The organism is Alteromonas mediterranea DE (genome assembly GCF_000020585.3).
Classification (GTDB): domain Bacteria; phylum Pseudomonadota; class Gammaproteobacteria; order Enterobacterales; family Alteromonadaceae; genus Alteromonas; species Alteromonas mediterranea.
The window spans coordinates 2131028-2188698 of record NC_011138.3; the positions used below are offsets into that span (position 1 = coordinate 2131028).

At 44.8% G+C, this 57671-nt stretch carries 40 protein-coding genes (2 of these 40 running past the window's edge); 30 read left to right on the forward strand and 10 right to left on the reverse strand.

Going from position 1 to position 57671, the window contains the following annotated elements:
* Together MADE_RS09545 and tcdA are read right to left on the reverse strand one after the other, a co-directional pair.
* A protein-coding gene (locus tag MADE_RS09545) for a hypothetical protein (protein WP_012518352.1) crosses the window boundary here: on the reverse strand, window positions 1–195 show its 5' end (the start). Its footprint begins 219 nt before the window's first position; the window shows 195 of its 414 coding nt (coding positions 1–195); its start codon is at window positions 193–195; its stop codon lies beyond the left edge, outside the window.
* A 217-nt stretch (window positions 196–412) separates the two neighbouring features.
* Entirely contained in the window at window positions 413–1189 is a 777-nt protein-coding gene (tcdA, locus tag MADE_RS09550; protein ID WP_012518353.1) for a tRNA cyclic N6-threonylcarbamoyladenosine(37) synthase TcdA, read from the reverse strand.
* A 218-nt stretch (window positions 1190–1407) separates the two neighbouring features.
* Between tcdA and MADE_RS09555 the strand changes: the two genes are divergently transcribed.
* The 3 genes from MADE_RS09555 (at window position 1408) to MADE_RS09565 (ending at window position 5060) form a co-directional block, all read left to right on the forward strand.
* Window positions 1408–2370, forward strand: coding sequence for a glutathione S-transferase family protein (locus MADE_RS09555; RefSeq protein ID WP_012518354.1), 963 nt, complete (start codon window positions 1408–1410; stop codon window positions 2368–2370).
* A gap of 36 nt (window positions 2371–2406) precedes the next feature.
* Window positions 2407–3270, forward strand: a complete 864-nt coding sequence (locus MADE_RS09560) for a pirin family protein (protein ID WP_012518355.1) — start codon at window positions 2407–2409, stop codon at window positions 3268–3270.
* Window positions 3271–3599: 329 nt separating this feature from the next.
* The gene (locus MADE_RS09565) at window positions 3600–5060 is read left to right on the forward strand and encodes a phosphohexomutase domain-containing protein (protein ID WP_012518356.1); all 1461 of its coding nucleotides are present in this window, start codon (window positions 3600–3602) and stop codon (window positions 5058–5060) included.
* Window positions 5061–5260: 200 nt separating this feature from the next.
* Here MADE_RS09565 and MADE_RS09570 read toward each other — a convergent pair whose 3' ends face one another.
* Both MADE_RS09570 and MADE_RS09575 read right to left on the reverse strand, forming a co-directional pair.
* On the reverse strand, window positions 5261–5683 hold the full coding sequence (locus tag MADE_RS09570; protein ID WP_012518357.1) for a DUF3429 domain-containing protein: 423 nt from the start codon (window positions 5681–5683) through the stop codon (window positions 5261–5263).
* Between the two features lie 87 nt (window positions 5684–5770).
* Window positions 5771–7048, reverse strand: a complete 1278-nt coding sequence (locus MADE_RS09575; RefSeq protein WP_012518358.1) for a citrate synthase — start codon at window positions 7046–7048, stop codon at window positions 5771–5773.
* A 704-nt stretch (window positions 7049–7752) separates the two neighbouring features.
* Between MADE_RS09575 and sdhC the strand changes: the two genes are divergently transcribed.
* The 19 genes from sdhC to MADE_RS09670 all read left to right on the forward strand — a co-directional run bounded on the left by sdhC (window position 7753) and on the right by MADE_RS09670 (window position 40864).
* Window positions 7753–8127, forward strand: a complete 375-nt coding sequence (sdhC, locus tag MADE_RS09580; RefSeq protein ID WP_012518359.1) for a succinate dehydrogenase, cytochrome b556 subunit — start codon at window positions 7753–7755, stop codon at window positions 8125–8127.
* Window positions 8121–8468 (forward strand): succinate dehydrogenase, hydrophobic membrane anchor protein, encoded by a 348-nt coding sequence (gene sdhD / locus MADE_RS09585; protein WP_012518360.1) that lies wholly within the window; start codon window positions 8121–8123, stop codon window positions 8466–8468. The genes sdhC and sdhD overlap by 7 nt, the downstream gene beginning before the upstream one ends.
* Window position 8469: 1 nt before the next feature.
* Window positions 8470–10242, forward strand: a complete 1773-nt coding sequence (sdhA, locus tag MADE_RS09590; protein ID WP_012518361.1) for a succinate dehydrogenase flavoprotein subunit — start codon at window positions 8470–8472, stop codon at window positions 10240–10242.
* Window positions 10243–10256: 14 nt separating this feature from the next.
* A complete protein-coding gene (locus MADE_RS09595) occupies window positions 10257–10967 on the forward strand; it encodes a succinate dehydrogenase iron-sulfur subunit (RefSeq protein ID WP_012518362.1) in 711 nt (236 codons plus the stop codon).
* Between the two features lie 174 nt (window positions 10968–11141).
* Window positions 11142–13961, forward strand: coding sequence for a 2-oxoglutarate dehydrogenase E1 component (locus tag MADE_RS09600; RefSeq protein WP_012518363.1), 2820 nt, complete (start codon window positions 11142–11144; stop codon window positions 13959–13961).
* A 9-nt stretch (window positions 13962–13970) separates the two neighbouring features.
* On the forward strand, window positions 13971–15482 hold the full coding sequence (odhB, locus tag MADE_RS09605) for a 2-oxoglutarate dehydrogenase complex dihydrolipoyllysine-residue succinyltransferase (protein ID WP_012518364.1): 1512 nt from the start codon (window positions 13971–13973) through the stop codon (window positions 15480–15482).
* A 152-nt stretch (window positions 15483–15634) separates the two neighbouring features.
* Window positions 15635–16801: an ADP-forming succinate--CoA ligase subunit beta gene (gene sucC / locus MADE_RS09610; protein WP_012518365.1), complete on the forward strand. Its 1167-nt coding sequence runs from the start codon at window positions 15635–15637 to the stop codon at window positions 16799–16801.
* Window positions 16801–17673, forward strand: coding sequence for a succinate--CoA ligase subunit alpha (gene sucD, locus MADE_RS09615; RefSeq protein WP_012518366.1), 873 nt, complete (start codon window positions 16801–16803; stop codon window positions 17671–17673). Before sucC ends, sucD begins: the two co-directional genes overlap by 1 nt.
* A gap of 328 nt (window positions 17674–18001) precedes the next feature.
* Window positions 18002–20818, forward strand: coding sequence for a TonB-dependent receptor (locus MADE_RS09620; protein ID WP_012518367.1), 2817 nt, complete (start codon window positions 18002–18004; stop codon window positions 20816–20818).
* Window positions 20819–20946: 128 nt separating this feature from the next.
* The gene (locus MADE_RS09625; RefSeq protein WP_012518368.1) at window positions 20947–22467 is read left to right on the forward strand and encodes a tryptophan halogenase family protein; all 1521 of its coding nucleotides are present in this window, start codon (window positions 20947–20949) and stop codon (window positions 22465–22467) included.
* Window positions 22468–22757: 290 nt separating this feature from the next.
* On the forward strand, window positions 22758–25808 hold the full coding sequence (locus MADE_RS09630; RefSeq protein WP_012518369.1) for a TonB-dependent receptor: 3051 nt from the start codon (window positions 22758–22760) through the stop codon (window positions 25806–25808).
* Window positions 25809–25891: 83 nt separating this feature from the next.
* Window positions 25892–30223 (forward strand): alpha-1,6-glucosidase domain-containing protein, encoded by a 4332-nt coding sequence (locus tag MADE_RS09635; protein WP_041912887.1) that lies wholly within the window; start codon window positions 25892–25894, stop codon window positions 30221–30223.
* Between the two features lie 175 nt (window positions 30224–30398).
* Window positions 30399–31262 carry a patatin-like phospholipase family protein gene (locus MADE_RS09640; RefSeq protein ID WP_012518371.1) on the forward strand — a complete coding sequence of 288 codons (864 nt, stop codon included), beginning with the start codon at window positions 30399–30401 and terminating at the stop codon, window positions 31260–31262.
* Between the two features lie 681 nt (window positions 31263–31943).
* Complete coding sequence (locus tag MADE_RS09645; RefSeq protein WP_041912888.1) at window positions 31944–32453, forward strand: RNA methyltransferase; 510 nt, start codon at window positions 31944–31946, stop codon at window positions 32451–32453.
* Between the two features lie 78 nt (window positions 32454–32531).
* A complete protein-coding gene (locus tag MADE_RS09650; RefSeq protein ID WP_232363114.1) occupies window positions 32532–33443 on the forward strand; it encodes a PEP-CTERM/exosortase system-associated acyltransferase in 912 nt (303 codons plus the stop codon).
* Window positions 33444–33568: 125 nt separating this feature from the next.
* Window positions 33569–35518 (forward strand): alpha-amylase family protein, encoded by a 1950-nt coding sequence (locus MADE_RS09655; RefSeq protein ID WP_023559702.1) that lies wholly within the window; start codon window positions 33569–33571, stop codon window positions 35516–35518.
* 195 nt (window positions 35519–35713) lie between these two features.
* Entirely contained in the window at window positions 35714–37648 is a 1935-nt protein-coding gene (locus MADE_RS09660) for a glycoside hydrolase family 13 protein (RefSeq protein WP_012518376.1), read from the forward strand.
* A gap of 38 nt (window positions 37649–37686) precedes the next feature.
* Window positions 37687–39168, forward strand: a complete 1482-nt coding sequence (locus MADE_RS09665) for an MFS transporter (protein ID WP_012518377.1) — start codon at window positions 37687–37689, stop codon at window positions 39166–39168.
* 1 nt (window position 39169) lies between these two features.
* A complete protein-coding gene (locus MADE_RS09670) occupies window positions 39170–40864 on the forward strand; it encodes an alpha-amylase family glycosyl hydrolase (RefSeq protein WP_012518378.1) in 1695 nt (564 codons plus the stop codon).
* A 177-nt stretch (window positions 40865–41041) separates the two neighbouring features.
* On the opposite strand, the gene MADE_RS09675 is transcribed toward MADE_RS09670, so the two are convergent.
* Window positions 41042–42064: a LacI family DNA-binding transcriptional regulator gene (locus MADE_RS09675; protein ID WP_012518379.1), complete on the reverse strand. Its 1023-nt coding sequence runs from the start codon at window positions 42062–42064 to the stop codon at window positions 41042–41044.
* Window positions 42065–42361: 297 nt separating this feature from the next.
* On the opposite strand from MADE_RS09675, the gene glnS reads away from it, so the two are divergent.
* Window positions 42362–44029, forward strand: coding sequence for a glutamine--tRNA ligase (gene glnS / locus MADE_RS09680; RefSeq protein WP_012518380.1), 1668 nt, complete (start codon window positions 42362–42364; stop codon window positions 44027–44029).
* Window positions 44030–44154: 125 nt separating this feature from the next.
* On the opposite strand, the gene MADE_RS09685 is transcribed toward glnS, so the two are convergent.
* A complete protein-coding gene (locus tag MADE_RS09685) occupies window positions 44155–44901 on the reverse strand; it encodes a YciK family oxidoreductase (RefSeq protein WP_012518381.1) in 747 nt (248 codons plus the stop codon).
* Between the two features lie 350 nt (window positions 44902–45251).
* Between MADE_RS09685 and MADE_RS09690 the strand changes: the two genes are divergently transcribed.
* The 4 genes from MADE_RS09690 (at window position 45252) to MADE_RS09705 (ending at window position 52503) form a co-directional block, all read left to right on the forward strand.
* Complete coding sequence (locus MADE_RS09690; protein ID WP_023559704.1) at window positions 45252–47849, forward strand: VolA/Pla-1 family phospholipase; 2598 nt, start codon at window positions 45252–45254, stop codon at window positions 47847–47849.
* Window positions 47850–48101: 252 nt separating this feature from the next.
* Window positions 48102–50627 carry an acylase gene (locus MADE_RS09695; protein ID WP_012518383.1) on the forward strand — a complete coding sequence of 842 codons (2526 nt, stop codon included), beginning with the start codon at window positions 48102–48104 and terminating at the stop codon, window positions 50625–50627.
* A gap of 118 nt (window positions 50628–50745) precedes the next feature.
* Window positions 50746–51768 (forward strand): protease SohB, encoded by a 1023-nt coding sequence (sohB, locus tag MADE_RS09700; RefSeq protein WP_012518384.1) that lies wholly within the window; start codon window positions 50746–50748, stop codon window positions 51766–51768.
* Window positions 51769–51879: 111 nt separating this feature from the next.
* Entirely contained in the window at window positions 51880–52503 is a 624-nt protein-coding gene (locus MADE_RS09705) for a TetR/AcrR family transcriptional regulator (RefSeq protein WP_012518385.1), read from the forward strand.
* Window positions 52504–52602: 99 nt separating this feature from the next.
* Here the strand turns inward: MADE_RS09705 and MADE_RS09710 are convergent, their stop codons facing one another.
* On the reverse strand, window positions 52603–52917 hold the full coding sequence (locus tag MADE_RS09710) for a hypothetical protein (protein WP_012518386.1): 315 nt from the start codon (window positions 52915–52917) through the stop codon (window positions 52603–52605).
* 246 nt (window positions 52918–53163) lie between these two features.
* Between MADE_RS09710 and MADE_RS09715 the strand changes: the two genes are divergently transcribed.
* Window positions 53164–53925, forward strand: a complete 762-nt coding sequence (locus MADE_RS09715) for a Nif3-like dinuclear metal center hexameric protein (RefSeq protein WP_012518387.1) — start codon at window positions 53164–53166, stop codon at window positions 53923–53925.
* A 15-nt stretch (window positions 53926–53940) separates the two neighbouring features.
* The gene (locus tag MADE_RS09720; RefSeq protein WP_012518388.1) at window positions 53941–54684 is read left to right on the forward strand and encodes a methyltransferase; all 744 of its coding nucleotides are present in this window, start codon (window positions 53941–53943) and stop codon (window positions 54682–54684) included.
* Here the strand turns inward: MADE_RS09720 and MADE_RS09725 are convergent.
* The gene (locus tag MADE_RS09725) at window positions 54681–55706 is read right to left on the reverse strand and encodes a 2-hydroxyacid dehydrogenase (protein ID WP_012518389.1); all 1026 of its coding nucleotides are present in this window, start codon (window positions 55704–55706) and stop codon (window positions 54681–54683) included. The genes MADE_RS09720 and MADE_RS09725 overlap by 4 nt on opposite strands.
* A 55-nt stretch (window positions 55707–55761) precedes the next feature.
* The gene (locus MADE_RS09730; protein ID WP_012518390.1) at window positions 55762–56253 is read right to left on the reverse strand and encodes a glutathione peroxidase; all 492 of its coding nucleotides are present in this window, start codon (window positions 56251–56253) and stop codon (window positions 55762–55764) included.
* An 87-nt stretch (window positions 56254–56340) separates the two neighbouring features.
* On the opposite strand from MADE_RS09730, the gene MADE_RS09735 reads away from it, so the two are divergent.
* The gene (locus MADE_RS09735) at window positions 56341–57216 is read left to right on the forward strand and encodes an NAD(P)-dependent oxidoreductase (RefSeq protein WP_012518391.1); all 876 of its coding nucleotides are present in this window, start codon (window positions 56341–56343) and stop codon (window positions 57214–57216) included.
* Between the two features lie 95 nt (window positions 57217–57311).
* On the opposite strand, the gene MADE_RS09740 is transcribed toward MADE_RS09735, so the two are convergent.
* Window positions 57312–57671, reverse strand: partial view of a response regulator gene (locus MADE_RS09740; RefSeq protein ID WP_023559705.1) — the final stretch only. It continues 1176 nt past the right edge of the window; the window shows 360 of its 1536 coding nt (coding positions 1177–1536); its start codon lies off the right edge, out of view; it ends in the stop codon at window positions 57312–57314.

Sequence of the window (57671 nt, forward strand, 5' to 3'; positions counted from 1 at the left end):
ATTGCAGATGGTAAAGACCGCTTCGTCTTCTAGAGCTAAGTCGTGGTATTTATCAACAAAGCTAAGCAGAACGTCATCAACTAAAGCAACACTCTCTGGTGAGTTGTCGAGTACTATATTGAACTCATCGGCTGCGGTTACTGCTGCGTCTTTAGCGCAGTCTGACATTAATTTATTGAGTTCATCTGGTGACATCTTGTTCTCCTTCTCACCGAGAATGGCATTGGTACTGTAACCAATAATTGAATAAGTAAACCTGGTTGCTAGTCAATATTACATTAACTTGCGCATAAAATTAGCTGATAGAAAGCGTTTTGTTACCATTAAAAGAAAAGGCGCTACATCGAGCAAACGCGCACTAAGCAAGCCCTTACTGTTTGGTAGCTATTGTGCGTAAGTTATCGGCCAAAGTCTATTTTTGTCCAGTTAATCTGTTAATTACGCTCGCCGCTGCGAACATACCAAATGTCGCAGTAACCGTAACAACAGCCCCAAAACCGCCTGCACAATCGAGTCGAGTTCCTCCCTCCATTGCCGACTTGTTATAACACACTGAGCCATCTGGTTGCGGGTAACGCAACTGCTCAGTAGAATAAATACATTCCACACCAAAGCGGCGCTTAGGGTTCTTGCTAAAATTGTAGTTTCTGCGAAGTTCACTGCGCAATTTGGCAGCTAGCGGGTCTTGCGTCGTCTTAGCTAGGTCGCCTTTGGTCACCTGTGTGGGGTCTATTTGACCGCCAGCGCCACCTACCGTAACAATGGGGATTTTGTTGCGTTTACAGTGAGCAATCATAGCGGCTTTAGCACGTATGCTGTCGGTGGCATCAACCACTGTATCCATTTCTTTGGTCAAAAGCGTGGCTGTATTGTCAGGCGTGACAAAATCTTCAACACAGTTTACTTTGCAATTAGGGTTTATTAGCGCAATACGCGACGCAATGGCCTCGACCTTTGGTTCGCCTATCGTATTTGAAAGCGCGTGAATCTGACGGTTTGTGTTCGTAACGCAGACATCGTCTAAATCAATAAGTGTGATTGTGCCAACGCCCGAACGGGCTAGCGCTTCGGCAGTCCAACTTCCTACGCCACCAATACCTACTACGGCGACGTGGCTATTGGCTAAATTATTGGTTTGTTGCGCGCCGTACAAACGCACAATACCACCTAAACGAGGATCATCAGACATGCTTTACTTCACTTAACAATTAAACAATACGGACGTGGGTTAGCGATAAAACGCGTAAACACACTAGCAGGGCGCGCATCATCTCAAAAGTGAATACCAAAGATCAATACACTCCAGTTTTTTCGAATAATAAATCCGATTTTAAGCAACATACGTTCTACACAATACATGTTTTAATAAACTCATTTTTTAATGAGATAGAAAAAAGGGGCAGGCAAATGGGCTTACTCGTTGACGGAAAATGGCAAGATAAGTGGTACGATACCAGTAAAAGCGGTGGGAAATTTGAACGCCAGGCATCCAAATTTCGTGACACAGTTAACAGCGATGACAACGGGACATTCACAGTGGAATCAGGCCGTTATCACCTATACGTATCTTTAGCCTGTCCATGGGCGCATAGAGCACTCATTTTTAGAAAGCTAAAGGGGCTGGAAGCGCATATAGATGTCTCTGTTGTTCACCCTGAAATGCTTGATAACGGATGGGAGTTTAAAGACTACCCTAGGGCAACCGAAGACAAGCTTTACGGGTTTGATTATGCCCACCAGATCTACACGAAAGCCGAACCCGAAATAACGAGTCGTGTTACCGTTCCCGTTTTATGGGACAAACAAACCGAAACCATCGTTAATAATGAATCGGCCGAGATCATTCGCATTTTCAACAGTGGATTTGACGCACTTACTAACAACCACGATGACTATTACCCTGAAGCCCTTCGCGAAGAAATCGATACCATTAACAACATGGTATATCACGACATCAATAATGGTGTGTATAAGGCGGGGTTTGCTACAACACAAGAGGCTTACGAAGAGGCGGTGAATGCTTTGTTCCATGCTTTAGATATGGTTGAAGAAAGACTGAGTAAACAACGCTATTTGGTTGGCAGTCAAATCACCGAAGCCGATTGGCGTTTATTTACCACGCTAATTCGCTTTGACGCGGTTTATCACGGTCACTTCAAATGTAATAAGAAGCAAATTGCAGATTATCCGAATATATTCGGCTATATGAAAGAACTCTATCAGGTGCCGGGTGTTGCTGATACGGTGAATTTTGATCATATCAAGAGACATTATTATTACAGCCATACCATGATAAACCCAACGCAAGTCATCCCGGTAGGGCCCGAGCAAGACCTTATGTCGGCCCATGGCCGCGAAAGTATCGAGTAATGGCTTTTTAGTAAGAATTTAAGGTAGGTACAAGCTATGTCGTTCACAGTTAACGCGCAAAAAACGATAGAAAAAGTCGTCACGGGTATGCCAACCAGCGACGGTGCAGGCGTGTCACTCACACGTATCATCGGCCAACCCGATCTGCCTCGATTAGATCCATTTCTCATGCTAGATTTTTTTGGTTCAGATAACCCTGGTGAGTATATAGCGGGTTTTCCACCTCATCCTCATCGAGGGTTTCAGACCGTTACCTATATGCTTGCAGGTAAAATGCGTCACAAGGACTCTGTGGGTAATGAGGGCGTGATTGATGCAGGGGGAATTCAATGGATGAACGCAGGCAGAGGCATTATTCATGAGGAAATGCCGGAGCAAGAAGAGGGTTTATTGCAAGGCTTTCAGTTGTGGGTAAACCTACCCGCAATTGAGAAGATGTCAGCGCCCAACTATCAAGATATTCAGCTGGATAGTGTTCCAATGGCGCACATTCAAAATGCAGACGTAAAAGTATTAGCAGGAGCGATTGAAGGAGTACAAGGGCCTGTTAAGACAACCGCCGTATCGCCCACCTTTTTAGACGTGGCATTGAAAAGCGGGCCTTCTGAAATTGCCATGAATTCAGATGAATCTGCATTTATCTATGTTTACGAAGGTGATGTCGTTATTAATAAAGGTGAGCAGGGCAACGAAACTATTCTGGAACAAGGAGAGCTTGGTGTTTTATCACAGAAGGGAACGCAGCTTTGTGTTTCGACTGATACGGAATGTAAGTTTATAGTAGTATCGGGTAAGCCTATTAACGAGCCTGTGGTTCAATATGGCCCTTTTGTGATGAACTCTCAGCAAGAAATTGTTCAGGCGTTTAATGATTATCAAAGCGGTGTATTAGCAAAGTAAGGGCATAAGCTTTTTTACTTTAGAACCGCTTGGCTTACAACAGGCACTTTCCTATTATTCAAAATAATCGTCATTAACGTGCCTCTTAAAACCGCGTGTACTATGAGTTAACGCGCTAAGTACACGCATTTGAGCCCGTATGTGGGCAATTGCTGCCTTTTCACAAATTGAAATAGTAATTCACTCCCCCTAATGATTTAATATCACTATGTTTAAATACATGTTTTCTTCTCTTTTACGATGTCATCAAAAAGGCGCTTAGCGCTTTAAGGTCGTAAAAAGCATTAAAGTAATCATAAATAGTTAAAACACAGGGAATTTCGATCCAAATGGCAACCCCAATTACCTGCTTTAAAGCATACGATATTCGTGGCGAACTTAACTCACAGCTAACCGAAGAGGTAGCGTACAGAATTGGCTATGCTTTTGCTCAAGAATTAAATGCGAAAACCGTTGTTGTTGGCAGTGATGTGCGTCTTACGTCCACGCCATTAAAACTAGCGTTAAGCGCAGGCCTCATAGACGCTGGTGCAACCGTTACTGACATTGGCATGGCAGGAACCGAAGAAATTTATTTCGCTACAAAGCACCTTGGTGTGGACGGCGGTATTGAGGTAACAGCAAGCCACAACCCCATCAATTACAACGGCATGAAGCTGGTAAAAGCGGGTTCTGTTCCTATTAGCGGTGACACAGGCTTAAACGCAATAAAAGAGAAAGCGGAAGCGTTAGGCGACGATTACGTGTCAGAACGGTTAGCGCACTACACTAACGGTGTAACGATCGATGCCGACGCGTTCTTTAACAGTACTGCTCATGTAAACGAAGTTAAGCTTTCTAACACTGGTAAATACGCGGTTAAGTCGTGTATGTCTGACTATGTTTCTCACATGCTGTCTTATGTGAATTTAAGTAATTTTACGCCGCTAAAAGTTGTGGTGAACGCTGGTAATGGCGCCGCAGGCCCGGCACTAGACGCTATCGAGAAAGAAATGAAGTCGCAGGGCGTACCCATTGAATTTATAAAAGTACACCACGACGCAGATGGTACATTTCCAAACGGTATTCCTAACCCATTACTACCAGAAAATCGTGCCGATACTGCTGATGCGGTTAAAGCGTCGGGTGCTGATTTTGGTATCGCGTGGGATGGAGACTTCGACCGCTGTTTCTTGTTTGATGCAGACGGTGAATTTATTGAGGGATACTACATTGTTGGCTTGCTGGCTGAGGCGTTTATCGAGAAAAATACCGACAGCAAAATTATTTACGACCCACGCGTGTATTGGAATACAGAAGATATTGTAGCGAACGCGGGCGGTACCCCCATCAAATCAAAAACCGGTCATGCGTTTATTAAAGAACGTATGCGCAAAGAAGATGCGGTGTATGGCGGAGAAATGAGCGCGCACCACTATTTCAGAGATTTTGCGTACTGTGATTCAGGTATGATCCCTTGGCTACTCATTGCTGAACTTGTTTGCGTGAAAAAACAAACGCTAGCAAGCATGGTTAAAGCGCGTATTGAAGCGTTTCCATCATCAGGTGAAATCAATAGCAAGCTTAAAGATGCTGACGCAGCACTTGAGCGTGTAACGAGTAAATATAAACCTCAGGCTAGCGTTATAGATACAACGGATGGCTTAGGTTTAGAATTTGGAAACTGGCGCTTTAATTTGCGCAAATCGAACACTGAACCAGTTATTCGTTTAAATGTTGAAAGTAAAGGCGACATTGCCTTGATGGAAGAGAAGACAGAGGCGCTGCTTACACTTATTCGCGATGAGTAATCATCGCGATTAACGGCAGTTTGTTCATTTAAGTCATGTGAAAACGATAGGGCGACAATACTTTTAATAGTTTGTCGCCTTTTTTGATTTGAGAAAATAAAATCATAAAAAATTCAAAAGCTTAGTCTGGTTACGTGTAACCGATATAAGTTTTTTAAGATGACTAACGCGCAAATAATTTACGTAACGTGTTGGCTTTTTTAAGCGATTAAATAAATCATCCACGCGTGGCAAACTACCACAACGCTAGTTAGCCCCATACGAAGGCTAATGTAGCTTACCACTTGCTCTTTAGGTAGGCTAAGGGTGAACTTGTCATACATGAGCACAGCCACATAGCTTAATGACAATACACCAAACACTTTGACATCATTTGAAAATACCAAGCACAGCCAGCCGATAATGGTAGGCAACATGGCAATGAACATCTGTTTGTCATAACGCTGATTGCTAATTGCATCCCACCAATGAATACCACCGAAAAAAGACAACAATACGGCAGAGTACTGTACAAAATAAACCGCACTTTGAGTAAGGGGCAATAAATTGAATTGGTATGCTAATGGCATAGCGACAAAGGGGATAAGACCTGCAATACCTAGCAAAACGGCAGAATAGGGCATTGATGTTCCTTTAATACAAATTTCTAAAACAAAAATAGCGCCATAGAGGCGCTATTTTTACTATCAAGGGTAATACTTAGTTCCGTATTACTTGATTGGCGTGTACTTACGCTGGCTGTGACCAGTGTATAACTGACGAGGACGACCAATTTTTTGCTTAGGGTCGCTCATCATTTCATGCCAGTGAGAAATCCAGCCTACTGTACGAGACAGGGCGAAGATACAGGTGAACATGTTTGTAGGAATACCAATGGCTTTTAGTACGATACCTGAGTAGAAGTCTACGTTCGGGAACAGTTTCTTCTCTGCGAAGTAAGGGTCGCTCAACGCAATTTTTTCAAGTTCCATTGCTACTTCTAGCAGTGGGTCTTTCACGTTAAGTTCGCTCAATACTTCGTGGCAGCTTTCACGCATTACTGTAGCACGTGGGTCGTGGTTTTTATAAACACGGTGACCGAAGCCCATCAGACGGAACGGGTCATTCTTGTCTTTAGCACGAGCAATAAACTCAGGAATGCGGTCAACTGTACCGATTTCTTCTAGCATGTTAAGACATGCTTCGTTTGCACCACCGTGAGCAGGTCCCCAAAGTGACGCAACACCTGCCGCAATACACGCGTAAGGGTTAGCGCCAGACGAACCAGCAAGGCGTACCGTTGAGGTAGACGCGTTTTGCTCGTGGTCAGCGTGAAGGGTAAAGATACGGTCCATCGCACGCTCTACAGCAGGGCTGATTTGAAATTCTTCTGCAGGTACAGAGAACATCATGTTCAGGAAGTTAGCTGCATAGCTTAGGTCGTTACGTGGATATACGAAAGGCTGACCGATGTTGTATTTATAACACATAGCAACAAGGGTAGGCATTTTCGCAATTAGACGGTGAGCGCTGCGAATACGCTGCTCTTCGTTAGAAACGTCTAAATCACTGTGATAGAACGAAGACATAGCGCCAACGGTACCACATAGCATTGCCATAGGGTGCGCGTCGTTGCGGAAACCGTGGAAGAACATGTTAATTTGTTCATGTACCATGGTGTGACGAGTAATTGTCTCTTTGAATTCTTCGTACTGTTCTTTTGTTGGTGCATCACCGTGAAGAAGCATGTGACAAACTTCAAGATAGTCTGCGTCACGCGCTAGTTCTTCAATAGGGAAACCGCGGTGTAATAATACACCTTGAGCGCCATCAATGTAGGTAATTGAAGACTCGCAAGATCCTGTCGCCATAAAACCTGGGTCGTACGTGAAATAACCGTGTTGGCCTACCGTACGGACGTCGATTACATCTTGTCCTTCAGTGCCAGACAAGATAGGAAGCTCGATTTCCTTACCGCCGGCTTTAAGAATGGCTTTCTGATCTGCCATAAAATGCTCTCCTCAGAATGGTTCTGTTTGCAGCGAAAACGGACGAAAATATCCGCTTCGTTGGGAAAAGTGGGCGTATTTGTACTTTATTATGCACCAACAAGTCAATTTAATTGCATATTTGAACAATAAATATTCCAAATTGCTTAAAAAAATACTAGCAATCGGATAACGATTAATTAACTTGCTGGGAATTCACTTTGCCCGATACGGTGCAATTATCAATGGCTTTTCGACAAAGGTAAACCACCGATCGATAAATATATTAACAGGTTAGTTTAAAAAGTAACCTTTTGATGAGGAATAATTACCCATACAGATTAAAAGTGCTTAATTTCTTATTGATATGCATAGTTATTCCTAGTGCCTGCTGTTAAACTTCAAGACGCTGTAATTGCAAGCGTTTCGACATGTTGCGCTCAATTTTGAACTCTTTTTAATCAAAATAATGACTATAAAAGTACAGATAAAGACTAAAGTCTTACTACGGCACAAAAAATTGTAATTATATACTACGCTGGATATACTCAGCGGTGCTTTGGAATCGGAATAATTATTCTGTTACAAGCATTAAAGAATAATTCACAAATTGTTAACAACTCAATGGATGAGGCAATTAACAGGTTAAAAATCGAATTCACTTACTCAGGACATAATAAAGGTAAGAAATTCATTATCCCCTACGGATTAAACAGGCATACATTGTGAAAAAGCAAAGACCAGTAAATTTAGAACTCAATACTATTAAATTTCCGCCCTCTGCTATTTCGTCAATTCTCCACCGTGTAACCGGTGTTGCAATGTTCTTCGCGCTTCTTTTCGTTATTTGGGCTTGGGCAGTTTCTGTTCACTCGGCTGAAGGTTTCGCGAACGTACAAGCAATCATGAACGGTTTCCTTGGAAAATTTGTCGCAATTGGCACAGCCTCAGCGCTGACGTATCACATTCTAGGCGGCCTAAGACACGTTGTTATGGATTTAGGTCACTGGGAAGAACTAGAGTCGGGCAATACAAGTGCTAAAGCAGTTATCGCACTTTGGGTTGTACTGACCGTAGTATTGGGAGTTGCATTATGGTAACCAACCAAGCAAGCATAAAGCGTGACGGCGTACAAGACTACGTATCTCTTCGCGCAACAGCAGCGATAATTTTCGCGTACTCGGTTTTCATGGCGTGGTTTTTTATTACCACCGATAACTTAACGTTTATCGAATGGCGAGGTTTGTTCTCTGGCCTAGCTATGAAAGTTTTCACATTGGCAGCACTAGTAGCAGTGATGATCCACGTGCGTATCGGCCTTTGGCAGGTACTTACAGACTATGTTAAAGCGACAGGTCTACGTGCGGTACTACAATATATATTAAATATCATCGCGTTCGGCTACGTAGCTGTGGGCCTATTCGTATTGTGGGGAGTGTAAAATGAGTTTACCCGTTCACGAGTTTGATGCAGTAGTAATTGGTGCCGGCGGTGCAGGTATGCGCGCAGCACTACAGATTTCGCAGTCTGGTAAATCTTGCGCTCTGCTTTCAAAAGTATTTCCAACCCGTTCTCACACTGTGTCTGCACAAGGTGGTATTACCGTAGCATTGGGTAATTCACACGAAGACAACTGGGAATGGCACATGTATGACACCGTAAAGGGGTCAGATTATATCGGTGACCAAGACGCTATCGAATACATGTGTAAGACAGGACCTGAAGCAATCATTGAGATGGAGAACATGGGTCTTCCTTTCTCTCGCTTCGAAAACGGTAAAATTTACCAGCGTCCTTTTGGTGGTCAGTCTAAGAACTTTGGTGGCGAGCAGGGTGCTCGTACGGCAGCAGCGGCTGACCGTACCGGTCACGCACTTCTTCACCTTCTTTACCAACAAAACGTAAAGAATAAAACAAAAGTATTTTCTGAGTGGTACGCGCTAGATTTAGTGAAAAACCAAGACGGTGACGTAGTAGGTTGTACAGCAATCGACATCGAATCTGGCGAAGTAGTTTACTTCAAGTCGCGCGCTGTTGTACTTGCAACGGGTGGTGCAGGGCGTATCTATGCGTCTACCACAAACGCACACATCAATACCGGTGACGGTGTGGGTATGGCGCTTCGTGCAGGTGTTGCAGTTCAGGATATGGAAATGTGGCAGTTCCACCCAACGGGTATTGCTGGCGCAGGTACATTGGTTACTGAAGGTTGTCGCGGTGAAGGTGGTTACCTACTAAACAAAGACGGCGAGCGCTTCATGGAACGTTATGCGCCAAACGCGAAAGACCTTGCTGGTCGTGACGTTGTTGCGCGTTCAATGATGACAGAGATTCGCGAAGGCCGCGGTTGTGAAGGACCATGGGGTACACACATTAAGCTTAAGCTTGATCACCTTGGTAAAGACGTTCTTGAATCGCGTCTACCTGGTATCCTTGAGCTATCCCGTACGTTTGCACACGTTGACCCAGTAAAAGAGCCAATTCCAGTAATTCCTACTTGTCACTATATGATGGGTGGTATTCCAACGAACGTTGATGGCCAATGTCTAACGGTTGATGAAAACGGTAACGACAAAGTTGTTAATGGTCTATTTGCTTGTGGTGAGATTGCTTGTGTATCGGTACACGGCGCTAACCGCCTTGGCGGTAACTCGCTACTTGACCTTGTTGTATTCGGTCGTGCGACTGGTTTACACCTTGGTAAGACATTATCTGATATGGCCCCAACGCGCGACGCGTCAGAATCTGATCTTGAAGCGTCAATGGCTCGTTTCAATCGTTGGGAAAATTCAGAAAAAGGCAAGGGCGAAGACCCAGTCCAAATTAAGAAAGATTTGCAAGAATGTATGCAGCTTAACTTCTCGGTATTCCGTGAAGGTGACGCAATGGCGGAAGGACTTAAAGAGCTTAGCGAAATTCGTGAGCGCCTCAAGAATGCTCGCCTTGACGACAAGAGTTCAGACTTCAATACCCAACGTATAGAGTGTTTAGAACTTGATAACCTTATGGAAACCGCGTACAGCACGGCAGTAGCAGCGAATTTCAGAACGGAAAGCCGTGGCGCACACAGCCGCTTCGACTTCCCGGACCGAGATGATGATAACTGGCTATGTCACAGCATTTATGATCCGAACACGGATAAAATGATTAAACGTGAAGTGAATATGGCGCCTAAGCTTAGGGAAGCATTCCCGCCTAAAGTGCGTTCATATTAAGAGAGGCAACGATCATGCAATTAACTTTTTCGATTTATCGTTATAACCCAGAAGTAGATGCGAAGCCTCGCATGCAAGACTACACTCTAGAAGTAGAGGAAGGTCAAGACATGATGGTGCTAGATGCGCTACTTGCACTTAAAGAGCAGGATCCGACGCTTTCTTTCCGTCGCTCATGCCGCGAAGGTGTATGTGGTTCTGACGGTGTAAACATGAACGGCAAAAACGGCCTAGCATGTATTACTCCACTTTCTGCGCTGGGCAAAGGCAAAATAGTCGTTCGTCCACTTCCAGGTCTACCTGTTGTACGTGACCTTGTTGTTGATATGACGCAGTTCTATACACAGTACGAAAAGATTAAGCCTTTCTTAATTAACGACAGCAAGCAGCCGCCGGCTCGTGAGCACCTTCAGTCACCTGAAGAGCGCGCTAAGTTAGATGGTTTATATGAGTGTATCTTATGTGCATGCTGTTCGACGTCTTGCCCATCATTTTGGTGGAACCCTGACAAGTTTATCGGTCCGGCCGGTCTACTTCACGCTTATCGATTCTTAATTGATAGCCGTGACACTGCGACAGAAGAGCGTCTTAACGATCTTGACGATGCATTCAGCGTATTCCGCTGTCACGGTATCATGAACTGTGTAAGTGTATGTCCTAAAGGATTGAACCCAACAAAAGCTATTGGCCAAATCAAGTCAATGCTTTTACAACGGGCTGTTTAGTACTATAGTCTGATAACTTCCTAAGTTATAGATGCGATACGCTAAATAGCCATCCAATAAGGATGGCTATTTTTTTATATATTCTCCGTTATAACACTTGGTTATGCTGAGAATAACCTTATAATACATCTTGATTGTTAACTAGATTTTATAAAACGTAGCAAGGCAAATTAAATGCAAGAAAGCGTGATGAAAGCGTGGTGGGATTCCTCGCACATGGCAGGTGCCAACGCTGCCTATGTTGAAGAGTTGTATGAAACCTATTTAGAAGACCCGCAAAGTGTCTCTGAAAATTGGCGACAAATCTTCGATAACCTCCCCAAAGTCGATGGCGTAGAGTTAGAAACCAATCATACAACTATTAAGAATCAATTTAGGCAACTTGCTGCGTTAGGGCCAACCGCCCGCATGTCTAGTCCGTCTTCTCCTTCTGCTAATGTCTCAGACGACAGGCAAGTTAAAGTCCTTCAGTTAATTAACGCGTTCCGCTTCCGCGGTCACCAACACGCAAACTTAGACCCACTTGGTCTATGGCAGCAAGAGCGTGTGCGCGACTTAGAACTTTCTCACCACAGCCTATCTGAGCAAGATTTCGATTCGGTTTTCAACGTGGGTTCTTATGCTATCGGCAAAGAGTCAATGCCACTTGGAGAACTGTTTAAATCGCTTAACAGAACTTACTGCGGGTCTATCGGTGCAGAGTACATGCACATTACCGACACTGAACAAAAGCGTTGGTTACAGCAAAAGATAGAATCTGTTCAGGCCAAGCCTGAAATTTCTCGTGATGAGAAGTTAGGTATTCTTAAAGGTCTTACTGCGGCCGACGGCATGGAAAAATACTTGGGTTCTAAATTCCCAGGTGCAAAGCGTTTCTCTCTAGAAGGCGGCGATGCGCTAATTCCTATGCTTAAAGGCTTGATCACAAAAGCGGGCACTGCGGGTACCAAAGAAGTGGTTATCGGCATGGCTCACCGTGGTCGATTGAACGTATTGGTGAACGTACTGGGTAAAAACCCGTCAGTACTGTTTGACGAATTCTCTGGTAAACACGACGACTCGCTAGGTGCGGGTGACGTGAAATACCACGCCGGTTTCTCTTCAGACTTTGCAACGCCAGGTGGCAATGTTCACCTAGCGCTAGCGTTTAACCCGTCTCACCTTGAAATTGTTAACCCGGTAGTTATGGGGTCGGTACGCGCTCGTTTAGCACGTCGTGATAACGACACTAACACAGTGTTGCCAATAACTATCCACGGTGACTCTGCTATTGCGGGTCAGGGTGTAGTTCAAGAAACCTTTAATATGTCACAAACTCGCGGCTTTGCTGTGGGTGGTACCGTTCGCATTGTGGTAAACAACCAAGTTGGCTTTACCACGTCGAAAACAGAAGATACCCGTTCAACGCAATACTGTACCGACATCGCGAAAATGGTGCAGGCGCCAATTTTCCATGTTAACTCAGATGACCCAGAAGCGGTTGCCTTTGTTACACAGCTTGCGCTTGAGTATCGCAACAAGTTTAAGAAAGACGTGGTAATTGACCTTGTTTGTTACCGTCGTCATGGTCACAACGAAGCGGATGAGCCGAATGCAACGCAGCCGTTGATGTACCAAAAAATTAAAAAGCACCCTGTACCGCGTGTGCTATATGCTGACCAACTTATAGCTGAAGGCGTAATTGAGCAACGGGATGCAGACCGCTACCTTGAAGAGTATCGTGAAGCGTTGGATCACGGCGCTTGTGTTGTAGAAGAGTGGCGTCCAATGACCGAGCACAGTGTTGACTGGTCTCCATATCTTGGACACGACTGGGATACGCCTTACGATGGCGCACTTTCAGTTGAGAAGCTTAAAGAGCTAGGTGAGTCAATCACTACTATTCCTGAAGATCATAAGCTTCAGTCTCGTGTAAATAAGCTGTACCAAGACCGTAAGGCTATGGTTGCAGGCGAGAAGAAGTTAGATTGGGGGATGGCTGAAAACTTAGCCTATGCCACTATCGTTGACGCCGGCGAAGATATTCGCATTACGGGTCAGGATTCTGGCCGTGGTACTTTCTTCCACCGTCACGCGGTATTACACAATCAAAAAGACGCATCGACGTATATGCCTCTGCAGCATATTCGTGAAGGTCAGGGTGAAATTGAAATTTACGACTCTGTGCTTTCGGAAGAAGCAGTAATGGCATTTGAATACGGCTATGCGACGGCAGAGCCAACGTGCCTGACCATTTGGGAAGCCCAGTTTGGTGACTTCGCTAACGGCGCACAGGTTGTATTCGACCAATTCTTAAGTTCAGGTGAAGCAAAGTGGGGCCGTTTGTGTGGTCTAACCGTTTTACTTCCACATGGTTATGAAGGTCAAGGCCCAGAGCATAGTTCTGCACGCCTTGAACGTTTCCTTCAGATGTGTGCTGATCACAACTGGCAAGTGTGTGTGCCTTCTACACCTGCACAGGTATACAACATGCTTCGTCGCCAAGTGGTTCGCCCAATGCGTAAACCGCTTATCGTCATGTCGCCTAAGTCATTATTACGTCACCCAATGGCGGTATCTTCGTTAGAAGAGCTAGCGGAAGGTAAATTCCACAACGTGATAGATGAAATTGACGACATTGATCCGAAGAACGTGAAGCGTGTTGTTATGTGTTCGGGCAAGGTTTACTACGATTTGTTAGACCAGCGACGTAAAAATGAGCAAACAGACGTTGCAATCATCCGTTTAGAGCAACTTTATCCATTCCCACAAGAAGAATGCGCTAAAGTTGTGGCACAATACAGCCATGTAAAAGATTGGGTTTGGTGTCAAGAAGAGCCTCAAAACCAAGGCGCTTGGTACTGTAGCCAACACCATTTCTGGCAAGCAATTCCAGATGGTGCGAAATTAACATATGCAGGCCGTGATGCATCCTCGTCACCTGCAGTAGGTTATGTATCCGTTCACAACCAGCAACAGAAAGCCCTGGTTGAAAACGCACTCACAATTAAATAAGGAACAGTAATGACAATTGAGATAAAAGTTCCGGTTCTACCTGAGTCAGTTGCCGATGCCACCATTGCAACCTGGCACGTTAAGGCCGGTGACGCAGTTAAACGAGACCAGAACCTGGTTGATATTGAAACTGATAAAGTGGTTTTAGAAGTTGTGGCGCCAGCGGACGGTACAATTGGTGAGATCCTAAACGAAGAGGGTGCAACAGTTTTAGGCGAGCAAGTAATCGCAAAGCTAGAGAAGGGCGGCGCAGCTGCAGCTTCTGAGCCGAAAGCTAAGAGTGAGTCTAAAGAAGAGTCTAAAGAAGAAGCTACTCCAGCGGCTTCTGGCAAAGCATCTGACGTGAAAGTACCTGTTCTTCCAGAATCTGTTGCTGATGCAACTATTGCTACTTGGCATGTTGCGGTAGGCGAAGCGGTGTCTCGTGACCAAAACTTGGTTGACATTGAAACTGACAAGGTCGTACTTGAAGTGGTAGCGCCTGCAGATGGTTCTCTTGCAGAAATCATCGCTGAAGAAGGTGCAACAGTAACAGCTGAAGAAGTTATTGCCAAGTTTGTTGAAGGCGCTGCAGGCGGTGCATCAGCACCAGCGTCTTCAGAAGAGAGTGATGACAACGACGAAAGCAGCGATGCGCTTAGCCCATCTGTACGTCGTCTCCTAGCTGAGAAAGGCGTAGATGCGTCTAAAGTTAAGGGTACGGGCAAAAATGGCCGTATCACTAAAGAGGACGTTGAAAAGTATCTTAAAGGTGGTGACAGTGCTCAAAAATCAGCGCCTGCATCAACTGAGTCAGCGCCAGCGGAATTGCCAACGGGTAACCGTACAGAGAAGCGTGTACCTATGACGCGTCTTCGTAAAACAATTGCTAATCGTCTTCTTGAAGCGAAGAACTCAACGGCAATGTTGACTACGTTTAACGAAGTCAACATGAAGCCTATTATGGACCTTCGTAAGCAGTATCAAGAAAGCTTCGAGAAGCGTCACGGTATTCGTCTTGGCTTTATGTCTTTCTACGTGAAAGCCGTAACTGAAGCGCTTAAGCGTTTTCCTGAAGTTAATGCGTCTATCGACGGTGATGACATCGTTTATCACAACTATTTCGATGTATCGATTGCTGTTTCTACACCGCGTGGCCTTGTGACACCAGTACTTAAAGATACTGACACACTGGGTATGGCGGGTGTTGAAAAAGGAATTAAGGAACTAGCACTTAAAGGCCGTGACGGTAAGCTGTCACTCGCTGAACTACAAGGTGGTAATTTCACAATCACCAACGGTGGTGTGTTTGGTTCACTAATGTCTACACCAATCATTAACCCGCCACAAAGCGCAATTCTTGGTATGCACAAAATCCAAGATCGCCCAATGGCAGTTAATGGCAAAGTAGAAATTCTACCAATGATGTACCTAGCGCTTTCTTATGACCACCGTATTATCGATGGTAAAGAATCGGTAGGGTTCTTGGTAACCGTTAAAGAGATGCTAGAAGATCCAACACGTCTATTACTAGACGTTTAAGGTTTTCATCTCGCGGAATTGTGGTTGGGTGCTTCGCATGCGTAAGTTTGCTTAGCACCTAACGCAACGCTGATATTTGCCCTATAATATCAGTCAAACTAATCAAGTCGCATTTGCGGCTTTTGTCTTACTAAAAATCGGATAGAAACACCATGAATTTGCATGAATACCAAGGTAAGCAGCTATTCAAAGAATACGGCTTGCCTGTTTCTGAAGGATACGCAGCAGACACTGCTCAAGGTGCTGTAGAAGCCGCTGACCGAATCGGCGGAGAAGAGTGGGTAGTTAAGTGTCAGGTACACGCGGGCGGTCGCGGTAAAGCTGGCGGTGTAAAGCTAGTTAAAAACAAAGACGACATTCGCGCTTTCGCTGAAAACTGGCTTGGCAAAAATTTGGTGACTTTCCAGACTGACGAAAACGGTCAGCCTGTGAGCAAAATCCTAGTTGAATCTTGCACAGATATCGCTAACGAGCTTTACCTTGGTGCAGTAGTTGACCGTACAACCCGTCGCGTTGTATTTATGGCATCTACTGAAGGTGGCGTTGAGATTGAAACTGTTGCAGAAGAAACCCCAGAGAAGATCCTTAAAGCTGAAATCGACCCAATCGTAGGTCCTCAGCCTTACCAAGCACGCGAAATGGCGTTTGCTCTTGGTCTTTCTGGCGTTCAAATTAAGCAATTCACTCAAATCTTCCTTGGCCTAGCTAAGATGTTTGAAGAGCTTGACGTTGCACTTATCGAAATTAACCCGTTAGTTATCAAAACTGACGGTAACCTACACTGCCTAGACGCAAAAGTAGGTATCGATGGTAACGCGCTATATCGTCAGCCTAAGCTGAAAGATATGCAAGATCCTTCGCAAGAAGACGCCCGTGAAGCTCACGCAGCTCAGTGGGAACTAAACTATGTTGCACTAGACGGTAACGTAGGTTGTATGGTTAACGGTGCTGGCCTTGCAATGGGTACTATGGACATCGTAAACCTACACGGCGGCAAGCCAGCTAACTTCCTAGACGTTGGTGGCGGCGCGACTAAAGAGCGTGTAGCTGAAGCATTCAAAATCATCCTTTCTGATGACAATGTTAAAGCGGTATTGGTTAACATCTTCGGTGGTATCGTACGCTGTGACATGATCGCAGAAGGTATTATCGGTGCGGTTAAAGAAGTTGGCGTAGAAGTACCAGTAGTTGTACGTCTTGAAGGTACCAATGCAGAGCTTGGCCGTGAAGTTCTAGCGAACTCAGGTCTTGATATCATTGCTGCTGAATCGCTAACTGATGCAGCACAGAAAGTTGTTGCTGCAGCGGAGGGCAAATAATGTCTGTATTAATTAATAAAGATACTAAAGTAATTTGCCAGGGTTTCACTGGCGGTCAGGGTACATTCCACTCTGAGCAAGCAATTGCTTACGGTACGCAAATGGTTGGTGGTGTAACACCAGGCAAAGGCGGTACTGAGCACTTAGGTCTTCCAGTATTCAATACTGTACGTGAAGCGGTAGAAGCAACTGGTGCAACTGCAACAGTAATCTACGTACCAGCGCCATTCTGTAAAGATTCAATTGTTGAAGCTGCAGATGCGGGTATCGAGCTAATCGTATGTATCACTGAAGGTATTCCAACGCTAGACATGCTTTACGTTAAAGAATACGTTGAAGCTAAAGGCGTACGCATGATTGGTCCAAACTGCCCAGGTGTTATCACTCCTGGAGAGTGTAAAATTGGTATCATGCCTGGTCACATCCACAAGCCTGGTAAAGTAGGTATTGTTTCTCGCTCTGGTACACTTACGTACGAAGCGGTTAAGCAAACTACAGACGAAGGTTTCGGCCAGTCTACTTGTGTTGGTATCGGTGGCGACCCAATTCCTGGTTCAAACTTCATCGACATCCTTCAGATGTTCCAAGACGACCCACAAACTGAAGCTATCGTTATGATCGGTGAGATCGGCGGTACTGCTGAAGAAGAGGCAGCAGCGTTCATTAAAGCTAATGTAACCAAGCCAGTTGTTTCTTACATTGCAGGTGTTACTGCTCCTCCGGGTAAGCGTATGGGTCACGCTGGTGCAATCATCGCAGGCGGTAAAGGTACTGCTGATGAGAAATTCAAGGCACTAGAAGACGCAGGCGTTAAAACAGTACGTTCACTTGCCGAAATCGGTAAAGCGCTTCGCGAAACTACAGGTTGGTAAGCTAACGCTTAACAATTTTGTGATAAAAGCCCGCTTTAAGCGGGCTTTTTTGTGCGCGCTTATTTACAACTCTGCTGAAATGCATGTAACAAAATTACAACTATCTGCCGTAAAAGCCCCGGTCAATCCACATTGTGTTGTTAAATTACATAAAGGCCTGCGTATCCTTTGTTAACAGCGTGTTGCACAAATTTTATTGAATACGTATGCAGGCAATTGTGCAAACCCTAGGTCCTCTATAGCATTATGCCGACGAGATGTATTGTCATTTAATTGTCATAAGAACAACAAAAAGACAACAACTATAACCGTATGGGACACCCGTTTTATGAAACAATTTAAACCCAACCTAATTAAAGCTGCGCTTATTTCAGGCGGTATGGCGTTTGGCAGTGCACCAGCATTTGCACAAGATGCAAACACTGATGCTGTTGATGAAGCAAATCTTGAAGTAATTCAAGTGAGCGGTATTCGCGGCAGCTTACAGCGTGCTCAAGCAATCAAAATGGATAACACCTCAATTGTTGAAGCGTTATCAGCAGAAGATATTGGTAAGCTACCAGATACCAGTATTGCAGAATCAATCGCACGTCTTCCTGGTGTAACTGGTGAACGTCGTAACGGTCGTACAAGTGGTATCTCTGTTCGTGGTTTTAACGAGAACTACGTTGGTACGTCACTAAACGGTCGTGAACTTCTAGGTATGGGTGATAACCGTGGGGTTGAGTTTGACCTTTATCCAACGGAAATCATTTCAAACATTCTGGTATACAAAACACCAGAAGCGGGCATGACTACCCAAAATATCGGTGGTTCAATTGACCTTCAAACGGTTAAGCCTCTAACGGCAGAAAGCACGTTTACCGTAAACGGCACGTTCGAAAAGAATGCTGAAGACTCTCCAAACCCAGATTTTGACAACGACGGTCACCGCATTTCTGTAAACTTTGTCGATCAATTTGCCAACGATACGATTGGTTTAGCGTTAACTGTTGCGAGCATGGAGTCTCCGCGTCAGGAGCAACACTTCCGCGGTTGGGGTTATGCGGGTGTGAACTTTGATAATGAGCGCCGTGACCTAGACCCTGTAGAAGTTCCTGAAGGTACAGTAGTTCTTGGTGGTCACGATTCATTCCAGCGTTCAGCAATGCTAGAACGAGACTCAATTGCCGCTGTTGTTGAATGGGCGCCTACCGACAAGCTCAATATCCAACTTGACGCGCTTTATATCGATTTCGTTGAAGACGATGTACGCCGTGGTCTTGAAGAAGGCGGTGCAGAGTGGGGTACAAGCGCTTACACTATCACTGGTGTTGAAAACGGTCTGGTAACCAGCGGTTACTCTGATGGTTTCTATAGCGTTGTACGTAACGATGCGCGTCGTCAAGAAGCAGACCTAACCACAGTAGGCATTAATGCTGAATACCAAATCAACGACTCTTGGACACTAGAGCTTGATTACTCTACCGGTAAAGTTGAAAAAGAAATTGTCGATGTAGAAAGCTACTCAGGTGTAGGTCGTGCTGGTACTGAAGGCCGTCCAATTACTGCACGTAGCTGGGAAATGACATCTTCTGGTGTAATGTTCTCTGACCACCCAACTATTGCACCGGTTGACCTTACCGACCCAACACTTATTAGCCTTGCAGGTCCGCAAGCATGGGGCGCACGTCCGTTACTTGAGTCTGATGCACAGGATGGTTTCGTAAACCAGCCGCTTTTCGAAGAAGAGCTTGATACCCTTCGTTTCGACGTTAAAGGCTATGTAGATTGGGGTGTGGTAACTGGCCTATCTGCTGGTGTTGTATATTCTGACCGCTCTAAATCTAAAGACAATAACGGTGCTTACCTAACAGCGCCTTCATATCCTGGAAATGCTGCTATTCCTGAAGTGCTAGGCGTAACGAACCTTAACTTTATTGGAATTGACGGCGTGTTAGCGTACGACTCGCTAGGTCTTTTCGAAAGTGGTTATTACATTGAAAGCGATGCAAGCCGCGTTCAAAACGATCGCTTAGGTGATACTTACACCGTTGATGAAGAGCTACTTACCCTTTACACCAAACTAGATTTGGAAATGGAAGTTGGCGATATTTGGGTTCGCGGTAACGTAGGCCTTCAAGTAGTAAGTGCAGATCAAGAATCGACAGGTTTCTCTGCAACGTCTGATCGCGATGGTTACACCATTGCTAGCCCTGTAACAGGTGGCGCAGACTACACAGATGTTCTTCCCACACTTAACCTTTCAGCAGAAGTGGCTGAGGGCCAGTTTGTGCGCTTGGGCTTGAGCAAAGTTATTTCTCGTCCGCGTATGGATGACATGCGTCCAAATACTCAGGTTACGTTCTCGTTCAACGATAACCAAATCACTAGCCCTGACATTGAAAATGGTCCATGGGGTGGTAGTGCTGGTAACCCTGAATTGCGTCCGCTTGAAGCTAACCAGTTTGACCTAGCTTATGAGAACTACTTTGCAGATACAGGTTATGTAGCTGTGTCGTTCTTCTATAAAGACATTAAAAACTGGCACCGCAGCACGTCAATTGTGGCTGATTTCACAGAGTTTTATATTCCTGAGCTACATCAGGGCTCTGAAGGTCAAACTCCTGTATTGTTCACAGGTCAAGTAAGCAGTGTACTAGATGGGTTCGAAGGCTTTGTTCGCGGTTACGAATTACAAGGTTCACTTCCATTTGATATGATCCATGATTCACTTGAAGGCTTCGGTTTGTTCGCAAGTGCAACCTTTATGGATGGTGAAGTTGACGCGGCTCCGGGTCAAACTGAAACACGTATTCCTGGACTATCTGAAGAGTCTTACAGTATGACTTTCTTCTATGAGAATGCTGGTTTCGAATTCCGTCTTGCGGCAACAAAACGCGATCAGTACCTAACTGAAGAAAGAGGTACAAGTCTTGCGTTAGTTGATGCAACGAAGCAAGGCGGTACGCTTGTTGATGCGCAAATTGGCTATGACTTTAGCGAGTCTGGTATCGAATATCTAGAAGGCCTACGTGTTACTTTACAAGCACAGAACCTGACCGATGAAGATGATATTCAAGCGTCAGCGGCTGACGGCCGTCAAATCACGCAGTTCCAAACTTATGGAACGAACTACTTGCTAGGATTTAACTACAAGTTCTAATTTCTTCGTGTGTGTAAAGCCACCTGCTGCTTTTTGTTTTAGCTTGTGCTAAAAGAGAGCAAATGGTGGCTTTTCTTTTTGTATGAAAGGAACCCTTCAAAATTTTTGGTACGAATTGCGAGAAGTTTATGCAAGATCCTCATAATAAACCGATAAAGCGTGTAGTGATTGCCGGCGGTGGAACGGCAGGTTGGCTAGCTGCATCATTAATGAAAAAGGTGTTGGGTAAAGCAGTTGATATTACTCTGGTTGAATCTGAAGCGATTGGTACGGTCGGTGTTGGCGAAGCTACCATCCCCCCAATACGCCTAGTAAACCAAGTGTTAGGTATCGACGAAGCACAGTTTCTTCATGATACTAAAGCAACGATAAAACTTGCTATACGGTTCGAAAATTGGAAAACGAAGGGTGAAAGCTACTATCACACCTTTGGTGCGCCGGGCAAAAGCATGGCGTTTTGTCATTTTCATCACTATTGGGTAAAGGCGCGCCAGCAAGGCCTAAAAGCCGACCTGTGGGATTTTGACCTAAATTACCATGCCGCTGAAGCGGGACGATTTGCGCAGATTAATGCCAAAGACCCAGTCGTTGAGCTACCTTTCGCCTATCATTTTGACGCCAGTTTATACGCTCAGTATTTACGAAAGCTGAGTGAAAATATGGGGGTTGTACGCAAAGAAGGTAAAATTTCACGTGTTCAACGTTTTACCGACAGCGGTTTTATTCAAGCACTTCACTTAGAAAGTGGGGACGTGGTTGAAGGGGACTTATTTGTTGATTGCACGGGCTTTAAGGGGCTATTGATAGAGGAAGCGCTGGGCGCTGGTTACGACGATTGGTCTCACTTACTTCCTTGTGATAGTGCCATTGCTGTACCGTCTGAGCGACATGAAAAAACCGCGCCTTACACGCGCTCTATTGCCCACGATGCGGGTTGGCAATGGAGGATCCCACTGCAACACAGAAATGGTAATGGCCACGTATATAGTTCACGCTATATCAGTGATGATCAGGCCTGTGACACCTTGTTGTCAAACTTAGATACCAAACCATTGGGCGACCCTAAACTGATAAAGTTTACGACGGGCAGACGACGTAAGCAATGGTACAAAAACGTAGTAGCAGTAGGTTTATCAAGTGGATTCTTAGAGCCACTTGAATCTACCAGTATTCACCTCATTCAATCTGCAATTGTTCGCTTAATTCAGTTGTTTCCCCACAACGGTTTTGCTCCAAGCTTGGAATCGGAATATAACAAGCAGTCTGAATTAGAATTTGAACAAATCCGAGATTTTCTTGTTTTGCATTACACCGTAAATGAGCGAACCGATAGCGCCTTTTTCAATGATATGCGAAATATTACTTTACCCGATTCCCTTGCACATAAAATTGCGTTGTTTAAAGAAAGCGGAAATCTGCTACGAGAACAAAATGATCTATTCCTTGAAAGCTCATGGCTACAGGTCTTGTACGGTCAGGGGATTACTCCTAAGGATTATCACGGTCTGGTAAACAGTGTGCCTGAAGTTCAGTTAAATCAAATGTTAACAAGGTTGTTGGAAATCAAAAAAGAGCCCATTGCTAAGTTGCCGACACATGACGAATATATAAATGGGATGGTTGCAAAGTATAAGCGCGCAATGAGTTGAATAATTTCATATGGTTAGAAGTGCTGCGAACGAACGCATTAGCTAACTAAACAGGTAAAGGATAAAGCAGCCAAAAGGCTGCTTTATTCGTTTTTAAGGATGAATTGGTACAATTACGCTGGTTTTTTACTGGTAAATTAAAAATATGTTGCGCTGGTGTAAATGAATACGTATGCACAGCATTGCTCCCTTTTTATACAAAACAGTAGTATTTGGTGTTGAACCATAAGAGGCATTTTTGGGTGTGGTAGTCCTAAAAGTGTCGATAATAAACAAGGAATGGGACACCAATGAAAACATTCAAACCCAGCACTATCATGGCGGCCTTGATAAGTAGTGGGGTCGCGTTTAGCGCAGCTCCTCTTTATGCCCAAGAGTCTCCAGACACCTCAATAGACGAAGTTGAACGACCACAAGAAGATACCTTAGAGCGTATTGAAGTACGTGGTTTTAGTACCAGCTTAATCCAATCACTAAACCAGAAACGCTTCTCTGATACGGTTTCTGAACAAATATCTGCAGACGATTTGGGCGGACTTCCCGATGTGTCGATGGCGGATGCACTGACCCGCTTGCCGGGTATCTCTGCAGTAAGAACCGGAGGGCAAGCCGCGCAGATAAACATTCGTGGTCTATCCGGTGACTTTGTGTTTTCTACATTAAACGGTAGAGAGCAGGTATCGACCAGCGGGAGTCGCGCCATTGAATTTGACCAATATCCGTCTGAGCTAATCAGTGAAGCAGCGGTTTACAAGTCGCCAAAGGCATCGCTTATTGAAGGCGGCATCGCCGGTACGGTAGAGCTCAAAACTGCTTCGCCCCTTGCCATTGAAGAGCAGCATAAATTCAGCGCCAACATGCGTGGCATGTACAATGACAGGGCATCGGAGATAAGCGATGCCACAGAATACGGCCACAGACTGAGCTTTTCATATCAAGGCAAGTTTTTAGACGATACGCTAGGTGTGTCATTGGGCTATGCCCGTTTATTCCAGCCTAGCGTTTCTACGCAATTCATCGGCTTAGCCTATAACGGCCAAGTTGATGTTGATGGTCTTGAAGGGGATGCAGACGGCCCAGCAGAGTGCCCAAATTGTGAACTCATTTCAGAAGGCTTTGAAATGCAGCATAAAGGTGGGGAAGAGACCCGTGATGGTTATGTTGCCGCGTTTGAGTGGGCACCTATCGATACCTTTACATTAAAAGCTGATGCCTTCATTTCTAAGTTTGACTCAGAAGCGTTTGCCCGCGGTTTTCGTGTAAAACTAGGGGGAATTAATGCGGGTATTACCAACCCGGTTGTGGTGAACAATAATGTCGTTGGCGGGACCTTCTCACGCACAGATAACAGCTTTACCCGCGTTGAACTTGTTAACGACGACAATCAAGATTTTGACAGTGTTACCAACTTGGGCGTTAACGCGGCTTGGGAAATCTCTCCGGACTTATCCGTACAGTTTGACGTATCCCGTTCAAGCGCAGAAAGTGACTTTAGAAACGGCTTATTATGGTCGCTTGTCGGTGATGACGCCACAGCAGCAAACCCAGCTTTTGACGAAAACGTACAAATATCCTATTTGCTAAACGGATTAAATCTGCCTGATATTGGCTTTAACCAAACTGATGCCTTTACTGATTTAGACCGAGTCATGGTGAGTAAGTACGGTATCTATCCGTTTGAAAATAAAGATGAGCTAGATGCCTATCGTGTTGATTTTCAGTATTACGTCGACGTGCCTATCATTTCTGGCTTTGAATTTGGCTATCGCTATTCAGACCGTGAATATAACAATGATCGCTCGGTGTTTGAATACGGCAATGACAGTGCATTTTCAGTCAGCGAACCGCCACTTCGTTTAACGTCGGATATGGTCGAGCAAGTTGACTGGAGCGGTGATTTTGGTTATTTCCCAAGTTATCTTTCTGTCGACCTAAACAGTGCACTAAACGCATGGTTTCCTGGCGGTCGACCAGAGCCTGTTCAAACATGGGGGCCTGGTGCGGCAGGCGTTATTAATGGCCCCGGTACTGGACCTGCTACAGCATGGACGCTACAAGAGAGTGGTGATGTATTTGAGACGGTGAACTCTGCTTATTTAATGGCAAACATTAATACAGAAATTGGCAGTATTCCTGTTACAGGTAATGTTGGTGTTCGTTACGTTAAAAGTAAACAAAGTTCAACGACGCTACAGCGTGCGACTCAGTTAATTGAAGACCTAGAGACCGGAACATCGGTTGAAGTTAGTGACCCTACGGCTGGTGCACAAAACATTACCGACGACGTAGGGTTAATTAATAACTTTTATCGCCCAGCGTTGATAAGTCACGAATATTCTGACGTTTTGCCTTCAATTAACCTGAACTTTAAACTTACTGATGATACTCAGCTTCGTGTGGCAGCCGCGAAGGTGATGGGCAGGGCGCCTATCAACCGTTTCGCTGCGAATGCATCTACTACTATTGAAACGGTTACCGCTTTCCAAGACAGAGACTCTGGTGAGATTACCTTGTCTAATCCTACCGCAAGAGTTAGTGGGAATGCGCGAAACAGCCCGTACTTAGAACCTTTCTACGCTACCCAGTACGACGTGTCGTGGGAATACTATTTCTCAGATACGGAAGGTGCATTAGTTATCGCTGGCTTCTATAAAGATATTGAATCGTTTGTTGAAGACATTGAAATAGAGCCTTATGACTTCGAAGCTAACGGCATTGTTATTCCTGATAACGTAAGTGTACCCGTTTACCTGACACCAGAGTTTAGCGGTCAGGAGGCTGAGCTTGCACGGGATGAAAACGGCGACCCTATCTTTGTGACTGTTCCTACCGAAAATGGCAGTTACAGCACCGCAGTTAATAATGCAGAAGGTGGCTATATCAGGGGGCTGGAGGTCGCTTATACCCAAATATATAGCATGCTTCCAGGCATGTTGTCTGGGCTGGGCGTAAGCGCAAGCTACTCCTACACCGAAAGTGAAATTCAGCGCACCCTTGGCGATGGTGTATACGCTGCTAACTTACCAGGCCTGTCTGAAAACGTAGCTACGCTAACCGTTTTTTGGGAGTACGAAGGCTTTGAAACCCGCTTATCAAGTCGTTATCGCGATGCCTTTGTCTCGCAACAAGTTGCTGTTAATGATCAGGTGGTTAACTTTGACGATGAATTAGTGATTGACTACCAAGCGTCATACGAAATTAGCGAAAATTGGAGTGTATTGTTTCAGGTTAATAACCTCACTGACGAACCAACGAAGAGCTATTTCGCGTCAGAAGAGCAAACCGGCACTATTCAGTACTTTGGCACGCAATATTACCTAGGGATGACATATCAACTATGAAAAACAGCACCTTAGGTAATTTATTTAGCAACACGACGGAATATTCGGTTGCCAAAAGTAGCGAAAATATTCAGGAGAATTCTATGTTTACTAAAAAAAGAGTAGTGCGCGCTGCGTTACTCGTAGTAGGCGCATATACACTTGCAGGTTGCGGTGGCTCGGGCGTAGAGTCGGGCACCAACGATTTGCTTACCTGTGAGGTTCCAAATGTACCTAATTCAACAGGTACGGCTTGTGAACCGCCACCACCTATTCAATGCGATGCGCCGCTCGTACCTAATGAAGCGAACGATGCATGTGAAGCCGGTGCTGACCCCAGTTTACCTGCACCTGTATTTACCCCTTCATCTAATCAAGCTGTACTTTATTATAATCGGGCTGCTGTTGACGCTGATAACTCAAGTAACGATGCAGCTTATGAAGGCTGGAGACTACATACTTGGAACAATGACGAGTGTGATGCTTATGCTGACGCAGACACGGATTGGGCCAACGGTCGCATTCATAGCGGTATCGATCCAAACTATGGTGCGTATTGGATTCTAGACCTTAAAGACGGGTATGGAAGCTGCCACAATTTCATCATCCACAAAGGCACTGACGATGCCGGAAAAGAAATGGGGGGCGGAGACTTCCAAGCTTCGCTGGTTCAAGAGGACGACACCTTTGTTCGCATGAATTTCACCTTATCTGGTGAGCCGACAATTTTTGAGTTTCCGATTATGTCGCTGGGACCTCAGCCAGTCGATATAGAAGGCTTTAGCGCACATTGGTTAGACGCTAACACCATTTTATGGGACGTGCCTGAAACCGTTGCAGAAGTTAAGTTACACTACTCAGCAAAGGCTGACTTAGAGAGCACGCTGGAAGAGGGGATCAACGGGACTGAAGTAGCTCTAATGAGTACAACACTTACCGAAGAGCAATCTGCTCGTGTACCGCATTTATCTTCTATGCAGGCATGGGAAGGTGACTGGTCGGTTGAAGATGCGAAAACCGTGTTGACGACACAAGCCGTAGTAGGGGGTTACGATGCTGACGGTGCGCTTGTTGTTGCGACCGGGATCCAACTGGCTAACGGAATAGACGCACTATATACGCTCGGTGAAGACGATGCCGACGAAGCTCAACTTGGTGGTATCTACTCTGATACAGGTATTACTGCCGCATTATGGGCGCCTACTGCTTCAAATGTTGATCTTCTGATTTATAACGACAACAAGACATTAAGTCAGCGTCTTGATATGGTGCGTGATGACACATCGGGCGTGTGGCGATACGAAGGAGACATGTCTCTTGACCGCCAACTTTACCGTTATGAGGTTACCGTATACCACCCAAATACAGGTAACATAGAAACGTTACTCGTTACCGACCCGTATTCAGTATCACTTAGCACTAACGGTCGTTTTTCTCGCTTTGTTAACTTAGCCGATGAGGATTTGAAACCAGAGGGTTGGGATACTCACGCTATTCCTACGGTTGATAATTACGAAGACGCGGTCATTTATGAAGGGCATGTTCGCGATTTTAGCGTGCGCGATATGTCTACCTCAGAAGAAAACCGCGGTAAATACTTAGCTTTTACCGAAGACGGCACTGCACCTGTGGAGCATCTTAAAAAGTTAGTGGAAGCCGGCCTCACGTATTTTCACATCCTTCCTGCCAACGATATTGCGACTATAGATGAAGACCCAACGAAAACCGTAGATTTATATGACACCGTAGGGAAGTTGTGCCGCCTAAATAGCAATGCCGCTGTATGCGAGGAAGAAAGTAGCGATACGTTGCTTATAGATATCTACAACGCCTATGACCCCTTGTCTGAAGCAGGCAAAGCACAACAGTTAACCAACGATTTACGCAACGTCGACACATTCAACTGGGGCTATGATCCTCATCACTTTAACGCGCCGGAAGGCAGCTATGCGTCGAGTGCAGAGGGTGTAGAACGCATTGTAGAAATGCGCGCCATGATCCAAGCACTTCACGAGATGGGGCTACGTGTTGCACTTGATGTAGTCTATAACCATACCAATGCGTCTGGTGTTTTCAGTAAGTCAGTATTAGACAAAGCGGTACCGGGCTACTATCACCGTTATGAAGTGGATACTGGTGCGATTGTTCGTGAAACGTGCTGTGATGACACAGAGCCTCGCAATGTCATGATGGAAAAGTTCATGGAAGATTCGCTGCTGATGTGGACTGAGCATTATAAGTATGATTCATTCCGTTTCGACATCATGAGCCAAGCTACAAAAGACACTATGGTACGCTTGCGTGATGCGGTTCAAGCTATCGACGAAGATAACTACTTTTATGGCGAAGGCTGGACTAAAATAGACCGCGGTTACGAGCAAGCGAGCCAGCTCAATATGGCTGGTACCGAGATTGGTACCTATAACGACCGTATTCGCGAAGCTATTCGCCAAGGTGCTATCTTTAGGCCGGAAGATGAAGGGCTATTAAGCGCGCAAGACCGTGTAAAAATGGGCATGATCGGAACGTTAAAAGACTATGTTTTGGAAACGTCCTCGGGCAGTGCTGGTGCGACAAGTAACTTGGGCGGCTATGCAGAAGACCCGGCAGATATCATTAACTATGTGTCAAAGCATGATAATGAAACACTGTGGGACCAATTAAACTATACACTTCCACAAGACATCACTTTAGAAGAGCGCGTACGCGCACAAAATGTGGCTATGGGTATCAACCTTGTTTCGCAGGGCATTCCATTTCTACAAATGGGCGGCGACTTGCTTCGCTCTAAATCAATGGACCGAAACACCTATGACTCGGGTGACTGGTTTAACTACGTCGATTTTACCTACGAGACCAACAACTGGAACGTAGGCTTACCCTTAGCTCAGGACAACGAAGCCCGCTGGGAAGAAATGGGAGAGTTTATATACGACCCCGCCCGTGCTGCCTCGATGTCAGACATTACCTTTGCCTCAGATGTATTTGCTGAGTTGCTTAATATTCGCATGACCAGCCCATTATTTAGGCTCACTACCGCTGATGATATTATTGACCGCATTGGTTTCCACAATATCGGTGAACGCCAGCAGCGCGGCTTAATTGCTATGAGTATAGACGATGGCGTATCTGAAAATAGCGAAGTGTCTCGTCCAGATCTCGATATGATGAACGATGCGGTTATGGTCTTGGTAAATACAGGATATGAAGAGAAGTCGATAACGGTTAACACCGCCACTGGTTTTTCACTTCACCCAACACAAATGAGCTCGGTAGATGCGACGGTTCGTGGTGCAAATTTTGTAGAAGGTGAAGACGGCAACGGTACCTTTACTGTGCCAGCACTGACTATTGCCGTGTTTGTGAAGCCTCAGTCTGGTGCCCAAGGCTATGGATTATCAGCGTTTGCGACCTCTGGTGCTCCAGATGTTGTCCCTTACGGTGATACGGTAGCCTACCTTCGCGGTGATATGAACGGATGGTCGACTGATGATGCGTTTACTTATCAAGGTGATGGTAAGTACACGGTTACTGCTACGCTTGAGGGCGGCGTGACTTATGGGTTTAAATTTGCTTCGGAAGATTGGAGTACAGTGAACTTTGGCGCAGCGGATGGTGAAGAAGGTACAGTAATAGCGGGCGAAGAAAAGGTTCTTGCACGTACTAATACCAACCTTTCATTTACACCAGCGACGAGCGCGACCTACCTGTTTACTATTGATGCGACTGATAGCGAAGCACCAATCCTTATGGTAGAGAACGAAGAGCCCTATGTTGGCACACCAGTGTATCTTCGTGGTGCAATGAACGACTGGGGTACGGCTGAGGAGTTTGCGTACCAAGGCGGACGTATTTACGCTTTCTCTCGTGATGTTGAGCCAGGGACTTACGAGTTTAAGGTTGCTTCAGAAGATTGGAGTACCGTGAACTTCGGTGCGATATCAGCCGATGATTCAGATCGCAACCTTGCGCCTGGTCAGACTCTGGGGCTAGCCGCTACTAACGACAATCTTATTTTGAATATTGAAAACGCCGACCGTTATGTGTTCGTATTCAACGTCACAGATTTAGATGCGCCAACCATTGGTGTATTTAAAGAAGCATTCTGGGGAGCCACAGAGGTCTATATTCGCGGCGGCATGAACGGTTGGGGAGCGGTAGATATGTTTACCTATCAAGGTGAAGGTGTTTACACCGCGGATATTGAATTAAGCGCAGGAAGCATCGAATTCAAGGTTGCCTCTGAAGACTGGTCAACGGTAAATCTTGGTAACCCCAATGATTCAGCGACTAATATCGTAATTCCCGGTGAGCCGAAAATATTGGGTAGCAGTAACAACAACCTAATGATTGAGGTTGCGGAGTCTGGGCTTTATGAATTTAAAGTGTCAGGCCCTGATGGAAATGCGCCAACGTTAACGATAACGATGAAATAAACGACCTCGTTATGAAAAAATGGTAAAACCGCGACATCGTTCGCGGTTTTTTATTTTGGTACCTCTTTTAACATGGCACATCTCTTGTACTTTGAAATTCTGTAAAATCATGTAGGATGAAGTTTGTCATAGGTGGTCTTACCAGATAAAAGCGTATTTCAAAAGGAGATGGAAAATGAAAAGTGCACTGGTAGTAGAAGGGGGCGCGATGCGTGGCATATTTGCAGCTGGCGTACTCGATAAATTTATGGAGCATGATTATTACGCGTTCGATTTCACCCTGGGGGTTTCGGCGGGCGCAACTAACCTCTCTACGTATGTATCTAAAATGCCGGGTTTGAGTAAAACCATCATTACTCAATATGCCACCAAACGAGAATTCTTCAGCCCATTACGCTTCATCAAAGGCGGGCATATGACGGATGTCCACTGGCTTTGGCATCATTCAAAACAGTCTATGAATATCCCTGAACCTGGCGAGAAAAGCTGCATGCCCTTGTTTGTTGGAATTACTAATGCAGACTCTGGAGAGTGCGAATATATTCAAGCGACAAAAGATAATGTAGACGATTTGATGGTGGCATCATGTGCGTTACCAACGGCGTACCGCGATGAAATAACCATTAACGGTACGCGTTATTTAGATGGTGGTGTCGCTGACGCTATTCCCGCTATACAAGCGTATAAAATGGGGGCGAGAGATATTACTGTAATCTTGTCTCAACCCGTGGGTTTCACGAAGCCTGAAGTTAAATCGCCATGGTTGATGCAAAAGATGTACAAAAACCAACCCGCATTGCTTGAAAAAATGCTGCAACGGGCCTCCATTTATAACGACACCCTTGCGTTTCTTAACAGCCCTCCTAGCGACTGTACCATTCGCGTAATTGCACCCGATGAGGCGTTTTGTGTAAAACGGTTAACCATGGACAAAAAGAAACTTTTAAAAGGTTACGGGCAGGGTAGGCGTATGGCAAGGCGCTATCTTAAGCTTTCAAGTGGGAACGGTTTTAGACATCAAAAAAAGGTAGCGTTGTAAAAGCAACCTATCTTTATCAATTATTTGTGTCTGCAAACAGCAACAAATCGAACAAAAGCCCACGTTTCTAGTGGGCTTTTTTGTTAACGTTAAAAAATTTGCTATTTTTCAGATTCTTACGATGTTTCTTTTTTGCAACAGCTGCGGGGAGTAAGTTGCTTTAACGTGTCTGAAGTGAATTATTCTTAAACGTATCACCGCCTACTTTCCTTAAATTTTTCCCTCGAATACTAACCGGCTGCCTACTTTTAACGCTATTGCGTTGAAAAGACTAAACCCTAAGCCTCTGATCTCATGACTATTTACATAATTGTCACCGTGTAGGTATGTAAAGTTTACACGCATTGTGTAATTCTTTCATTAACTTGGTCTGCAAATTGCTCAATACGATGTGTATGCACACGTGAGAAATGTCGCGAAGTAATCTGACATTAAAAAATTAGCTTCTCGTCTCGTTGTAGCCTTAAAACATAAGAACAAGTAGAAAAATGGGAGAACGTGGGGCCTTCTTATAAAATCGGTAAAAATAGCGCGATTAGCGCTTATCTAGGCTTTAAAGTGTTGAAAATGCGCTGTTTTAGAGAGCGCTTATTATACTTAAGGTTACTTTTTACGCGTTGATCTAGAAGCATTAAGTCATACGTGGCACTATCAAAATTAAATAAGAAAAAAACAAAAAACGTGCAAATAAAAAATCAAAAAATATCAATTGGGTTAGTGAACCCTAAAAATCCAGTAAATGTTGCATCAATTCTACGAGCGGCGGGTTGCTATGGCGTAGCGAGTGTATTTTACACAGGCCAGCGCTATCGCTTCGCTAAGGATTTCAATGCAGACACTAAAGCGTTTCATAAAACCATTCCAACGATAGGTGTAGATAACCTGCGCGATGTTATTCCGCAACATGCGTCTGTCGTTGCAGTGGAGTTAGTAGAAGGCGCAACGCCGCTTCCCTCATTTGAGCATCCGGAAAATGCGTTTTATTTACTTGGTCCGGAGGATGGAAGTATTGGTGAAGACATCTTGTCTTGGTGCGATCACGTCGTGTACGTGCCCACCTATTCGTGTATGAATTTAGCGGCCACTGCAAATGTATTACTGTATGACCGCTTAGCGAAGTCTGATTATGTAAGCGGGGATGCGCTTATCAGACAAAGCCGAGATACCAATAACAAAGCAAAAATAAATTAAACGTTAACTAAAGGCTGTCGTTGCGACCAGGAAGTTACCCACAAGCCTAATAACAAATTAATTCAGGGGAACTTTACATTGAAGATAAGAACAGTGAATGCAATGCGTGCATTTAACGGTGCTGTATTAAGCACATTAAATAAACTGCCTACGCAACTTTCAAAAGTGCTTCCAAAACGACTTTCGCTTGAGCAAAGTATTTCCGATTTCTTCTTTAGCCGTTATGAACTAGTGATTGCTAACGAAGAAAGCGAAAAGCAAGAAAGTTATAAAACACGGCATAAGGTTTATTGTGAAGAGATGAACTTTGAGCAAACCAATGCTACTGCTCTTGAAAAAGATAAGTTCGACGACCGCGCTATAAACTGCTACATCAAACATCTTCCAACAGGGGAGTGCGCAGGTACAATACGTTTAGTTTTACCGACCAATGCTGGTCTTTCACTTCCCTTAGAAGAGAAATGCAAAGATGCATTTGAAGACGGTACGTTACTTCCCTCTAATTTAGCACCGCAAAGCGTATGTGAAATATCGCGTTTAGCGATACCAAGAGAATTTAGAGTACGCCAGATGCGCTCGAAAATTTTGCCCTCAGAGAAGTTAGAAAAAGCTAAAAAGAAAAGTACTACATCGTTTAACCTAGAACATTTTCCCTATCTTTCTATCGCGCTTTATTTAATGGCAACCAGCGTATGTCAGCACCTAAATGTAGAGCATGCCTATGTACTTATGGAGCCAAAGCTTGCGCGACGTATGAAAGCATTTGGTATTCATTTTGAGCCTGTGGGTGAGGCTATTGAGTTTAATGGCAAACGAATGCCATATCGATTGTCGCTTAGCGTGCTTCTTGAAGAGATTGCAAAGCCTTTAAAAGGTTTTCATATGAAGATTCACAATAGACTACAAAACGCCCTTCAAGCTATGGATACTCCACAGGTACCAACTGTACAGTATACACCGCAACCCCTACGCGTTGCGCACGCAGCCTAGTTAGTATTTAATATCTAACAGCAGAAGCCGCCTACACTGGCGGCTTTTTTAGTTTTGAATACGTATGCATGTTTTTTAACAAACGGTTAACGCGTATCCTGTTGGCATTATTAATAGTTACCATGATGATTACAATGCCAAGAATTCAACGTCGTTTTTGTCTCAAACCATTATCTCTTGTTATGCTTTCCATTGGACTGGCTGCGTGCTCAGGTCCATCACCCTCTCAAAAGTCAGTAGCTGGAGAAGCGACCTCGACAACTGCTAACTCAACGCAAAATGCAGAGATGATTGCACCTAATACTTCTGACAAAACACAGGGAAAACCGGTTGTATACCAGGTTTTTACTCGCTTATTTGGCAATACTAATAACGCTAACCACCCCTGGGGTTCGATAGAACAAAACGGAGTTGGAAAGTTTAGTGATTTTACGCCCCAAGCGCTGGCAGCGATAAAAGCCCTAGGTACTAGCCATGTTTGGTATACAGGTATTCCGCACCACGCCGTTATTAACGACTATACCGCGTTTGGTATTTCAAATGATGACCCAGATGTGGTTAAAGGCCGCGCAGGTTCACCTTATGCGGTTAAAGATTACTACAATGTTAACCCCGACCTTGCCGATGATCCGGCCAAGCGTTTAGAGGAGTTTGAAGCTCTCATTGCCCGAACGCATGATGCGGGAATGAAAGTTATCATCGATATTGTGCCTAATCACGTGGCCCGCGACTATGAATCACTGTCAGCCCCAGAGGGAGTCAGCGACTTTGGTGCCCATGATGATACCTCTGTGGAATATGCCCGCGACAACAATTTTTATTATGTTGTTGGCGAAGCGTTTGAAGTTCCTGATGGCGGCGACTATAAGCCCCTTGGTGGTGACAGTCATCCCTTATCCGATGGCAAGTTTGATGAGTTTCCAGCTAAGTGGACGGGTAATGGGGCACGTGCCGCTCAGCCCGATATTAATGACTGGTATGAAACCGTTAAGGTTAATTATGGCGTAAGGCCCGACGGTACATATGATTTCCCAACCCTACCTGAAGGTTTTAGCGAAAAGTCTTTTGCGGAACATGCGGCGTTCTGGGAAGGAAAAGACGTACCGGATTCCTGGTACAAGTTTAGAAATATAGCGCATTATTGGCTCGATAAAGGGGTAGACGGGTTTCGCTATGATATGGCCGAAATGGTACCCGTTGAATTTTGGTCATTTTTAAACAGCAGCATAAAACAAAAGGCGCCAGACGCCTTCCTGTTGGCTGAAGTTTACCAACCAGATAAATACCGTGCTTATATCCAGCAAGGTAAAATGGATTATTTGTACGACAAAGTAGGTTTCTACGATACGTTGAAAAAGATTATGCAGGGCAGTGGTGCAGTAAGTGATTTGGTCGCTATCCATGAAGAAATTCGCGATATTGCGCCACATATGCTGCATTTTTTAGAAAATCACGATGAACAGCGCATAGCCAGCCCAGATTTTGCCGGCGACGCTGACAAAGGAAAACCTGCCTTAGCCGTAAGTGCACTAATTAGTATCGCTCCTACCTTGCTTTACTTTGGACAAGATGTTGGTGAAGACGGTAGCGAAGAGACTGGGTTTGGCGATCCAACACGAACCACTATTTTTGACTATGCAGGCGTACCGGCTCATCAACGTTTTATGAACAACGGCAAATTTGATGCAGGGCAGTCAACAGAGAAAGAAAAAGCGTTGCATCGCTTTTATAAAGACGTCATGAACATCGCTACAAGCAATAGCGCAATTACTGGGCGTTATCAAAGCCTGCATGCCCTGAACCTAGGCGTTGAAGGATCTGCGTATTCTGAGCAGCAGTTTGCGTTCATAAGAGAGAAAAACGACCAAGGTTTTATTGTTATTGCTAACTTTAGCGATAACGCTACAGGCCCTATTTCACTGACAGTACCGGCTTCTGCGATAGAAACCGCGGGCAACAAGCTTGAGCTTAAACCTTTACTTTCTCATGACGGTTTAACGCTTGAGCAGGGCGAGGTGAACTATCGCGCTACAACAACGTTAGACGCGTTGGAAACCAAGGTGTTTGCTTTTTAAGCAAGCTCCGTAAGTTTCATTAAGTTAGCGCAGGCGTACAACGTGGAAGGCTATTGTTTTTTACATGGTATTTTTACCAGGTATTCTTAAAAGGTCTTCGGTGAATACGTATGCAGAGCGTTGGTATGAATAAGTGTACACGGTAGTATCTCGATATAATCTTGCACTTAACGTATTTTTAACATTGGTGTTCATGTGTTTAATTTTAACAGCGTAAGCCATTCTATTTGTTTAAACCGCTATCGCGCGTTACCGTTAATTCTCACTTCGGCTACTTCACTAGCCGCGGTTCCCGTTTATGCATTGCAGCAGGGTCAAATTGAAGTATACCCACCTAATTGGTGGGCAGGTATGCAAAATCCCGAAGTCGAGTTGATGATTTACGGTGAAGACGTAGCTGATGACGCCGTCTCTCTTGCTACGGGAAATGTAAAAGTTAGCCGAGTTAAGGCACTTGATAGTGAAAACTATCTTTTCGTAACGCTTGATACTTCAGGCGCCCAGGCGCAAGACCTCATGCTTACATTGACTGACAATGATAGAAGCCAACGTACGGTGCATTACCCGCTTGAAAAACGCAAAGAAGGCTCTGCATCAAGAAAAGGCTTTGGACCAGAAGACGCTATCTACCTTATTGCACCTGACCGCTTTGCAAATGGTAATACCGCAAATGATAATGTTGACGGTTATCAAGATAAGGTAGACCGCCAATTTAAAGGTGGCCGTCATGGCGGCGATATCCAAGGTATCGTGGACAACTTAGATTACATTAAAAGCATGGGCTTCACGCAGATTTGGACCATGCCTATGCTTGAAAATGCGATGGACAAGTACAGCTACCATGGCTATTCAACCACAGATTACTACAACATTGACCCGCGCTTTGGTTCTAATGACGCTTTTATAGATTTCAGTGAAAAAGCAAAATCCGAAGGGGTTGGCGTTATCATGGATATGGTGCTTAATCACATCGGTAGTAATCATAAGTGGATGGAAGATACGCCATCAAAGGATTGGATCAATAATGAAGGAAAGTTCGTCGGCACCACCCATAAACGAGAGTCTCTGCACGACCCTCATGCCATAGAAAGCGATATCAAAGGGTTTAGCGATGGGTGGTTTGTGCCTACGATGCCAGATTTAAATCAACGCAATCCACACTTGGCGAACTATTTAGTCCAAAATGCTATTTGGTGGGTAGAGACTGCAGATTTAAGTGGTATTCGTGTAGATACCTACTCTTACCCTGATAAAGCGTTTTTAAGTGAATGGACAAATCGCTTAATGGACGAATACCCTAACTTTAATATCGTGGGTGAAGAATGGTCTGTAAACCCCGCAATCACGGCCTATTGGCAAGCGGGTAGTCAGCGCCACGATGACTATGATAGCGCGCTACCATCCGTGATGGATTTTCCATTGCAGGCTGCCGTTGTTAAAGCATTAAATAGCGATGAAAGTTGGAACTCTGGTTTTATTACGGTTTATGAAACCCTGGCTACCGACTTTTTATATGGCGACCCGAACAATCTGGTTATCTTCCCCGATAACCACGATATGAGCAGAATCTATACGCAACTTGGACACGATAAAGCCAAGTGGAATATGGCGATGACTTTATTGCTTACAACCCGAGGGATCCCACAGGTATTTTACGGAACGGAAATTCTAATGGGTAACGAAGGCAGTGACGATCACGGTATTATACGCTCTGATTTCCCTGGCGGGTGGCCTTCAGATAGTGATAAAAACGCCTTTACGGGTAAGGGGCTTAATAACGATGAACGTTGGGCTCAGCAGCGCATTAAAGCCTTATTGCAGCTGCGCCAAACATACCCGCAACTATTTCAAGGCAAGTTAAAGCACTATGCGCCCATTGACGGTGTTTACACCTATTTTCGAGAGGCTGAAAAAGGGGCTAAGCGCAGTGCCCAATCAGATAACGGAAACAATGTTGAAAAAATCATGGTAATTCTTAACAAGAAAGCGGTAGATTTGCCTTTATCGACCTACACAGAAATGCTTAAGACCAACGATTCGATAACAAGAATAAGTGACGGTAAAACGTTCAAGTCAACAGATACCATAAGCCTGTCTGCTATGTCAGCTAATGTTTTCATTGTGCGTTAACGGTATCCATTAAAATAAAACAATAAATAGAGTAAAGTATGCAAGCAACTCAACCACGCCTTTCTTTTTGGCAAATATGGAACGTCAGTTTTGGCTTTCTCGGTGTTCAATTTGGTTTTGCACTGCAAAACGCAAATGTTAGTCGCATCTTGTCAGACTTAGGGGCCGATTTACACTCACTCTCTCTTTTCTGGCTTGTAGCGCCCATTATGGGGCTTATTGTACAGCCCATCGTTGGTTCAGCTTCAGATAGAACCTGGAACCGTCTAGGCAGACGCCGCCCATTTATTCTAGCAGGCGCTATTGCAGCAGTATTGGGAATGATTCTGTTACCAAACGCCCCGCTATTTGTGGCGTTTCTTGCGCCCATGCTAATGGGGGCATTGATGGTGGCACTAATGGACGCATCGTTTAACGTGTGCTTCCAGCCATTTCGCTCGTTAGTTTCTGACATGGTACCGCCGTCGCAACGCAATGTTGGGTACTCTATCCAATCGCTACTTATCAATATTGGCGCTGTTATCGGCTCTATTCTTCCTTTTGTCCTAACGAACGTCATTGGTCTTGAAAATACGGCACAAATGGGGCAGGTTGCTCCTTCCGTCATTTGGGCGTTTTATATTGGCGCAACAGTGTTGTTAGGTACTGTCATTTGGACCGTGATCCGCACTAAAGAATATGCACCCGAAGACTACAATCGTTACAAAGGCCTTAGCGAGACAGCTTCTGTAACAACTGAAGGGAAAAAGGCGCCGCTAGGGCAGCGTCTGGCTGAGTTTTTTACACTGGTAAAAGACATGCCAACGACCATGAGGCAATTAGCTGTAGTGCAGTTTTTCTCTTGGTTTGCACTGTTTATTATGTGGGTTTACACCACGCCAGCCATTACGCAACATATATGGAACGTAGATAAGCAATGGTTTGACCCTACTTTTATCGCAGCAGCGCCAGTTGTGCCGGAAGCGATAGTTATGGCTAAAGGTGCCGCAGGTGATTGGGTGGGGATCTTGTTTGCTGCCTATTCTGTGTTTGCCGCCATATTTTCTATTTTTCTTGCAAAGCTTGCAGATAAATTCGGTCGTAAAACCGTTTATGCCGGTTCCCTCGCATTAGGCGGTATCAGCTATGTAAGTTTCCTGCTTTTCCAAGACTTAAACATGGTAAACGTTAACCTACTTATCACCGAAGTAACGGTGCCGCTTGGCGCTGTTAAGTTACTTATTCCGATGATAGGTGTAGGTATCGCGTGGGCGGCCATTTTAGCGATGCCATACGCTATGCTTGCGGGTGCACTACCTGCAAATAAAACGGGCGTTTACATGGGAATATTTAATTTTACCGTTGCAGCGCCACAGATTGTCTCGGGTTTAACAGCTGGATGGATTTTAAGTAGCGTCTTCGATAACGATGCTAAATACATCATTGTTGTAGCGGGTGTGTCTATGTTGATTGGAGCTGCCTCAGTATTTTTTGTAAAAGAAGCCGATAAGCAAGACCTTGAAGCAGCAAAGGGAGCGTAATATGAAATTTAATCGGACAGCTATCGCGTTGACTGTAGCAGGTGTACTTTGCTCAGCGTGCGCAAGCACTGTAAATAATGAAGTAAAGTCAAAGGTTGCCGCTGACCGTATTGTCGGCACGGACACGCCGTTTGCCAGTGAAGCGGTGTACTTTGTTGTTACCGACCGATTTGTTGATGGCGACCCTTCAAATAACCATGAGACACAAGGTGGGGAATACCCCACTTGGCAACTTCCGCTTGAAGGCCCTGAGGGTAAAAAAGCGTACGTGGGCTACATGGGCGGAGATCTAAAAGGCATTTTAAACAATGCTGATTACATCAAGGATATGGGTTTCACTGCAGTGTGGATGACGCCTGTTCACGATAACCCTGATTACGCCTTCAATGGCGATGAACCTATTACCTATGGTGGCGCCTTTAAAGACGGTGGCAAAACAGGGTATCACGGTTATTGGGCAACAAATTTCTACAAAGCCGACGAGCACCTTGTTAGTGATGATTTAAGCGTGAGGGATTACACCGCTAAAATGAAGGCTAGCGGGTTAAAATCGGTGTTTGATATCGTGGCAAATCACGGTACACCAAGCTTTACGATGGAGGAAGACTTACCTGGGTACGGTGAAATTTATGATAAAGATGACAACTTGGTTGCTGATCATCAAAATTTACCCCCTCAAGAATTAGACCCAGAAAACAACCCGCTTCACCGTTTTTTTCATGACTATCCTGATTTGGTAAAGCTGTCGAACCTTGATGATGAGAACCCTGAAGTTCGTGATTATCTCATAAATAGTTATCTATATTGGATTTCACAGGGCGCCGATGGCTTTAGAATTGATACGATTAGACACGTTCCCCACGCTTTTTGGCGAGAAGCTTCCGATAGAATTAGAGAGCGTTACCCAGACTTCTTCATGTTTGGTGAAGCGTTTGATTACGAGGCCAATAATATTGCTCAGCATACACTGCCAAAAAATGGTGGGGTAAGCGTTCTTGATTTTCCGATGCAAAAAGCCATGGTCAGCGTATTTGAAAAGCCACTGGAAAGCGATTTTGCTGATTTAGAAAATGCGTTACATCTTACGCATGGACCTTACCATAACCCGTACGATTTAACGACGTTTTACGACAACCATGATATGGCGCGTATCAACGCGACGGACAATGGTTTTATTAACGCACACAACTGGTTATTCACGGTAAGGGGAATACCTGTGGTATACATGGGTTCTGAAATCGGGTTTATGCGCGGCACTGCAGAACATGCAGGGAACCGTAATTACGTAGGGCAAGAAAGGTTAGATGCAGCGGTTAATCATCCTATTCAACAAGCCTTAACCGACATCGCAAACGTTCGTAAAAATACGCCTGCTTTACAACGTGGTATTCAGGTAAATGTAGCGCTTAGCGGGCACACGGCAGCGTTTTACCGAGTGATTAATACGGCAGAAAGCCAGCAAACTGCTCTGGTTCTGCTTAATAAAGGCGATAGTGCACAGACGTTTAATGTTAATCAATTCATCCAGTCGGGTAACTGGGTTGAGCAGTTAACGGGGCGCGAATTAACCATTGCTGAAGGCGGGAAATTAAGCGCTACTGTTGAACCAAACGGGGTGCAGGTGTGGCTGCGCGAAGGGAAGGTTGAGAACGAGGCACTGCTTGCTCAAATTAAGTATCAGCTATCGCGTCAGTAAAGGTCTGTTATTTTTTATTACCTTGATGTTATCACGTGACGCCCATGCTTTAACGAACATTCAGGTGATACTCACCTGATTACTGATACAAAAAAGCCCCGATAGACATTTTTCGGGGCTTTTTATATTCGCTACGTCACTATTCAATAACGATAACTAACGGTCAACTCAACTGCGCTAATCGCTACCACAAGATTGGCGAATAATAATATCAGCAGGCATTAAGTAATCTTCTACCTCTTCATTATTAATAGCTTTAAGCAGTGTATTAACAAGTAATTCGCCGGCAAGCTTCGTATTTTGCTGAACCGTGGTTAGCGAAGGCGTGGTGTATGCTGACACCGCAATATTATCATACCCCACCACGGCTACATCGTCGGGTACATTGACTTTAGCTTGCCTAAGCGCCCTAAGCACGCCCATAGCGATAAGGTCAGATGCACAAACAATAGCTTGAGGCAGCGCTTTGTTTTGAAGTAGCGATTTTATGGCTTCTGAGCCTGCATCTTCTGTTGAATTCGCGTTTTCTTGCACACTACTTTTATCCAGGCCATGAGCCATAAGGGTTTCAAAATATCCGTTATAGCGCGCTTTGAACTCGGGGGCATGTTCACCATTGTCACCAATAAAAGCAAACGAGCGTTTACCTAATGCAATCAGGTGTTCAGTAATGCTTTGACCACCTTGGTAGTTGTCACACCCAATGCTAACGCCCGGGTGGGCTTCATCAGGTGCACCCCAGCGAACAAAGTGCGTACCTTGAGATTCAAGCTGTGCAACTTTGTTTTGGTAGTCGGTGTAGTCACCATAACCCAACAAAATAATGCCGTCAGCTTTATTAGAATCTTCGTATTCTGCGTGCCAGTCATCTTCTAAGTTTTGAAAAGACACGAGGAGGTCATAGTTAGCCTGAGCGCAGGCTCGAGTAATACTGCCTAGCATTGCCAGAAAAAACGGGTTGATCATTGAGTCATCAGACGTTGGGTCTTCAAACAAGAGTAAGGCAATTGTGCTGCTCTTTTGCTTTCTCAAGTTACTTGCGTTCTTATCAACTTTGTAATTGAGTTCCCTAGCAATACGCTGAACGCGGTCACGAGTTTCTTGATTAACCAACGGGCTATTATTAAGTGCCCGAGAAACGGTTGACTGTGAAACCCCTGCCAGATGGGCAATGTCAAAAGAGGTTGCTTTTTCTTTCATAAATACCATGATTTGCTGCTACGACTTTGTTGTCGCTGCACGTAGATTACCATATTTTTCTTTTTACGCGCGCTTTTTGAATGCCGAAAGCGGGAATCGTAACGCAATGGCAAGCAAAGGCGTATTGTACCTGTGTGGCTTATCAACGCGGTGCATACATTTGCTCTTAGGTTTGCTGGATCGCTGCTAATTCAACCACTTGTTATGCTTCTTTGAATAAAACATGGTTGAACCAATTGTGACAGTGTTATACTCAAATAGATTTTGAAATTATACGTGCATAAGGGGAACCTGCGAATGGCCGAGACTGAACACCGTCCGACCAATTTTATCCGTCAGATTATTGATAAAGACCTGTCTAATGGTCTGCATGACGCTATTAAAACTCGATTCCCGCCGGAACCAAACGGGTTTCTTCACATAGGCCATGCTAAGTCTATCTGCCTAAACTTCGGTATTGCAGAAGACTACACCGGGTCTTGTAACCTTCGCTTTGACGACACTAATCCAGCGAAAGAAGACATTACTTTCGTTAACTCAATCAAAGAAGACGTAACCTGGCTTGGGTTTACGTGGGATGGCGAGGCGCGCTATTCATCAAACTATTTCGATCAACTTCACGCTTATGCGGTTGAACTTATTGAAAAAGGCTTAGCCTATGTAGACTTTTCTGCGCAAGACGTTATGCGTGAAATGCGTGGTACGTTGAAAGAGCCAGGCCAAAATAGTCCTTATCGCGATACAGACGTGGAAACAAACCTTAAAGAGTTCGCCAAAATGACAGCAGGCGACTACAAAGAGGGCGAGTGTAGTTTACGCGCTAAAATAGACATGACATCGCCATTTATGTGTATGCGCGACCCTGTAATCTATCGGGTTAAACACGCTCATCACCACCAAACAGGTGATAAGTGGTGTGTCTATCCGATGTACGATTTTACCCACTGTATCTCTGACGCCATTGAGGGTATAACACACTCTTTGTGTACACTAGAGTTTCAAGATAACCGTCGTCTTTACGACTGGGTAATTGAAAATATTTCTATCGACTGTACGCCCCGTCAATACGAATTTTCTCGTTTGAACTTGGAGTACACGGTATTAAGTAAACGTCGTCTTATTCAACTGGTAGAAGAAAACCACGTAAGTGGTTGGGATGACCCGCGCATGCCTACAATTGCGGGCTTGCGTCGTCGTGGTTACACACCGGGTTCTATTGTTGAGTTTTGTAAACGAATTGGCGTAACTAAAATGGACAATATGGTTGAGATGTCCATGCTAGAAGCCTGCATTCGCGATGACTTAAACGCTAATGCGCCACGTGCTATGGCGGTACTTGACCCAATAAAGCTCGTTATCGAAAACTACGAAGAAGGGAAGACCGAAACACTCGTTGCGCCAAATCACCCTAACGATGAAAGTATGGGTACGCGTAACATTGGCTTTAGTCGTGAGGTTTACATTGAAGCGGAAGATTTCCGTGAGTCGGCTAACAAGAAATTCAAACGCTTAGTGTTAGAAAAAGAAGTACGACTACGCAACGCCTACGTGGTTAAAGCTAATCGGGTCGAGAAAGACGAAGAAGGGAACGTTACCACAGTATATTGTACTTACGACCCTGATACATTAGGTAAAGATCCAGCCGATGGCCGCAAGGTCAAAGGCGTTATTCACTGGGTAGATGCGGCAACCGCACAAGCGGCAGAATTTAGACTTTATGACCGCTTATTTAATGTGCCAAACCCAGCGGCAGAAGAGAACTTTACCGACGCAATTAACCCTGAATCTCTCGAAGTTAAGCAGGGCTGGGCAGAAGCTGGCTTAATTGGACATGTGCCAGAAGTTGGTGCATGGCAATTCGAACGCACGGGCTACTTTTGTGTAGACAAAGACAGTACTGATGCAAAACCGGTGTTTAATCGCACTGTCGGCCTAAGAGACACATGGGCTAAAATAGGCGAATAATCTAGTTATATACGCCACATGTATCGGCTTCATTGTTAAAAAAAACCGCTTAAGCTAGCTTAAGCGGTTTTTATTTTTATATTGGTAGCGCTCGTTTTTAATTTAATAGATATCGTGTATACGCGCTATTTTTTTGGCTGACAATCGAGTGACTGCCCGTTAACTTCGATGCTGTCATTCCCCATTAAGTAAAGATACATAGGCATAATATCTTCAGGCGTTTTTAATGTATCTGGATTTTCTGCCGGAAACGCTTGAGCGCGCATTTGCGTGCGAGTACCACCAGGGTTGATACAATTAAACCTTAGTGTTTTGTTCTGGTACTCATCGGCGAGGGTTTGCATAACGCCTTCTGTCGCAAACTTAGAAACCGCATAGGTTCCCCAAAACGCACGGCCTTTTCGGCCTACACTCGATGTGGTAAAAATCACTGATGCATTCTCGGCTTTCTCTAACGCCGGAATGAGCGCTTGAGTCATGTACACCATACCATTTACGTTAACTTGCATCACGTCTTGCCACTCTTCGGCGTCGATATCTTTAAATGCGCTTAAATGCCCAAGAATGCTTGCATTGTGTAGCACCCCATCTAGACGGCCGAACTGGTCAATAATCGTCTGGGTCATCTGCTGATAGTGAGAGGGGGTAGCACCTTTAATGTCTAAGGGGACAATCGCAGGCTCTTGGCCACCAGCTTCAACAATGTCGTCATAGACGGCTTCAAGTTTTGATACAGTACGGCCTAATAAAATACAAATAGCGCCATGAGCAGCATAAGTTTTCGCGGCTTGTGCACCAATCCCATCGCCGGCACCGGTGACAAGAATCACTTTGTCGCGTAACAAATCTACTGGTGCGTTGTAATCGTTCATCGTATTCCTTTAAAAGGTTAATTTTTCATTCGCGAAAGTCGAAGCTTGTTGCCCTTTAATAAGTTTTAAAGGTCAGTAACGCTTCGCTTTTTAAGTCCCCAGATCATACTCAGCCTGACTCACAAGTAAAACATTGAATGAAAAAACTCTTCAAACGTAAAAAAAGTTAACATTAATAGTTAACAAAACTTTGCAAAGTTGCAACAAAGTCAATAAGATTGAGGAAGATACAACTGGTCTAACATGTTTAAAACTATTAACTACACCTGTAAAGACAGGATAGTGCAGGCTACTTTTATAAGAGTTGAGTTTTAGACGCAGAATAACAACAATGCTTGTAGGGAGTAGAGATGAGAAAACTCGTATTAAGTTCCAGTGTGGCCCTTGCGCTGGGTCTAGCAGGCTGTGGTGGCTCCGATGAAACCCTTTCCGACATTCAGGCCGAAACAGAAGTCCAAACCCCATTTTCGCGGATCCTTTTTGACCCAGCAGCAGGGAACCTCAACATTCCAAACGACCTTCTTATGCTTCCGGGCGATGACGGTTTCTTCGATTACACACTAAATATCCCAGTGGCTGACCCCACAGACTTTGCTGACCCGCAAAATGCGCTTAACGTGTTAGATGGGTGGTCTACTCAGCACCCGTTCGTTATCAACGTTGTAACACCGCCGGGTGCTTCGTTAGACGAAAGCACGCTAGCATCTGGCGTATTGTTGTATGAAGCAACGCTAGGTCTTGACCAAAGTGACCCAGATTGCGCGCAAATCACCACGCCATCCGCGGGCTGTAAACTTGGTGATCAACTTACTTTCGGTGTTGATTATGTATTAAGCCTTGCCGATAGCAACACGATTACTTTTGTTCCTTTAAAACCACTTAAACCTGCTCAGGGTTACATGCTGGTTATGACCACTGATTTAAAAGATTCTTCTGGCAAATCAGTACAGGGCTCGACTACGTGGGACTTGGTAAGGCAAGATATTAATGCCAACCCTTTATCAAGTGATGCACAGCTTCAATTACAAGGTTTAGTTAATTCTTTAGTTAACCCTCTTCTAGGTGCCGGCTTTGCCCGTGAAGATATTACTTATGTGTCTGCTTTTACCACCCAATCTGTTGCTAATTCGCTAGATACGATTAAAAAAGTCATGATTAGTGGATTTGCTCAACTTGCAGCAGGCGGCGATCCTTCTGCGCCTTCAGCACTACCGGCGATTACAGTTGGTGATGCAGCAGTAGCGCCAAATGCAATGGAAGCACTAGGGCTTGTAAACTCTACGGTTGTTGCAGGTGCGGTAGAGCAGGGCAAACAGGGGTTGTCTGAGCAAGTACAGGCAGCCATTGATGCAACTGACTTTAGCGCGTTGGAAACGTGTGCAGGTCTGGCTGGTACAGTTTCTGGCCAATTGTCTGCGCAGTGGGGCGCACTAAACGACTTTGCTGTTGGCGTATCTACGGGTATCTTGGCGCAAGCAGGGCCATTCTGTGCGGCACAGCGCTACGAGGGTAATATTGCACTGCCTTATTTCCTAGGTGTTCCGAGTGCTGAAAACCCATTAGCACCAGTAAATGACTTCTGGAAAGCAGCGTGTGATAGCGGCATTGTGCTAGCAGGCGCACCGCAAGAATTGCTTGCTAATGCTGAGCCAGGTCCAAATGCAGAAATGTGTTCTTCTCTTGGCCTTGCTGACGTTCGCATTAATGGTGAAATGCTAGATAGCGCTAGAAACATTACGAAGTTCAATCCATATCCACAGCCTACCGGCGGTAACATGGGAACGGAGACGCTAGACGTGCAGGTAACGATTCCTGATCCAGCCATTGCTGGTGCACTAGGTTTCCCAATTAGTATGCCAGAAGCAGGATGGCCGGTCGTTATTTTAGCGCATGGCATTACTAGTCAAAAAGAAGATATGCTTGCCATTACGGGTACGCTGTCGCTGGCAGGTATTGCGTCTGTAGCCATTGACCAACCGCTACACGGTAGCCGTGGCTTTGATTTAGATGGCGATGGTACTGACGACCTTAACGCTACAAGCGTAAGCGCCACGCACTATATGAACCTAGCAAGCCTGCCTACGGCGCGGGATAACTTGCGCCAAAGTGTGTCTGATCTTCTTGGCTTACGTTTAGGCTTAAACGCAGTGATTGATAATACAACAACACAAAACGTTAAGTTCGATATGGGTCGTGTTTCAATCATGGGTGTTTCTTTAGGGGCCATTACTGGCGGTAATTTTGCTGCGGTTGCAAATACATCAATGGGCGGTGATTTAGCAGCACTTGATGGTATGTTTGCTGTTAGAGAAGCGTCTCTTGAATCGCCGGGAGGCGGCGTAGCACAATTCTTACTAGAGTCTGCTGCTTTTGGCCCCCTGATCAAAGGGTTACTGCTTTCACAGGCATCAGAAGATTTTGTTGCTCTATTACAGCAGTTGTATGAAACAACTGACGTAAACGAAGAACAACTTGCAGCGGCAGTGGCTATCTTTGAAGAGGCGTTAACAGAAGAACAGGCTGCTGAAGTAAATGCGGTATTTGCTGAGTTTGCTTTTGCTGCTCAAACCGTCATGGATGCGGGTGACCCAACCAACTATGCACAAACGCTTGGTAGTAATACGCCTGTTCACATGATGACGGTAGTAGGTGATGGCAGCGAAGAGAACTTGCCTGACCAAGTAATTCCAGTGTCTACAGCCTTACCACTGTCGGGCCAGTTACCGCTAGCTGCTACTATTGGCCTAGAGCAGGTAACAACGACTCAAGGGCCAGGTACTGACCCAATTAGTGGCTTGGTATTGTTCAATAGTGGGGCTCACGCATCTAGCTTAAGCCCAGCGGCGAGCGCAGCGGTTACTACCGAAATGCAAAAAGAAGTGGCTGGCTACATAGCTTCAGATGCGTTAGCGTTACCTATCTCTGATGAAAGTGTGGTTGCAAACTAAAAGTGCACGTTACTTTGGTAACAAGGTGTAGTTAAAACAACACCATTAAACAATGTTATAGCCGGTTTAAAGTGTTTCTTTAAACCGGCTTTTTTGTATATAAATTATAATGTTGTTTGAAAGTTGCGGGTTGTTAATGTAGTGTTAACAGAGGTCAGATCAGTATAGATCTCTCTGCGTAACACACTCTCTAAAAAACGTGTGAGCAGCATAGAAAAGGGCCTATTCATTCATCATTAGGGAAAACATGCGATGATTAATAAAACCACGTTTACTAGTAAACGGACGCTTATTGCACTTTCTCTCACAGCGCTTCTAAGTGCTTGCGGAGATAACGACAACGATTTTTCAAACATACAACAGCCGGCACCAACGCCCCCAACTTCACCAGCGCCAGCACCTGAGCCTATTCCCGCTTTCTCACCTGACGGAACGTTATCGGCAGACGTAACCTGGACTAAGTACGGTGTGCCTCATGTTACGGCCGATAATTTAGAGAGCATGGCCTACGGTGTTGGCTATGCTTTTGCGCGTGACAATTTATGCGTACTGGCCGATCAAATTCTTAAATATAATTCAGAGCGCGCTAAGTATTTCGGACCGGATGCAGTACCAGGCAGCGGAGACTCAGAGCATCTCATTAATGATTTTGGTTTTATAACTTTAGGTATAAGAGAGCTAGCAGAGGAAAACCTCCCCCGGTTATCTGCAAACTCACGAGCTATGTTTCAGGGCTATACTGCTGGGTACAATCGGTACTTAAACGAAACGCCCGTAGATGAGCAAGATCAAAGCTGTGCAGGTCAGCCTTGGGTTACTGAAATCGACAGTGTAGACCTATTAACCTATTCATTAGGCGTAGCGCTGCTACCTGGTGCCGCTAACTTTTTAGGCCCAATGTTTATCGCAGCGCCTGAAGGGGAAAGTTACTTACCAACCCCAGCTGCATCTTCAACTGAGTCTACGGCGTCCATTAAGATCGCCCCTACCGTTAAGGTGCCCGATCGCAATCCGCAGGAAATGGGCTCAAATGGGTGGGGTTTAGGCAGTGATAAAACAACGAATGGCAAAGGCATGGTATTGGGTAATCCACACTTCCCACATACTGGCAACCTACGTTTTTGGAACTTTCATGCGCAAGTTCCCGGTCATTTAAACGTAACGGGGGGCTCATTAATGGGGTTACCTGGGGCAGTGAACATTGGTTTTAATGAAAACGTCGCGTGGACACATACCTTTTCCACGGCAGAACATTTTGTGGTTTATCAACTAACGCTAGATGAAAACGACGAAGCAGGGCTAACCCATGTTGTCGATGGTAACCGACGTACTATCTACGAAAAGCCAATGCAAATCGACGTGGCTGTGGGCGGTGGACAAACAATAACGCTAGAAAAAACGGCTTATTATACGAATTATGGCCCTATGATAGAGGTGCCAGGTAATTTTGATTGGAGCGACACCAACGCGTTTGCAATAAAAGACGCTAACTTGCCTAACTTTGATATTGTCGACCACTGGCTAGCCATGAACATGGCCACGTCAATGGACGAGTTCAAACAAGCCTTTAAAGACTATGACGGGGTAATATTTAACAATACGATGGCGGCTTCCAGCGACGGCCAGGTATTTTATGTCGATGATTCGACGGTGCCGAATTTAACAGAAACGGCTATTGAACAACTCACCACTAACCCGTTGCTTATTCAGACGAAGGCTGCTGCGGGTTTTACGGTCTTACCCGGAAATATTTCTCAGTTCGACTTCGAGGGGCCTGTACCTTATGAAGAAGCGCCTAAGTACGAAGGAACAGATTCAGTTCAAAATTCAAATGACAGTTACTGGCTGACAAATTTGAATTCACCTATTGTTGTGAGTAATCCGCTTTTTGGTAATGTCGACAATCAGCAAAGCCTGCGTTCACGAATGGGGCAGCAGTTTATTGAAAATGAAGCGGGGAGTGACGGTACCTTTACGCCACAAGAAGTAGAAGGTTTATTGTTTAACAACCGAAGCTACTTGGCTGAAAATATTTTACCTTCTTTATTAGAGGCGTGTGCGAATCAGGGCGATACGCCTGTGAATGTAGACGGTACGGCAGTGGATATCTCTGTATCTTGTGCTGCACTAGAAGACTGGGATGGAACCATGAATCTTACCAGTACCGGCGCTCACGTCTTTAGAGAGTTTGCGTTCCAATTTAACCAAGCGCCACAGTGGGAAACACCGTTCTCATTGGAAATGCCAGTAACCACACCTTCAGGCTTAATGCAAAATGATGTAACGCTTCAGCAATTAGCGCGTGCAACGCAGGTAATTGAAGAAGCAGGTATTGCTTTTGATGCGCCACTTGGCGATGTGCAGTTTGTTGAACGTAGTCTTCCTGATGGAACGGCTTCGGGTGTAAAACTGCCGTGGGCTGGCGCACACAACATTGAAGGCGGCTTTAACGTATTCGATGTTAGTAGCAATAGAAATGGAACGCTGTTGCCTAGACATTCCTACGAGACAATAAACAACAATACGGCAATGAGTGCCCAAGCCGAGGGTTATCACATTAACTACGGCACGAGCTGGGCTATGGTAATCAATTTTACCGATGAAGGCCCGAAAGGCCGTGGTATTTTGACGTATTCTCAGTCTCGAAAATATGGCAGTGATCACTTCTTAGATCAAACTCGCCTCTACTCAACGCAACCAACGCTACGAGATATCTATTTTACGGAAGAAGAGATCGAGGCCAATAAGATTGAGCACGTTACACTATCGTCAGACTAAGGTGAGACTGGTATTATAGCGCAATGAAAACAGCGACTTTGCCATTTATTGGTAAAGTCGCTATTTACGTGTTGGGTAGATAACGTTGCTTACCCGTTTATTTTACTAGGAGTAGAGTTTGGAGTTTTTGTACGAATACGGTTTGTTTGTTGCCAAAGCAGTAACACTCGTCGTTGCTTTTATCGTGGTTGTATCAACCATTGTCGGTGTGGCAAGTAAGCAGAAGCAGGGGAAAGGCCAACTTGAAATCGTGTCTATTTCTGAACAGTTAAAAGACATAACGAATTATGCAAAGCAGGTACTTTTAGATAAGAACGCGCTTAAAAAACTGGCAAAGGAACAAAAGAAAGAAGCTAAGGCAAAAAATAAAGAAAAGGGCGAAGACGCGAACAAGTCCCGCTTATACGTCCTCGACTTTAAAGGCTCGATGGACGCAAACGAAGTTGAACATTTACGTGAAGAAGTTACCGCTATTCTTTGTGTTGCCAATAAAGAGGACGAAGTGTTAGTTCGCCTTGAAAGTGGCGGCGGTGTGGTACACGGGTACGGACTTGCAGCATCACAGCTTCAGCGTATTAAAGAAAAAGGCCTTAAGTTAACTATCGCTGTGGATAAAGTAGCGGCGAGTGGCGGCTATATGATGGCGTGTGTTGCTGATAAATTACTTGCTTCTCAGTTTGCTTATATTGGCAGTATTGGCGTTTTGGCGCAGCTTCCTAACTTCAATAAATTGCTCAAGAAGAATGACATTGAGTTTGAGCAACACACCGCCGGTGAATTTAAACGAACGCTGACGATCTTTGGTGAAAATAACGACGAAGGTCGTGCCAAATTTAAAGAAGAAATTGAAGAAATTCATGTTCTTTTTAAAGACTTTGTTCAAAGTCAACGCCCTGATATGAACATTGACAAAGTCGCTACAGGTGAGTACTGGCCTGGTATCAAAGCTAAGACGCTAGGTTTGGTCGACGAGATAACCACATCAGATGATTATATTCTCTCTCATTATCCAGCACGGGAAATATTTAGCGTTAAATATTCAGTGAAGAAGAACGTCGCTGAAAAGCTAGGTATGTCAGCAGCAAGCGTTGTTGAAAGGGTATTTATGAAATCAATGAGCAAAGCGCGTCACTGGTTTTAACGCAAGCGGTACGTCTGCGCTTTAAGGGCGGGCACTATGCTGTTTTTTTACGGCTTTTGGGGTGCAGACGTAACGTAATTAATTAACCTACATAAAGATAATAAAAAGAATATGGCACGGCATACTAAAAGCGATATTGTAGATGCGGCAGAGTTTCTGTTTTCTCAAAGCGGGTTTACACAAACTTCCATGCGAGATATTACTGCAAGAGCCGGCGTCAATTTAGCGTCGGTTAACTATCACTTTGGCAGTAAGAAAAACCTTATTCAGGCGGTATTTAAGCGCTACTTTGACCATCTAATGCCGCAAGTACAGTCGTGCTTAGCTGAAATTCAGCCTAGTAAGGGGGCAAAAGGGGTAGAGCAGCTGCTGTATTCACTCATTCCCCCAATGTTAGACTTAAACGAATTGTCGCCTCAGGGCACCGCAACCTTTGTAAAACTACTTGGCCGCGGGTATAACGAAACCCAAGGCCATTTGCGTAAGTTTATAATGACTGATTATGGTGATTGTATTAGAACACTTGTGAATGCCATTAGGCAGTGTTTGCCAGACTTGCCTGAAGAGGAGTTATTCTGGCGTCTTCATTTTGCAATGGGGAGCTTTGTATTTTCAATGGCATCAAGTCAGGCATTGACAGAGATAGCCGAGTCGGATTTTCACAAGCACGTCAATATCGAAGAGGTGATAAACCACCTTGTTCCGTTTGTTGCTCAGGGCTTAACAGGCAGGTAATCGATATATAACGGTTTTTTTGCGAAAAAGCCAAGATTACACCTACAGTTTGTATCTGCCTGTAGGTGTAAAACCAATACACCCCGTAAAACGTAATTTTTAACGAGGTAAAGTGGCTCCTGGTACTTCTGCATTAAGCTTTTCTGCCCAAAAATCTTTCACAGAAAAACCTGACTTTGCTGGACCAGATGCTTTTTTCTTACTCGGTGTAGACGAGGCTTTGGCTTCTTTCTTCGTCGTTGTTTGTGACGACATCGAATCTACCATTTCCTGAAGCTGTGCTAAACGTACATTTTTACCACCATCAACACTGTACCAACCACTTTTAGCTTCTATGTTAGGTGCTTTGCCGTGGGCTTTTTTATAAGCGTCAGAAAATGCAGCGATTACCGTGTCTTTGTCTAAGTTTGCCATGCTTTTTTGCTCTTTATTTTGTTAAGATGACGAACGAATAATGACTTACCTGAACACCAGAAATGCGTTAAACGTAAAGGCAACGTTTACAGCGGAAAGCCTAAAGGCGCAGTGCACATATGCAGCGCCTATTTGACAACCAGTATCTCGCGCTTATTTCAGTTAAATAGCAGGTAATTTCATAAACGTTCGCTACATTTTATAGCGTTTTTTAACCTATTTGTCTAACTTTCCACCGGAGGACCCGTGTCTATTAATAACCTTGAGCTGAAAAACTATCTCGATGGCGTTCTAAGGGCGAATGAAATCAGTGACTACTGTCCAAATGGCTTACAGGTAGAGGGCACAGGTAAAATTAAAAAAATTGTTACTGGTGTTACCGCATCTCAAGCGCTTGTTGACGCCGCGATAGACGCTGACGCAGATGCCATTATCGTTCACCACGGTTATTTTTGGAAAGGTGAGTCGCAGACCATCACGGGTATGAAAAAACGCCGATTGTCCGCTTTGCTCACTAACAACATCAACTTATATGCTTACCACCTTCCTTTGGATGTTCATCCTGAATTTGGCAATAATCGCCAGCTGGCGTCTTTGTTAGGTATTCAAGATATTCATGCAGTTAGCCATGTTAAACCGATTGGCGTAGTGATGCAGGGCACGTTAGAAGATGAAACCGACGGTGTAACGTTGCAATCTACGCTTCAGCAAATACTAAAAAGAGATGTGCTATTAGAAGGTCCAACGTCGAAACCCATTACAACACTGGCATGGTGTACCGGCGGTGGTCAGGGTTTTATTGAACAAGCTGTTGAACGTGGTGTCGATGCTTTTATTACCGGAGAAGTATCGGAACAAACGGTCCATACAGCCCGAGAAATGGGAATAACCTTTTTAGCAGCAGGCCATCACGCTACCGAGCGCTACGGTGTTAAATCTCTTGGAGAGCATATTGCTGAACACTTCGACGTAACGGTTGAATTTATCGATATTGATAACCCAGCTTAGCTGTAATTGCACGATATGAAGAACGACCATATATTTGATGGCATCGCAGAAAAGTTCGCAAACAACATTTATGGTACAACGAAGGGCAGGCTTAGGCATACTTTGTTGTGTGATGTACTTGCGCCATATTTAGCCCGGCCGTTAAAAGCCATTGAAATTGGTGGAGGAACGGGCGTGATGACTGCGCATATTGCTGCAATGGGTCATGACGTTGTCCTTACCGATGCATCAAGTGATGTTCTTTCGAAAGCAGCGCCTTTGCTCAACGCCAGCGATAATATACGAATTCGACATCAGTACCTGCAGGAAATAGATGATTTAGCAGCCTATGATTTAGTGGTTTGCCATGCGGTATTAGAGTGGTTAGATGCCCCCTTCGATGCTATCGACTTTATTCATAAGAATATGAAACGTGGCGCACGCCTTAGCCTGAGTTTTTTTAATCAAGACGCAAACCTATTTGCAAATGCGATTTACGGTAATTTCGATTACATTGCTAAGGGCATGAAAGCGAAAAAGCAGGTGAGGCTAAACCCAAAACAACCGCTTGGTGCAATGCGAGTTGTAGACTATTGTGAATCTTTGGGGTTTAAGGTGTTAGACAAAGCAGGGATCCGCTGTTTTCACGACTATATGCGGGATATCAGTCATCAAAATAGTAAGTTTGATGAATTATTAGCGCTTGAACGGCAATACCATAAAATGCCACCCTACCTGTGGTTAGGTAAATACTTCCACCTTATTTTAGAAAAAGGTTAAAGTCTATTGCTACCGCTTAGTATGTTGTCGATAGTGGTATTGGCAATTTCTTCTAGGGCTTCTTCGGTGAAGAAGCCCTGGTGGCCTGTTATCAACACATTAGGAAAAGTGGTTAACCGTTGAAATACGTCATCTTGAATGATTTCTTGGGAATGATCGACAAAGAAGAGTTCAGATTCACGTTCGTATACATCTAGCCCTAAATATCCAATTTTTCTTGATTTTAGGCCCTTTATTATCGCATCGTTATCGACTAAACCCCCTCGGGACGTGTTAATAAGCATGACACCGTCGGGCATTTGGGCAAGGCTACTTTCGTTGATGATGTGATGACTATGTTCATTAAGTGGGCAATGAAGTGTAACTATCGCGCTCATTGCGAATAGTTCGTCAAGAGAGACATAATGCGCTCCCATTTTCTTTACGCTTACGTCTTCTATAGGGTCAAAACAAAGCACGCGACAGCCAAAGCCTAACAATATCCGTATTACGGCCTTGCCAATTCTGCCGGTGCCGATTACACCTACCGTTTTATTATGTAAAGTAAACCCTATCAACCCGGCAAGGTTAAAATTACCCTCTCTCACGCGATTATACGCTTTATGGGTTTTACGGTTTAATGTCAGTATAAGGGCAAGGGTATGCTCGGCAACGGTTTCAGGGCTGTATGCAGGTACACGGCTTACCGAAATGCCTGCTCGGGTAGCAGCATTAACGTCAACGTTGTTAAAGCCTGCACAGCGAAGTGCAATGTGCTCTACGTCGGCGTGCTTAAGTGCGTCAATTGTTTCTGCATTTACGTTATCATTAACAAATACCACGACGTCAGAAAACCCTTTACAACTTGCCGCCGTTGAAGGGTTTAAAGGGTGTTCAAAGAAAGTGGCTTCTATACGGGGGGGCAGCGATTTATTGCGTTCACAAAGTAAGGCAGTGAAAACGTTTTTTTCATACGGGCGGGTGCTGAAAAACACAACTTTTCTGCTACTTTCACTGTCAGTTTCAATTTTGTTCTGGCTCATAACGCTCCCTCGTAGTATTTGATAAACGCAATTTAAAACATACAGTGAAGCTAGATTATTCGCTATTCTTTTCTAATAGTTCTGCGATATCGCTATCGATGGAAGAGGGCTTTATGGTCGGTGCGTAACGTTTTAATACTTTACCTTCTGCGTTTATAAGAAACTTAGTGAAGTTCCATTTTATTCGCTTAGACCCTAACAGGCCGGGTGCTTCGTTTTTTAATGCCTCAAACAACGGGTTGGCGTCTGGGCCGTTAACGTTAGTTTTTTTGAACAGTGGAAAAGACACACCAAAATTAAGCGTGCAAAATTGTGCAATGTCTTCATCACTTCCCGGCTCTTGGTGTCCGAATTGGTCGCAAGGAAAACCTAATATTTCAAAGCCTTTGTCATGATACTTTTTATAGAGCGCTTCAAGCCCCTCATATTGCGGCGTAAAACCGCACTTGCTGGCAGTATTCACTATAAGCAACACCTTCCCTTTGTATTGTTCCAAGGTGGTTTGCTCGCCGGTATTTAGCGTGAGGGAATGCTGATAGAGTTCCAAAGTCATTTTCCTATATTTTTGTTGTTGTTAAGTCTGTTACTCTTAGGTAAACCAAACATCGTTGATTCTATCTAGAGTATATTTTGTATGAGTAATTTGAAAGTGAGTTTTCTGGGTTTAGGGGTTATGGGCTTTCCAATGGCAGGGCATTTAAGCAATGCAGGCTATTCGGTTAATGTTTATAACCGTACCGTACAAAAAGCCTTAGCCTGGGCAACCCAATATCAAAAGGGTGGAGCAAATGTTGCCGTAAGTGAGACGGTAGCCCATGCATGCGAAGCAGCCGATATCGTATTTATGTGCGTTGGCAACGATAACGATGTAAGAGAAGTGGCCACGCAAGCATTACAAGTAATGAAGCCGGGTAGTATACTTGTTGACCACACTACGGCATCTGCCGATATAGCGAGAGAGCTGTACGCTGCGTGTAAGGATAAGAGCGTAGGGTTTCTTGATGCGCCTGTGTCAGGAGGTCAAGCGGGGGCTGAAAACGGCCAGCTCACGATAATGGTAGGGGGCGATGAAGATAAATATAACAAGGTCGAGCCTGTCATGGCTCACTATGCTCGACACAGTCAGCTACTCGGCAAAAGTGGGAGTGGTCAGCTTGCTAAAATGATGAACCAGATTTGTATAGCTGGCATTGTACAGGGCCTCGCCGAAGCCCTACATTTTGGACAAAAAGCGGGGCTGGATTGCAACGCCGTCGTTGATGTAATAAGCAAAGGTGCAGCCCAATCATGGCAAATGGAAAATAGAGCTAGCACCATGTTAAGCAACAGCTTTGATTTCGGCTTTGCAGTAGATTGGATGCGTAAAGATTTGAGTATTGCGCTAGATGAAGCGCGAAAAAACGGTTCTACGCTAGCGCTAACCGCCTTGGTTGATCAGTACTACGCAGATGTACAAAAGCTGGGTGGAGGCCGTTGGGACACGTCGAGCTTACTTACACGGCTGAAATAATTTAAAAGACTACGTCATAGTAAAGGGGCAGCGCTAAAGATATATTTCAGGTGCCCCTTTTTTGTCCTGATGGCTTAACCCCTTATAACCAATAGCTAAAGTGCGTGTTCTTGCGCAAGTAAAACAAGCTGCTCTAAACGGGCCTTGTTTGTCTCGTTTAGCGTCAATGCCGTTACCTTTTCAATAAGCTGCTTGAGCCTATACTTTCGGTATACGCCAATATCAGCCTCAATCATGCACTGAAGTAAATTCAGGCCAAAAGCGGCAGTTTTCGGCGAAAGTTGAAAGGCGTCATAAAAGTGTTTCATGGCTTTACTAAATAGCCCTTCAATAAAAAGCTGTGTACCGGTTTCATTAATCGAAACGGCTTGCTGGTGATTAAGACCTAAGCTTTCCCCGCCGGAAAAGATGAGCTCATCGTTCATCACTTGCTCTGATACTGCTTGTAGCTCAGC

What these genes read in the sequence shown, in the direction of transcription:
- tcdA (WP_012518353.1), bottom strand. Translation starts at nt 1,189, where the DNA reads ATGTCTGATGATCCTCGTTTAGGTGGTATTGTGCGTTTGTACGGCGCG.
- MADE_RS09555 (WP_012518354.1), top strand. Translation starts at nt 1,408, where the DNA reads ATGGGCTTACTCGTTGACGGAAAATGGCAAGATAAGTGGTACGATACC.
- MADE_RS09560 (WP_012518355.1), top strand. Translation starts at nt 2,407, where the DNA reads ATGTCGTTCACAGTTAACGCGCAAAAAACGATAGAAAAAGTCGTCACG.
- MADE_RS09565 (WP_012518356.1), top strand. Translation starts at nt 3,600, where the DNA reads ATGGCAACCCCAATTACCTGCTTTAAAGCATACGATATTCGTGGCGAA.
- MADE_RS09570 (WP_012518357.1), bottom strand. Translation starts at nt 5,683, where the DNA reads ATGCCCTATTCTGCCGTTTTGCTAGGTATTGCAGGTCTTATCCCCTTT.
- MADE_RS09575 (WP_012518358.1), bottom strand. Translation starts at nt 7,048, where the DNA reads ATGGCAGATCAGAAAGCCATTCTTAAAGCCGGCGGTAAGGAAATCGAG.
- sdhD (WP_012518360.1), top strand. Translation starts at nt 8,121, where the DNA reads ATGGTAACCAACCAAGCAAGCATAAAGCGTGACGGCGTACAAGACTAC.
- sdhA (WP_012518361.1), top strand. Translation starts at nt 8,470, where the DNA reads ATGAGTTTACCCGTTCACGAGTTTGATGCAGTAGTAATTGGTGCCGGC.
- MADE_RS09595 (WP_012518362.1), top strand. Translation starts at nt 10,257, where the DNA reads ATGCAATTAACTTTTTCGATTTATCGTTATAACCCAGAAGTAGATGCG.
- MADE_RS09600 (WP_012518363.1), top strand. Translation starts at nt 11,142, where the DNA reads ATGCAAGAAAGCGTGATGAAAGCGTGGTGGGATTCCTCGCACATGGCA.
- odhB (WP_012518364.1), top strand. Translation starts at nt 13,971, where the DNA reads ATGACAATTGAGATAAAAGTTCCGGTTCTACCTGAGTCAGTTGCCGAT.
- sucC (WP_012518365.1), top strand. Translation starts at nt 15,635, where the DNA reads ATGAATTTGCATGAATACCAAGGTAAGCAGCTATTCAAAGAATACGGC.
- sucD (WP_012518366.1), top strand. Translation starts at nt 16,801, where the DNA reads ATGTCTGTATTAATTAATAAAGATACTAAAGTAATTTGCCAGGGTTTC.
- MADE_RS09620 (WP_012518367.1), top strand. Translation starts at nt 18,002, where the DNA reads ATGAAACAATTTAAACCCAACCTAATTAAAGCTGCGCTTATTTCAGGC.
- MADE_RS09625 (WP_012518368.1), top strand. Translation starts at nt 20,947, where the DNA reads ATGCAAGATCCTCATAATAAACCGATAAAGCGTGTAGTGATTGCCGGC.
- MADE_RS09630 (WP_012518369.1), top strand. Translation starts at nt 22,758, where the DNA reads ATGAAAACATTCAAACCCAGCACTATCATGGCGGCCTTGATAAGTAGT.
- MADE_RS09635 (WP_041912887.1), top strand. Translation starts at nt 25,892, where the DNA reads ATGTTTACTAAAAAAAGAGTAGTGCGCGCTGCGTTACTCGTAGTAGGC.
- MADE_RS09640 (WP_012518371.1), top strand. Translation starts at nt 30,399, where the DNA reads ATGAAAAGTGCACTGGTAGTAGAAGGGGGCGCGATGCGTGGCATATTT.
- MADE_RS09655 (WP_023559702.1), top strand. Translation starts at nt 33,569, where the DNA reads ATGATTACAATGCCAAGAATTCAACGTCGTTTTTGTCTCAAACCATTA.
- MADE_RS09665 (WP_012518377.1), top strand. Translation starts at nt 37,687, where the DNA reads ATGCAAGCAACTCAACCACGCCTTTCTTTTTGGCAAATATGGAACGTC.
- MADE_RS09670 (WP_012518378.1), top strand. Translation starts at nt 39,170, where the DNA reads ATGAAATTTAATCGGACAGCTATCGCGTTGACTGTAGCAGGTGTACTT.
- MADE_RS09675 (WP_012518379.1), bottom strand. Translation starts at nt 42,064, where the DNA reads ATGAAAGAAAAAGCAACCTCTTTTGACATTGCCCATCTGGCAGGGGTT.
- glnS (WP_012518380.1), top strand. Translation starts at nt 42,362, where the DNA reads ATGGCCGAGACTGAACACCGTCCGACCAATTTTATCCGTCAGATTATT.
- MADE_RS09685 (WP_012518381.1), bottom strand. Translation starts at nt 44,901, where the DNA reads ATGAACGATTACAACGCACCAGTAGATTTGTTACGCGACAAAGTGATT.
- MADE_RS09690 (WP_023559704.1), top strand. Translation starts at nt 45,252, where the DNA reads ATGAGAAAACTCGTATTAAGTTCCAGTGTGGCCCTTGCGCTGGGTCTA.
- MADE_RS09695 (WP_012518383.1), top strand. Translation starts at nt 48,102, where the DNA reads ATGATTAATAAAACCACGTTTACTAGTAAACGGACGCTTATTGCACTT.
- MADE_RS09705 (WP_012518385.1), top strand. Translation starts at nt 51,880, where the DNA reads ATGGCACGGCATACTAAAAGCGATATTGTAGATGCGGCAGAGTTTCTG.
- MADE_RS09710 (WP_012518386.1), bottom strand. Translation starts at nt 52,917, where the DNA reads ATGGCAAACTTAGACAAAGACACGGTAATCGCTGCATTTTCTGACGCT.
- MADE_RS09720 (WP_012518388.1), top strand. Translation starts at nt 53,941, where the DNA reads ATGAAGAACGACCATATATTTGATGGCATCGCAGAAAAGTTCGCAAAC.
- MADE_RS09725 (WP_012518389.1), bottom strand. Translation starts at nt 55,706, where the DNA reads ATGAGCCAGAACAAAATTGAAACTGACAGTGAAAGTAGCAGAAAAGTT.
- MADE_RS09735 (WP_012518391.1), top strand. Translation starts at nt 56,341, where the DNA reads ATGAGTAATTTGAAAGTGAGTTTTCTGGGTTTAGGGGTTATGGGCTTT.